The organism is Blastococcus sp. SYSU DS1021, assembly GCF_054050995.1.
On sequence record NZ_JBJHAL010000015.1, the window covers coordinates 1 to 56,133 of the forward strand.

The following is a 56,133-nucleotide window of genomic DNA, read 5'->3' on the forward strand; positions in this document are numbered from 1 at the left end:
CCGGGCCGATCAGCCGTTCGGTGCGCGGATCGGTGACCGCCGCGACGAAGCTGTCGACGCCGACGTGCATGGGCCGTCCTCCTGGGGCTCGGAGCGGGGCGGGGCCGGCCGGCCCCGCCCTCCAGTCAACACCGGGACCGCGCCGGCCGCGCCCGCTCCCCCAGCACGGCGTCGCACGTCAGCTCCGCCGCCGCCGGCCGGTCGACGACGATCGCGGTACCGGCCTCGGCGGGGGCGTCCGCCAGCCGGGCGAGGTAGCCGCGCCAGCGGTGCTCGTGACGCCGCATCCGCGCGTCGGGAAGCGTCCGGCCGCGGGTGCGCTGCCCCTCCTGGGCGAGCTCCGTGGGCACGTCCAGCAGCACCAGCCGCACCGACCGGCCGGCGCAGCGGGCCGCCCGCAGCACCGCCGCCCGCCACACCGGGCTGGTCCAGGGATCGGTGAGGACGACGACGGACGACCCGCCGGCGACGTGCCGCAGGACCCGCCACCGGTGCACCAGGTGCACCCACGGGCGGAGCACCCGGTAGGGCACGCCGATGCCCGTTCCGCGGACCCGGGCGGCGACGTCCTCGGAGTCCAGGGCGGTGAGCGGCCCGCCACCGCCGTGCGCGAGCAGGCGTCGCAGCAGCGTGGTCTTACCGCTCCCGGGCAGCCCCGCGAGGACGACCAGGCCGTACCCGGTCACCGGGTCCGTCCCGAACGCCCCCCTGATCGGTGCCCTCACCATGCCGTCTCCTCCGTATGCCGGGGCCGACGGTCCGCTCCGGACCTCCCGTCGGCGTGTGAGCCGGCTGGGAAGCGGTTGTGCGTCTCCCGGGAGCCGGGCCACCGGGAGGTGCGAACTCACAGCCGTCGCGCACCCGGTGATCAGCGGAGTTCCAGTTCGCGCACCCACGGTGGTGCTCCGAGGACGGCGCCGCGGTGCCCCGCGAGGGGGTGGCCGCGGCCCGTCGGACGAGGAGCACTCCCGTGCAGGAATGGGTCTTCGACCGGGACGGCGCGCTCACCCCGCGCTCCACCGGCACCGCACCGGCAGGCGAGTCGCCTGCGCCCGCACCCCCGGACCGCACCCGGCGTTCGAGGGGCCGGCGCCGCCGCTGGGCCGCAGCCGGCGCGGCCGCCGTGGCCGTGCTCGGCGCCGGGGTGGGGTTGGCCGTGGCGGCCGGCTCCCCGGCGCCGGAGACCACCGCGGCGGCGGCTCCGACCGACGCCGACGACCAGGGCGCGACGGAGGGCAGGCGGACCGGCCGGCTCCCGGCCGACCCGCAGCCGGACGAGGACGCGACCGCGCAGGAGGAGAGCCCGACCGGCTCGACGAGCACCCGGTGGTCGGCTCTTCACGAGGAGCAGGAGCTCCAGCAGCCCGACGGCAGCACGGTCACCATCGCCGTCCAGGGCGGCACCGTCACCGCGCTGGACACCGGTTCGGTGACCGTGCAGAGCTCCGACGGGTTCACCCGCACGTACGCGGTGACTTCGGGGACCCGTATCGCCGGCACCGCCCTCGCCGTGGGGGACCCCGTCCTGGTCGAAGCCGTCGTCGACGGCGGGACCGCCACCGCCACGACCATCCGCCCGACGGCCGGCGGCCGCGGCCTCCCGGGTGGCGCCACGTCGCCCGACACCGAGACCGGCACCGAGACCCAGGAACCCACGCAGGGCGCCTGAACCGAACCGCTCACCCACGATCCGAGGAGGACCCGTTGTCCGACACCCGCTCCCTGCCCACTCCCCCGGCGTCCGCCGCGCTGCTCGAGCACGCCCTGATGGAGGTGAAGAAGGTCGTCGTCGGCCAGGACCGGATGGTCGAGCGGATCGCCGTGGCGCTGCTGGCCCGCGGGCACTGCCTGCTCGAGGGCGTGCCCGGCGTCGCGAAGAGCCTGGCCGTCGAGACGCTCGCCCGGACGGTCGGCGGCAGCTCGGTGCGGCTCCAGTTCACCCCCGACCTGGTGCCGAGCGACATCGTCGGCACCCGCGTCTACCGGCCCTCCCAGGAGCGCTTCGACGTCGAGCTCGGCCCGGTGTTCGCCAACCTGGTGCTGGCCGACGAGATCAACCGCGCCCCGGCCAAGGTGCAGTCGGCGCTGCTGGAGGTCATGGCCGAGCGGCAGGTCTCCATCGGCGGTGTCACCCACCCGCTGCCCGACCCCTTCCTGGTGCTGGCCACCCAGAACCCGGTCGAGAGCGAGGGCGTCTACCCGCTGCCCGAGGCGCAGCGCGACCGCTTCCTCATGAAGGTGGTCGTGCCGCACCCGACGATGTCGGAGGAGATGGAGATCGTCCGCCGCATGTCGGTGCGCCCGCCGCGGGCCGAGCAGGCGCTGACGCTCGAGCAACTCGTCGCGCTGCAGGACGCCGCCGAGGCGGTGTTCGTGCACCACGCCATCGCCGAGTACGCCGTGGCCCTGGTCATGGCGACCCGCGAGCCGGCGGCGTGGCGGCTGCCGGAGCTGGCGCGCCTCATCGGCGTCGGCGCCTCGCCGCGCGGCAGCCTGGGCCTGGTCCGCGCGGCGCGCGCGCTGGCCCTGCTGCGCGGGCGCGACTACGTCGTCCCCGAGGACGTCGCCGACCTCGCCGTCGACGTCCTGGCCCACCGGCTGGTGCTCTCCTACGAGGCGCTGGCCGACGGGGTGACCGCGGAGGAGGTCGTCGGCCGGGTGCTGGCCACCATGCCGCAGCCGACGGTGGCCCCTTCGCAGCACACAGTCGTCCGCCCGGACCTGCAGCGGGTCGTGGCATGAGGCCGCTGCCCCCGCCGCCGGACGCACCGGAGGCGCAGGTCCGCCGGCTGACGCTGCAGGTGTCCCGCCGCCTCGACGGGCTGCTGCAGGGCGGCCACGTCCGGCTCACCCCCGGTCCGGGCAGCGAGCCGGCCGATCCGCGCCTGCACGCACCCGGGGACGACGCCCGCCGCATCGACTGGGCGGTGACCGCGCGCACCGGGGAGACCCACGTCCGCACCACGACCGCCGACCGGGAGCTGGAGACCACCCTGGTCGTCGACCTCACCCCGTCGATGGCGCTGGGCACGCGGCGCACGGAGAAGCGGGCGCTCGCCCTGGCCGTGGCCGGCGCCCTGGCGCAGCTGACCAGCGCGCACGGCGACCGGGTGGGCGCCGTCCTGCTGACCGCGGACGGCGTCCGGCGGGTGCCGCCCCGGGCGGGCCGCACCGCCGCGCTCGCGCTGCGGCACGTCCTGTCCAGCACGCCGCGGGCCGCCGACGGCCGGGGCGCCGACCTCGCCGACGTGCTCACCGAGCTCGCCCGCCCGCCCCGCAGGCGCGGGCTGGTGGTGGTGCTGAGCGACCTCGCCGAACCCGGCGGCGCCGGCGACGAGCCCCGCTGGGCCCGGGCGCTGCAGCTGCTCGCCCAGCGCTGCGACGTGGTCGTCTGCCACGTCCAGGACCCGCTGGAGACCGAGCTGCCGGCCGTCGGCACCCTGCACGTCGTCGACGTCGAGACCGGCCGCCAGCTGGAGGTGCGCACCACCCGGGCGGTGCGCGACCGGTACCGCGCGGCGACTGCGGCCCGCACCGGGGCGCACCGGGCCGCCGTGCTCGCCGCGGGCGCGGGCCACGTGCTGCTGCGCACCGACCGCGACTGGCTGCCCGAGCTCGCCCGCCACCTGTCCGCCCGGCGCACCTCGCTGCGCCGGCGCCGGGCCGCCTCGCCGGCCCGGCGCCCGTCGCCCCTCGTCCACCCGGGAGCATCCGCATGACCGACCTGTCGTTCGAGGCGCCGTGGCGCCTCCTGCTGCTGCTCGCCGTCGCGGCCGTCGCCGTCGGCTACCTGGTCGCGCAGCGGCGCCGCACCGCCTACGCCGTCCGGATCGCCGACGCCGACCTGCTGGCCTCCGTCGCGCCCCGGGCCCCGCGCTGGCGGCGGCACGTGCCGGCCGCCCTGCTGGTGACCGCGCTGGCGTTCATGGTCACCGCATTCGCCAAGCCGGCGGCCGCGGTGGAGGTGCCGCGCGAGGCGGCCACCGTCGTCGTCGCCATCGACACCTCGACCTCCATGCAGGCCACCGACGTCGCGCCGTCCCGGTTCGTGGCGGCGCAGGCGGCCGCGGTGGAGTTCGTCGAGCAGCTGCCCGAGGGCATCGACGTCGGGCTGGTGAGCTTCTCCGGCACGGCCGTGGTGGAGGTCGCCCCGACCGACGACCACGAGGCCGTCGTCTCGGCCATCGAGGAGCTGCGGATGTCCCAGGGGACGGCGATCGGCGAAGCGGTCGCCGCGGCGGTCGCCGCCGTCGGCCAGGCCCCGGTCGAGGACGGCGCGGAGCCGGTCCCGGCGTCGATCGTGCTGCTCTCCGACGGCACCAGCACCCAGGGCCGCTCGGTCGAGGACTCCGTCGAGGTGGCGACGACGGCCGGCATCCCGGTCTCGACCATCGCCTACGGCACGTCCGACGCCGACGTGAGCGTGCAGGGACAGCGGGTGTCGGTGCCGGTGGACACCGCTGCCCTGGCGGACCTGGCGGCCGCCACCGGCGGGCAGGCATACACCGCCGAGAGCGGCAGCGAGCTCGAGGACGTCTACGCCGACATCGGCGAGCAGGTGGGCACGACCACCGAGCGCGAGGACGTCTCCTCGGCCTTCGCCGGGGTGGCCCTGCTGGTCGCGCTCGGCGCGGCCGGCGGGTCGCTCGCCTGGTCGCCCCGGCTGCCCTGACCCGTTCGCCCGCACCCGACGCGGCGGCCACCTCCCCGGGAGGTGGCCGCCGCGGTGCGTTCCGCGGTCAGCCCGCCGGCGGGACGACCCGGTCCAGCCAGGCCAGCAGGTCGGCGACGACCTCGTCGCGGTTGGTCTCGTTGAACACCTCGTGCCGGGCGCCCGGGTAGGCCCGCAGCGTCACGTCCTCCACCCCGGCGCCGCGCAGCCGGTCGACGAGGACCTGGACGAGCGCCAGCTGCCCGTTGAGCGGGTCCGCGTCGCCGACCGCGACGTACACCGGCAGGTCGTTCCGGATGCCGCGCAGCCGGTCGGGGTCGGCCAGCTGCCGCCCCGAGAGGAACATCTGCCGGCTGTCCGCGGTGGCGAGGCCGAACCCGCACCGCGGGTCGGCGACGTAGGCGTCGACCTGGGCCTCGTCGCGGGAGAGCCAGTCGTAGTCGGTGCGGGCCGGCGCGAACGGCGCGTTGAACGCCGAGAGGTCCGTCGGTCCGTCGAGGTCGACGGCGGGCTCGAGCAGGTCCAGGACCGTCGTCCCGGTGAGCACCAGGGCGGCGAGGTCGGCGGAGTGGTCGAGGACGTGCTGCTGGGCGGCAAAGGAGCCCATGCTGTGACCGAGAAGCACCAGCGGGGCGTCGGGCAGGTCGGCGCGCACGTGCGCGGTGAGCCGGCCGATGTCGCGCACCAGCTCGTCCCAGCCACCGGGGCCGAGTTCGCCCCAGTGGCCGTCCTGCGCGGTGGCGCCGTGCCCGCGATGGTCCTGGCCGACCACCACCCAGCCGGCGCCGGTCAGCGCGGCGGCCAGCGGTTCGTAGCGGAGCAGGTGCTCGCCCATCCCGTGGGTGAGCTGGACGATCCCGCGCGCGGGACCGGCGGGGTCCCACCGGTAGGCGGTGACGCGGACGTCGGAGGCGGAGTCGAACGTGGTGGTCTGATCCGGCATGCGGGGAGGCTACGGGCGACCGGCGGCGGGTGGCAGGCCGGGCACGACGCAGCGGCGCCGCCCCCGGTCGCACGGGGCGGCGCCGCTGCTCGACGCGGGCCGGTCCGGTCAGCTGCCGGGCGGCGTCCCTCGGCCCGGCCGGCCACTCCCGCCGCCCATCCCGCCGGCGAACTCCCCGGCGGTCGCGGTGCCCGCCTGCTCGGCCCCGTCGGTGGTCCCGCTCGCCGCCAGCCCGCCCAGGTCGTTCCCGGCGGCGGTGCCACCGGTCAGGACCGTGTACGTGGCACCGCTCGCGACCTCGGCCGAGGAGTAGACGAGCGACCCGACGTCCTTCTGCGCGGTGTAGGTGGCCAGCACCTCGCCGTCGGCCGAGACGAGCTGCACCACGGTGCCCGCGGGCGCTGCGACGGTGGTCGCCACCCAGCTCTGGGCGGAGGAGGTCGTGGGGGGCTGCGCCATCCCCGCGCTGCCGGCCGCGAGCAGGACTCCCCCGCTGATCTCCAGACCGCTCTGCAGGTCGAGGGAGCCGTTGCCCGCACCGGTGGGGCCGTTGACGACCACCGTGCCGCCGGTCATGGTGCCCGTGCCGTTGGAGTCCAGCCCGTCCCCACCGGCGTCGACCACGGTGCTGCCGCCGGTGACGGACAGCCGGTAGTCCCCCACCGCGGCGAACGCGTCGGCCCCGCCGCCGCCCGGGCCCAGCTGCCCGGAGCCGTCGTTGCCGCCGCCGACGTTGATGCCGTCGTCGCTCGCCGTCAGGTCCAGGTCGCCGCCGCTGATCGTGACGACGGCGCTCTCCAAAGCCTCGTACGACTCCGTGACGGTCACCGTCCCGCCGGCGACGGTCAGGTCGCCGTCGGCGTGCACGCCGTCGTCGGCGGTCGCCAGCGTCAGGGTGCCGTCGGAGATGCTGACGACGCCGTCGGAGTGCACGGCGTCGTCGGCGGCGTCGACGTCGACGGTCCCGCCGCCGACCACGACGCTGACCGTGCCCTCGAGGCCCTTCGCCGAGGCGTCCTCGGCGACGGTCTGTCCGCTGCCGCCGCCCGACACCACCGCCACGTCCCCGCCGCCGATGATCACGTCGGTCTCCGCGGTGACCCCGTCACCGGCGGCGGTCACGTCGACGGACCCGCCGGCCACGTGCACGTAGCCGGCCGCGGAGTCCTCGGCGTTGTCCGCCTTGAGCCCGTCGCCGCCCGCGGTGACGGTGAGGTCGGCGTCCCGGACGACGAGGTAGTCCTTGCCGCGGACGCCGTCGTCGACCGCGTCGACGGCGATCGTCCCCGAGTCGAGGACGAGCCCGTCCTTGCCCGCGATCCCGTCGTTGGCGTTGCCGGTGACCTCGAGCGAGCCGCTGCCGGTGATCGTCAGGTCCGCGGCGCTGTACAGCGCCGCGTTCGGCTCGGCGCCGTCGGCCGCGTAGCCCGAGCCGTCGCTGAGCGCGTTCGACGACCCGTCGGCGAGCACGACGACCGCGGTGCCGGCGTCGAGGAACGCCAGGGCCGACGTGTCCGCCGACGAGACCTCGGCGTCGTCCAGGACGATCCGCACGACGTCCTCGTCCGGTGCGTCGACGACGACCTGGCCGTCGAGCGAACCGCTGAGCCGGTAGGTGCCGGCGGCGGTGATGGTCACCGTTCCGCCGTCCACGCTCACCGCGTCGGAGTCCGATGCGGCGGAGTCCCCGGTGAGCGACACGTCGACGACGTCGGCCGCTTCGTACGCCGGGTCCGCGTCGTGCGCCGCGGTGTTGGCGGCCAGGGCGTCGGCGACGCCGATCCCGCTGCCGGCGGCGATCTCCGCCGCTGAGACGGTCGCGGTCGCGCCGTCCGAGGAGCCGGCGGTCGACTCGGCCGTGCAGCCGGCGAGCACGGCAGCCACGAGGGCCGAGGCGAGGGTGGCGCGGATCTTCTTCGGACGGGTCACGGGAGGGTCCGATCGTCGGTGGCGGGGGCCGCCAGGGGGTGGAAGTGCCGGCGCAGGACCGGGCACCAGGTGTTGTCGGGGAGGTCGCCGCGCAGCGCGGCGAGGCCCGTGCCGTACTTGGAGATGCGGCTCGGCCGGTGCCCGGAGCGCCACAGCCGGCGGTCCGCGGCCGAGGCGGCGGCGCTGGACTTCGTCTCGACGACGGCGACCCCGGGGAGGGTCAGGGCGCGGCCACCCGGGAGCGCCCAGGTGAGGTCGGTGTCGATGGTGAGCCGGCTGTCGCCGATCGGGAGGTGCAGCGTGCTGCGCCGGTAGGTGGTGCGCAGGACGGGCCGCAGGTCCTCGCTGCGCACCCAGCCCAGGCCCGCCTCGCACAGCACGGCGTCGACGAAGGCTGCGCCGCCGTCCAGCCCGCGGGCCGGGCCGGGCAGCGGGATCCGGTTCTTGACCGTCGTCCCGCGACCGCCCCGGGTCTTGACCTCCAGGAAGTGGTCCCCGGAGTCCAGGTAGGTGCGGTGGCGCACCTTGAAGCGCCGCCGCCGCCGGCGGGCCGCGAGGTGGTAGCCGGCGAGGTCCGGGGTGTCGTAGTACAGGGACGCGTAGCCGAAGGAGCGGACGGCGTCGATCTCCAGCACCCGGGCGCCATCGGTCTCGGCGAGCCCTGCGACGACGTCGTCCACGGCCCCCAGGGGCAGCACGTACTTGCGGTCGACGCGCGTCTGCAGCGCCGCGCGGTCCACCATCTCCGCCAGCCCGATGGCGGGCAGCGCGCCCAGGGCCGGCAGCGCCGGGGCGGCCGGGCCGGTCACCGGACCACCGCGGCCGGGCGCGGCCGGCCGGGCTCGCCGGGCGCCGGCGCGAAACGCTCGCCAGCGCCCGTGCCGGCAGCCGGACGGCGCCGCGGGTCCAGCTCGTACCGGACGTCGACCCACGTCGTGTCGTTGACCAGGTCGACCCGCTGCACCGTCACCTGGTGCACCCGGGCGGAGAGCAGCGCCTCGAGGTGGCCGGTCAACGCCCGCTCGTCGGTGAAGGCGGTGTCGAGGACCATCACCTGCTGCCGGTACCGGCGCAGGAGGCGGGGGTGCCCCGCTGCGTACATGACGGCGACGACCAGCGCCATCAGCGACATGGACAGCACCGGGCCCGAGGTGCCCAGGCCGCCGAGCAGGCCCAGCGCCAGGGCCGAGAAGTAGTACGCCACCTCGTGCTGCTCCAGCTCGGTCGAGCGCAAGCGGATGATCGCGAGCACCCCGAACAGCCCCAGGCCCACGCCGGCGCCCACCTCGCTGGTGGCCAGGGCGGCGGAGACGGCGAGGACGCCGACGTTGATGCCGAGGTAGGCGATGACCAGGTCGCGGCGGCGGTGGCGGGGGAAGTAGACGCCGAAGGTGAGCAGGCCGATGGCCAGCAGGTCGGCGCCGAGCAGGTAGGTGTGCGACATCGGGCTTTCCGGGAGGTGGACGGCAGGTCGACATCAGGTTGCGGTCCGGAGATGCGCTGGAACTGGGCGTGAGCTGGGGAGTTGCTGCCAGCAACCGTCCCGTCCTCGCCGTGGAACCCCACGGACGACGTCCAGCCCCTGCCCAGCCCGGTGCCAGCCGGCCGGGCGACCGTGGCGGCATGGCCGACCACGTGACCGACCTGCTCTTCGACTCCGCCGCGGCACGCACCGTGGTCCTCGCGCGGCGACCCGCGGGCGGTTGCGCCGTCGAGTGCGTCGTCTCCGACGTCGTCTGGAGCGACGTCGTCCGGCTGCTCCGGTGGGCCACGGCGGACACCCGCCACGACCTCGCCCTGGAGACCGGGGCGTGGTGGCGGCTGGCCGCCGCGTGCGCGGACCTCCTCGGCCGACTGCCGGGCCTCTGCGACGAGCTCGCCGAGCCGTGGGGCATCGACGGCTCGGTGGCGGTTCCGCCGGAGCTCGACGCCCGGGCCCGCATCGCCTGGTCGGCCGACCGGGTCGTGCGGCTGCTGAGGGCGCCGCACCCCGTGCCGCTGCGCACCCTCGCCGCCGAGATCGACGTGCTGGGCGCGGCCGCGGTGCAGGCGCTGGCCGGCTCCGCCGCCCCTGTCGTCAGGCCGGCAGCGTGAGCTCCCGGTCCCCCGCTCTCTCCCTCGGCCTGGGGGCAGCCCTCCTGGCGGTCGCCGCCCTGACCCTGGCCCCGGAAGGCACCGGCTGGGCGTGGGGCTCACCGGCCGTGGAGCTGCGCTGGTACCTGGGCGGTCTGGACTCCGGCGCCACCGTGCTGCAGCTGCTGGGGAACCTGGTGCTGCTCGTCGTCCCGGCCGCCCTGGCGGTCCTCCGCTGGCCCGCGCTGGGCCGGCCGCGCCGGCTCGTCCTGGCCGCCACGGCGACGGCCACCGCCATCGAGCTCCTCCAGTGGGCGCTCCCGCTCGGGCGGGTCGTGTCGCCGCTGGACGCCGTGCTCAACGCCGCCGGCGCCGTCGCGGCCGGCCTCCTCGTGGCCGCCGCGACCGCGACCGGGAGGACCGGCGGCCGGCTCAGCCCGACTCGGCGATCCGCTTGATCGCCGCGAGGGTGGCGGGGATGCCCTCGTGCGCCTGCCGGGTGCGGAGGGCGATCTGCTCGTCGGCCCGCTCCCCGTAGCGCTCGGCGAAGAGGGCCAGCCCACCGGGCAGGAACTCCCACGACTCGGTGAGCTCCGTCCCGCCGGCGACGGGGGCGAGCGTGAAGCTCCAGTGCACCAGGTTGCCGCCGACGACCCAGGCGAACTCCCGGCCGCGGTCGGCCACCACCACCTTCGAGCGCGTCTCCCAGGTCCGCTCCGGGGTCACGTTGCGCCCGCTGAACCAGTCCCCGACCGCGCCCGACGCGCCCTCGTCCCACCAGCACTCCCGGCAGACGGGGCTCCACTCCCCGGTGCGGGTCACGTCGGAGACCAGGTCGTACAGCTCCTCGGGCGACGTCGCGACGGTGATCGACCGTGAGTGGCGCAACTCGCTCATCGGCGCAGTCTCGCAGGCGCCATGCGTGGTCGCGCGGACCCGCCGGGTATGCGCGCCGCGTGGAAGAGCTGCTGCAGGACGTCGTGGACGTGCTCGTCGTCGTCGTGGAGGCCTGCGGTGCCGCCGTGATCATCATCGGGGCCGTGTGGGCGTTCATCCGGTTCGCCTGGGCCGGCCTGCGGCACCGCGACGTGCACGGCTTCGTGCCGGTCCGGCTGACGCTGGGCCGGTTCCTCGCCCTGGGGCTGGAGTTCCAGCTCGCCAGCGACGTCCTGCGCACCGCCGTGGCCCCCAGCTGGGAGGAGATCGGGCAGCTCGCCGCCATCGCGGCCATCCGGACGGCGCTGAACTACTTCCTCGGCAAGGAGATCGCCGAGGAGCGCCGCGAGGTCGCGGAGGACCGCGAACGGTCCGGGCGGGGATCGAACGACGCCGCGTCGCCGCAGCGCACGGCCGGGACGGCGCCGGACCGTCGGGGGCGGCCGGGGTGAACGCCTGGCTCGCCACGGTCACCGGCCTGGCCGCGCAGGTGGTCGTCGTGCTCGCCCTGCTGTCCGGCGCGCTGGTGCTGGCAGTGACCCGTTCGCCGGCTCCGGCGCTCGCGATCACTCTCGACCACCTCGTCGCGGCCGGGCTGCTCCGGCTGGCCGGCGAGCCGAGCTGGCAGGCGATCATGACGGCCGCGGTGGTGATCGCGATCCGGCACCTGGCCGGCTACTCCCTGCGCCACGGGGCCGCGTCGTGGCGGAAGGGGCCGGGCCCCCGTGCCGGCCGGTCCCGCCTGCTCCCGCGGCGGCTGCAGGACGAGGTGCACCGCGCCCTGCACCCCGCCTGGCGGCGGTGACACCGTCGTCCTGGGGCACCTGCGGGCCACGACCCGGCTCCCCTGACCCGGCCCGCGGTCCCGGGGGTCAGGACCGCCCGGGCTCCGCCGACGCCGGCGTCTGCCCGCCCTCCAGGTCGCCCTCGGTGTCGAGGTAGGCCTGCTGGAGCTCGGCGAGCAGCGCCGGATCCGGCTCGGCCCACATCTTCCGGTCCACCGCCTCGAGCAGCCGCTCGGCGATCCCGTGCAGCGCCCAGGGGTTGCTCGTCTCCAGGAACTCCCGGTTCTCCGGGTCGAGCACGTAGGTCTGGGCCAGCTTCTCGTACATCCAGTCGGCGACCACACCGGTCGTGGCGTCGTAGCCGAACAGGTAGTCCACGGTCGCGGCGAGCTCGAAGGCGCCCTTGTAGCCGTGCCGGCGCATGGCGGCCAGCCACTTGGGGTTGACCACCCGGGCGCGGAACACCCGCGCGGTCTCCTCGGACAGCGACCGGGTGCGCACGTGCTCGGGCCGCGTCGAGTCACCGATGTAGGCCGCGGGCGCCCGGCCGGTGAGCGCGCGGACCGTGGCCACCATCCCGCCGTGGTACTGGAAGTAGTCGTCGGAGTCGGCGATGTCGTGCTCGCGGGTGTCGACGTTCTTGGCCGCGACGGCGATCCGCCGGTACGCGGCCTCCATGTCCGGCCGCGCCTGGACGCCGTCGAGGTCGCGGCCGTAGGCGTAGCCGCCCCAGACGGCGTAGACCTCGGCGAGGTCGGCATCCCCCCGCCAGTTGCGCGAGTCGATCAGCGGCAGCACCCCGGCCCCGTAGGCGCCGGGCTTCGAGCCGAACACCCGGGTGGTGGCCCGCCGCCGGTCGCCGTGGGCCGCCTCGTCCGCGTCCACGTGCGCCTTCACGTAGTTGGCGTCCGCCGGCTCGTCGAGCCCGGCGACCAGGGTGACCGCGTCGTCGAGCATGGTCACCACGTGCGGGAAGGCGTCCCGGAAGAAGCCGCTGATCCGCACGGTGACGTCGATCCGCGGCCGGCCGAGCTCGTCGAGCGGAACCGGCTCCAGCGCGGTGACCCGCCGCGAGGCGTCGTCCCACACCGGCCGGACGCCGAGCAGCGCGAGCACCTCGGCGACGTCGTCGCCGGAGGTGCGCATCGCCGAGGTGCCCCACACGGAGAGGCCGACCGAGCGGGGCCACTCGCCGGTGTCGGCGCGGTACCGGTCGAGCAGCGACTCGGCCATCGCCGAACCGGTCTCCCACGCCAGCCGGGAGGGCACCGCGCGCGGGTCGACGGAGTAGAAGTTGCGCCCGGTCGGCAGCACGTTCACCAGCCCGCGCAGCGGGGAGCCCGACGGCCCGGCGGGCACGTAGCCGCCCTCGAGCGCGTGCAGCGTCGCGTCCAGCTCGTCGGTGGTGCGCGCCAGCCGCGGCACCACCTCGTCGACGGCGAACCGCAGCACCGCGGCCACGGCGTCGTCGTCGTGGCCGAGCACCTCCCGGACGACGTCGGCCACGGCGTCGGGCGTCCACCCTCGGGCCTCCATGCCGGCGACGAGCGCCTCGGCCCGCGCCTCCACCTGGTCGGTGGCGGTGCGGCCGGCGGTGCCGTCCTCGGTCAGGCCGAGCGCCTCGCGCAGCCCGGGCAGGGCGACCGAGCCGCCCCAGATCTGGCGTGCCCGCAGCATCGCCAGGACGAGGTCCACGCGGTCCTGCCCCGACGGCGGGGTGCCGAGCACGTGCAGCCCGTCGCGGATCTGCGAGTCCTTGATCTCGCAGAGCCAGCCGTCGACGTGCAGGATCATCTCGTCGAAGTGGTCGTCCTCCGGCCGCTCGTTCAGCCCGAGGTCGGCGTCGAGCTTCGCCGCCTGCAGCAGCGTCCAGATCTGCGCGCGCACCGCCGGCAGCTTCGCCGGGTCCATGGCGGCGACGTTGGCGTGCTCGTCGAGCAGCTGCTCCAGCCGGGCGATGTCACCGTAGGAGTCCGCCCGGGCCATCGGCGGCACCATGTGGTCGACGAGCGTGGCGTGCGCCCGTCGCTTGGCCTGGCTGCCCTCGCCCGGGTCGTTGACCAGGAACGGGTACACCAGCGGCAGGTCGCCGATCGCGGCGTCGGGGCCGCAGGAGGGCGAGAGCCCGACGGTCTTGCCCGGCAGCCACTCCATGTTCCCGTGCTTGCCGACGTGCACCAGCGCGTGCGCGCCGAACACCGAGCGCAGCCACCAGTAGGCCGCGAGGTAGTGGTGGGACGGCGGTAGGTCGGGGTCGTGGTAGATCGCGATCGGGTTCTCCCCGAAGCCGCGCGGCGGCTGCACCATCACCACGACGTTGCCGGCGCGCAGCGCGGCGAAGACGATCGCCTGGTCGTCGCCGGAGCCGTCCACGAAGAGCGAGCCGGGGGCCTCACCCCAGTGCTCCACCATGGCCTCGCGCAGGTCGGCGGGGAGGGTGTCGAAGAAGCGCCGGTACTCGGAGGCATCGATGCGGACCGGGTTCCCGCTCAGCTGCTCCTCGGTGAGCCAGTTCTCGTCCTGGCCGCCGGCGGCGATCAGCGCGTGCACCAGGGCGTCGCCGTCGAGGTCGGCGACGCCGGGCAGCGCGTCGGGGCCGTCGAACGGGCCGATGTCGTACCCGGCGCCGTGCATGGCGGCGAGCAGCCGGACGACCGAGGCCGGCGTGTCCAGCCCGACCGCGTTGCCGATGCGGGCGTGCTTGGTCGGGTAGGCGCTGAGCATGACGACGATCCGGCGCTCGGCGGGTGGGGTTTGCCGCAGCCGGGCGTGGGCGACGGCGGTGCCGGCCACCCGTGCGGCCCGCTCGGGGTCGGGCACGTAGTGCGTCAGGCCGTCGGCGTCGGTCTCCTTGAAGGAGAAGGGCACGCTGATCAGGCGGCCGTCGAACTCGGGGATGGCGACCTGGTTGCCGACGTCGAGCGGCGACAGCCCGTCGTCGTCGGCGAGCCACTCCTCTCGGGAGCGGGTGAGGCACAGCCCCTGGATCACCGGCACGTCGAGCTCGGCGAGGGCACCGACGTCCCAGGCGCCGTCGTCGCCGCCGGCCTGCGCGGTCGCCGGGCGGGAGCCGCCGGCGGCCAGGACGGTGACCACCAGCGCGTCGGCGGTGCGCAGGGTCTCCAGCAGGTCGCCGGGCACGCTGCGCAGCGAGCTCACGAACACCGGCAGCGCGCGGCCACCGGCGTCCTCGATCGCGGTGCACAGCGACTCGACGAACGCCGTGTTCCCGGCCAGGTGGTGGGCGCGGTAGTAGAGCACCGCGACGGTCGGGCCGGTCCCCCGGGAGCTCCGCTCGAGCAGCCCCCAGTCGGGCGCGACCGACGGCGGCTCGAACCCCTCCCCGGTGAGCAGCACGGTGTCGGAGAGGAACCGGTGCAGCTGGGTGAGGTTGTCCGGCCCGCCCTGCGCCAGGTAGCCGTGCGCCTCGGTCGCCACGCCCATGGGCACGGTGGAGAGCTCCATGAGCTCGGCGTCGGGCAGCTGCTCACCGCCCAGCACGACGACGGGGACGCCGGAGCCCAGCAGCGGCGCGAGCACCTCCTCGTACTGGCGGCGGACGCCCAGGATGCGGACGACGACCAGCTCGCTGCCCTCCGTGAGGGCAGCCATGCCGGCGGCGTCGAGGCGGGCGGGGTTGCCCAGCCGCCAGTCGGCGCCGCTGGCGCGGGCGGAGAGCAGGTCGGTGTCGCTGGTGGAGAGCAGGGTGAACACGTGTGTGCGGCCTCCCTCGGGGTCCGCGCCCCGGGTCGTCGGGCACGGCAGCCGGAGTGTCTGGCTGGCCCCCGCTGCTCAGCGCAGCGCGGGCTCACAGTGGCGGGACCGCGCCGGGTTCGCACCGGCTTCCTCGCTGCACTGCCGTGTTGTGCCGCAGACGCTACCGGGCGGTCCCGCGACCGTCTCAGCCGTCGGTCCCGGCCCCGTCCCAGTCGACGACGCGGTCGGCCACCGCGTCCACCAGCGGGCGGTCGTGCGAGATCGCGAGGACGCCGATGCCGGCCGACCGGCAGTGCTCGAGCAGCAGCCGCCAGATCGCCGCCTGGGTGACCGGGTCGAGGCTGGCGGTGATCTCGTCGGCCACCAGGTGACGCGGCCGGGCGAGCAGTGCCCGGGCGAGGGCCACGCGCTGGAGCTGGCCGCCGCTGATCTCGTGCGGGCGGCGGTCCAGCCAGCCGGGGTCGACCAGCCGCGGGTCCAGCGCCGCCGGCTCGTCGGCCGGCGCGCCGGTCGCGGCGAGCACCTGCCGGACCGTCCAGCGCGGGTCCATCGCCCGCTCCGGGTGCTGGAAGACGAGCTGGACCGGGTGCGGTGCCCGACCGGACCGTGGCTCCCGGCCGTCGAGGGTGACCCGGCCGCGGTGCGGCCGCGCGAAACCGGCCAGCACCCGCCCCAGGGTGCTCTTGCCCCCGCCGCTCGGACCGCACAGCCCGACCACCTCGCCGGCCTCGATCGCGAGGTCCGCCCCGGCGAGCACCCACGGGCGGTCGCGGCCGTAGCAGAACCAGACGTCCTCGGCGCGCAGCATCACGCCTCCGCCGGCACGCGGAAGCCGTGCGCCGGCAGCGCCTGCCACATCGCCCGCGTGTAGGGGTGGGCCAGCCGCTCCCCGGTCCCGGTGAAGTCGGCGGGGCGGGCCTCGTCCACGGTGCGCCCCTCGCGGCAGATCACCACCCGGTCGGCGACCTCGACCGCGGCCTCGAGCTCGTGGGTGATGAGCACGACGGCGCAGCCGTCGTCGGCCAGCCCGCGGAGCTCGGCCAGCGTCGACCGGACGGTCGCGGTGGGCAGCCCGGTGGTCGGCTCGTCGGCGAGCAGCAGCCGGGGCCGGCTCATCGTCGCCATCGCGACCAGCACCCGGCGGGCCATGCCGCCGGAGAGCTCGTGCGGGTACCGGCGGAGCACCTCCGCGCCGAGGCCGCGCCGCTCCAGCGCCTCCGCCGCGGCGCGGCGCGGATCGGGGTGCCCGGCCAGCCGCGCCGACCGCCGGACCTGGCGGCCGACGGGGCTGGTGGGGTCGAGGAAGGCCGCCGACTGCGGCAGCAGCGTGGCCTCACGACCGGCCAGCCGGCGCCGGTCCTCCGGCGCACGCACGGTGCCGTCGAAGGCGATCGTCCCCCGCTCGACGGCGTTGGGCGGCAGCAGGCCCAGGACGGCGTGCGCGAGCAGGCTCTTGCCGGCCCCGCTGGCGCCGACGAGGGCGACCACCTCTCCGGCCGGGGCCATGAGGTCCATGCCGGCCAGCGCGGTCACCGTCCGGCGACGCAGCCCCCGCTCGTACTGGACGAAGTCCACCTCGAGGCCGCGGACCTCCAGCAGCGCGCTCACAGGTGGGCGCTCCGCGGGTCGAGCAGGGCGCGGCCGTTCTCCCCGATCGTGTCGACGAGCTTGACCACGGCCAGCAGGCACAGCCCCGGCAGGACCGCGAGCCACCACGTCCCCGCGCTCAGGTAGCGCATCGCCTCGGCCAGCAGCACCCCGATCGAGGGCTCACCGGGGTCGACGCCGAGCCCGAGGAACGACAGGGCCGCCTCGTGCAGGATCGCGTGCGGGAAGAGCAGGACCGTGCCGACGACGAAGTGGCCGGTCAGGTGGCCGGCCAGGTGGTGCCGGGCGATCCAGCCGCGACCGCGGCCGAGCTGCCGGGAGACGGCGACGTAGTCGGAGGAGACGACCTCGCGCGCCCGGCCGCGCAGCACCCGGGTCAGCGTCGGCCAGTGGGTCAGGGCCACGGCGACCACCGTGGCCCGCGTGCCGCCGCCGAGCGCGAACGCGAGCAGGATCAGCAGCACCAGGTGCGGCAGGGCGAGGAACAGGTCGACCAGCCAGCTCACGACCCGGTCGACGACGCCGCCGAACACCGCGGCGGCGCAGGCCAGCACCAGCGCGATCCCGGCGGAGATCAGCGCCGCACCCGTTCCGACGAGCAGGCTGAGCCGGAGCCCGGACAGGACACGGGCGAGCACGTCCCGGCCCAGCGGGTCGGTGCCGAACGGGTGCTCGGCCGACGGCGCCAGGTTGCGGTCGCCCAGCTGGGTCGTGACGGCGTCGTCGGCCGCCAGCCCCCCGGCGACGAGGACGGCGAGCACCACCACCAGGGACAGGCCGGTCCAGGCGAGGGTGCGGCGGCGGCGGTCACCGAGGAACCCCGGCCGGACGGCCGGCTCGGCGGCGGCGCTCATCGCACCCCCTGGCCGGCCGGGGACGGGGCGACCGGCGACGCCGCCCGATCGGGCAGCTCGTCGGGCGACGGGGAGCGGGGCGCGAGCACCGGGCCGCGCAGGCCGCGCCGCGCCCGGCGGGCGCCGGCGAGGTCCGCCGAGACCCGCGGGTCCAGCCGCGCGTGGACGAGGTCACCGAGCTGGTTGCCGACGAAGACGAACACGGTGGTGAACAGCACGATGCCCAGCAGTAGGGGCACGTCCTGCCCCAGCGCGGCGGCCGTCGTCGCCGCGCCGAGGCCGGGGTAGGCGAACACCTGCTCGGCCAGCACGGCGCCGCCGAAGAGCTCGCCCAGCGAGCTGAACTGCAGCAGCACGGCCGGCGCCGCGGCGTTGCGCAGCACCCGGTGGACGACGACGCCGCGCGTCGACTCCCCCTGAGCTCGGGCGAAGGCGACGTAGTCGCTGGCCAGCGCCTCCACGACCGCGTGCCGGGTGTGCAGGACGACCGGGGCGATGCCCACGACCGACAGCGTCAGCGCCGGCAGCGCGAGGTGGTGCAGCCGGTCCAGCAGGGTCACGTCCTCGGCGAGCGTCCCGACCGGGACGGCGCAGCACACCGGCGTCCACCCCAGCTGGACGGAGAAGACGTAGAGCAGGAGGAGCCCGACCCAGAAGGTCGGCGCGGAGGCCAGGGTGTAGGCCCACCAGCAGATCGCCCGGTCGGCGAAGCGTCCCCGCCGCGCCCCGGCGAGCACGCCGAGCGCGAACCCGACCAGCCCCGACAGCAGCCAGGCGGTGGCCATGAGCGCGAGGCTGGCGAGGAAGCGCTCACCGATGACGTCGGCCACGGGCTGGCCGAACGTCAGCGAGCGGCCGAGGTCGCCCTGCACGACCTGCCCGAGCCAGGCGGCGAACCGCTCGGGCGCCGGCTCGTCCAGCCCCCACCGCTCGGCGATCTGCGCCCGCTGCTCCGGGCCGATCGCGGCCACGTCCCCGCCGACGTAGGCGTTCACCGGGTCGACCGGTGAGTGGACCATCAGCGTGAACGAGGCGACCGCGACCGCCGCGAGGAGGAGCACGAGCCGCACCAGCCGGCCGCCCGTCCACCGCAGCGCCGGTCGAGCGCGGCTCAGCAGCTCCACTGCCACCCGGCGATGCCCGCGGTGATCGGCCAGCCGTGCCCGTGCGGTTCGACCTGCGTCGAGCCGAGGTCGAGGCACTCGTCGACGAAGTAGGTGTGGTCGAGGTTGACCAGCCACGCCCAGGCGGCGTCCCCCGACGGCCCGAAGCCGGTGCCCTCGCCGTCGTACTGGGCGGCCCGCCAGTGCGGGATGGCGCTCTCCTGGTCGGGCGCGGTCATCGCCGCCTCGAGCTGCTCGTCGACCGCCGGGTTGGCGTAGAAGCCCGGGTTCCAGTACTCGACCCCGGCCTGGCGCGAGGAGTAGAGGTTGTACATCTCGGTGGGGTCGTGGCTCCCCCAGCCGAACAGGACGGCGTCGGCGTGCAGCCGCTGGTCGATGACGTCCCAGCTGGCGCCGTCCGCGGTGACCTCGATGCCCACGGGCGCGAGCATGTCCGCGACCGACAGCGCGAGCGCCTGCCGCAGCGAGTCGCCCGCGGGGTAGAGCAGTGTGAACGCGGCCGGGACGCCGTCCCGCTCGCGCACGCCGTCGCCGTCGGAGTCCACCCAGCCGGCCTCGTCCAGCAGCTGCCCGGCCCGCTCCGGGTCGGCGTCCTCGATCGCCGCCGCCGGCTCCGCCCAGGGCAGGCCGTCGACCGGTCCCGTCGCCGGGGAGCCGAAGCCCTCCAGGACGCCGTCGACGAGCGCCGCCCGGTCCACTGCGTGGTTGACGGCTTGGCGGATCGCCCGGTCGGAGGTCACGTCGTTGCCGATCGGCTGCCCGTCGTCGGTGGTGCGGCCCTCGTCCGGCACGTACGGGAACATGATCCCGCGGTTGTCGACCGACGGGACGGCGACCAGCCGCATGCCCGGCACCTGGGTCGTCGCCAGCGCGGACGGGACCGCCGCCATGTCGACCTGGCCGGCCGTCGCGGCCGCCAGCGAGGTGTCCTCGCCGGTGAACTGGAAGACGATCCGCTCGAACTCCGGCTGCTCGCCGTAGTAGTCCTCGTTGCGGTTCACGATGAGCTGCTGGCCCTCGTCCCACTGCACGAAGCTGAACGGCCCCGAGCCCACCGGGTCGCGCGCGTAGTCCGGGCCGTGCGCGTGCTCGGGCACGATGCCCAGCGAGACGAGCCGGTTGACGAAGGTGCTCTGCGGTCGCTCCAGGCGGAGCTCCACCGTGTCCTCGTCGACGGCGACCGCCTCGGCCAGCGCGGTGACGTCGGTGAGGCCGCCGCTCCGGCTCGCGGTGGTGAACGTGTAGGCGACGTCGTCGGCGGTCACCGGCTCGCCGTCGGTGAAGCGCGCGTCGGTGCGGATGTCGACGGTCCAGACCAGACCGTCCTCGCTCACCGACCACTCGGTGGCGAGGTCCGGGACCAGGTCGAGGTCGGCGTTCCGGCTCAGCAGCGTGGACTGGAACAGCGGCGAACCGTACCGGCCCCAGCCGAGGGTCGGGTCGAAGCCGTCGTCCGGCTCACCGCCGATGGCCAGACGCAGCTCGGTCGGCGCGACGTCGGCGGCCGGTGCGGCCGCTCCCCCGCCGCCGCAGCCGCTCAGCGCGACCAGGGCCACCGCACCCATCGCGGCGACCCGCCCCGCCGGCCACTCCCCGCCCACGCCCGCTCCCGTCCTCGACCTGCTCCGACCCTCGGCCTCCGACTCTATTGCAAAGTCTTTGCAACAGACTCGTCGGTGTCGGTACCGGTGCCGCCCGGCGCATCCGGATGGGACCGCCCGGCGGAAGCAGGGGTGTCGAACGGACCACCGAGGGAGTCGTCATGGCACTGCGTCCCCACCTCCGCCGCACCGGTCCCGCCGCCGGGGCCCCACCGACGTCCGGCGCGGCCGCCCCGCCGGCAGCCGGCACCCCGACGCCGCCGGCGTCCCGAACCCGCCCGGCGCCCTCCGCGCCGCCCGCGGGTGGTGGCCGCAGCCCGGGCGGCGACCGGGTCCTCGCCGTGCACCGGATCGGCGCGCTGCTCGTCGCCGCGGTGATCGCGGTCTTCGGCATCCTCGGCTTCGCCGACGGGCTGGAGTTCTTCTCGACCGACGGCGAGCGGATCCTGGGGCTGTCGTCCAACGGCCTGCTGTCGACGATCTCGGTGGTCACCGCCGCCGTGCTCGTCGCGGCGGCCCTCCGCGGGCCGCACATCGCGTCGACGGTCATGATCGTCGTCGGCGTGCTGTTCCTGGTCTCGGCGCTGGCCAACCTGGCCGTGCTGCAGACCGGGTTCAACGTGCTCGCGTTCCGCTTCCCCAACGTCGTCTTCTCGGTCGTCGCCGGACTGGTCCTGCTGCTCCTGGGCGCCTACGGGCGGGTCAGCGGGAACCTGCCGCCCGACAGCCCCTACGCCCGCCCCGGCAGCGATGTCGACGACACCGACCCGGCCGCCGACCACCCCTCCACCCCGGCGGAGTTCGCCGCCGAGCGGGCGATGCGGGACGCCGAGGTGGCGGTGGTGCAGCACACCGCCACCCTCGACCAGCAGCGCCGCGTGGCCGCCATGTCAGCGGCGCACAGCCGGGCGGAGCGCCGCCGGATCTGGCTCTCCTTCGACGAGCCCACCGGCGGGGCGAGGCCTCAGGTGGCCGACCAGTAGCCGACCGCGGAGACCCGGTCCCTGGCCGCGCCGAGCTGCCGGCGCAGGTGCTTGGCGAGGGCCCGGGTCGCCGCCGCCTCGCAGGCGGCCCAGAACCAGTCCCGCGACGGGTCGGCCCCTGCGGACGCCGACGGGCCCGCCGCCCAGGCGGCGGTCACCGCGTCGCACAGCGCCTCCCCGGGCGCACCGTCGCGGTCCACCCACACGACCTCCTGCCCCGCGGCGGCGTTGACCGGGAGGTCGCGGTCGGACGGGTGGCCCGCCTCCAGCCACACGCGCGCGGGCAGCTCCGCGTGGTGGGCCAGCAGCGAGTTCACGGCGGGCAGCGACGCGGGGTCGCCGACGAGGTGGAGCAGCCGGGTGCCGGCGGGCGGCCGCTCGTCGCGGGTGCCCTGCACCGTCACCTCGATCGTGTCCCCGGGGCGGGCGGCCAGGGACCAGTTCGCCGCCGGGCCGTCGTGCAGCGCGAACTCCAGGTCGAAGGTGCCCGCCGCGGGATCGGGGGCGACGAGCGTGTACGCCCGCTGGTGCGGCCGGCCACCGTCGGAGAACCAGACCCGCACCCACATCGCCGGGTGCGGCGGGCAGGCGGCGAGCAGGCCACCGTCGGCCAGGTGCACCCGCTGGTACCGCTCCCCCACCCGCTCGCTGCCCCGCACGGTGAGGACGAAGTCCTTGCCGCGCAGCGCCTTCAGGACCACGCCTTCCCAGCCGTGCTGCACCGCTCGTCCCCTCTCGACGTCGTGTGCGGGACCCCCCGGAACCGGGCTCCGGAGCTGTGTATGGTCCCGATTGGTTAGGTGAGGCTAACCTATGAGAGGGGACTTCCGTGACACAGCTCCAGCCGACCGCGCACCTGTTCTCGGGTGCGACGGTCGACCACTACGCCGCGGTCGTCACCGCAGCGCTCGGCGCGCTCACCGACCGGGTCCGGGTCGTCCGCCGCCCCCGGTCGGGCGCGCCGCAGGCCGATCTCGAGGACCTCGTCGACGGCATCGACCTCGACACCCCGCTCGGCGACACCTTCTCCGCGCTGAAGGAGACCTCCCGGCTCTACCTGGAGCACGCGGTCTGGTTCCACGAGCCCGGCTACGTCGCCCACCTGAACTGCCCGGTCGCCATCCCGGCGCTGGCGGCCGACCTGTTCGCGTCGGCGGTGAACACGTCGGTCGACACCTACGACCAGTCGACGACGGCGACCCTGATGGAGCGTCGGCTCATCGGCTGGGCCGCCGGGCGCGCCGGCCTGGGCCCGGCCGCGGACGGGATCTTCACCAGCGGCGGCACCCAGTCCAACCTGCAGGCGCTGCTGCTGGCCCGGGACGAGGCGCTCGCCGCGCAGCCCGGCGGAAGCCTGCCCGGCGGCGCCCGGCTCCGCGTCCTCGCCACCGACCAGGCGCACTTCAGCGTCGCGAAGGCCGCCCGCCTGCTCGGCCTGGGCGACGACGCGGTGGTGCCGGTGGCCACCGACGGGCAGCACCGGATGGATCCGGCCGCGCTCCGGTCGGCCGCGGCCCGGGTCCGGGCCGCCGGCGACGTCGTCATGGCGGTGTCCACCACCGCCGGCACGACCGACCTCGGCCGCATCGACCCGCTCGCCGCGGTGGCCGACGTCTGCGCAGAGGTCGGCGCATGGCTGCACGTCGACGCCGCGTACGGGGGTGGGTTGCTGGTCTCGCGCCGGCGCCGGCACCTGCTCGACGGCATCGAGCACGCCGACTCGGTGACGGTGGACTTCCACAAGACCTTCTTCCAGCCGGTGGCGTCCTCGGCGGTGCTGGTGCGCGACGGCGCCACGCTGCGACACGTCACCCACCACGCCGACTACCTCAACCCGCGCGGCGAACGGGCCCCCAACCAGGTCGACCGCAGCCTGCAGACCACCCGGCGCTTCGACGCGCTGAAGCTCTGGGTGACGCTGCGCGCCATGGGGGCCGACGCGGTCGGCGCGGCCTTCGACGCCTGCCTGGACCTCGCCGTCGACGTGCACGAGGACCTGGCTCGTGACCCGGAGTTCGAGGTGCACAGCGCACCGACGCTGAGCACCGTCCTCTTCCGCTACCGGCCGAACGGTGCCCACGGGCCGCTCGACCCCGCCGCCGCCGACCGGCTCGTCGGCGCGATCCGCGAGCGGTTGTTCGACGAGGGCGAGGCGGTCGTCGCCCGCACCGTCGTCGACGGGCGGCCCTGGCTGAAGTTCACGCTGCTCGACCCGGGCACCACCCGCGGCGACGTCCGGGCCGTGGTCGACCTCGTCCGCGCGGCCGGGGACGACCTGCTCGCCGCCGCCGGCACGCCCGTCCGCGACCGCGAGCAGGTGCTCGCGTGAGCGCCGCCGGCACGCCGGTGCACGACTTCGTCGCCGTCGGGATCGGCCCGTTCAACCTCGGACTCGCGGCCCTCAGCGCCCCGGTGCCCGACCTCTGCGGCGTCTTCCTCGACGAGCGCGAGGAGTTCAGCTGGCACCCCGGGATGCTGATCGAGGGCACCACGCTGCAGGTCCCGTTCCTCGCCGACCTGGTGACGATGGCCGACCCCACGTCGCCGTACTCGTTCCTGGCCTGGCTCAAGGAGACCGGGCGGCTGTACCCGTTCTACATCCGCGAGGACTTCCACCCGCTGCGCGCCGAGTACGACACCTACTGCCGCTGGGCCGCCGGGCGCCTGCCGGGGCTGCGGTGGGGCCGGCGCGTGGAACGGGTCGAGCACGCCGACGGCGTCTACCGGGTCTCTGCCCGCGACGTCCGGACCGGCGAGGTCGAGGTGCACCTGGGGCGCCGGCTGGTGCTCGGCGTCGGCACCGCGCCGTGGCTGCCCGAGCCGGTGCGGGACCTGCCCGGGCCGGCCTGGCACTCCGCGGACTACCTGCCGCACAAGGAGGAGCTGCAGACGCTCGGGCACGTCACGGTCGTGGGCAGCGGGCAGAGCGCCGCGGAGATCTACCTCGACCTGCTGACCGACGCCGACCGCCTGGGCTACCGGGTCGACTGGGTCACCCGCTCACCGCGGTTCTTCCCCATGGAGGTCACCAAGCTGACCCTGGAGATGACCTCGCCCGAGTACGCCCGGTACCACCACGGCCTGCCCATGGCGCGGCGCGACGCCCTCGCCCGCGAGCAGCGCCACCTCTACAAGGGCATCAGCGGCGAGCTGGTCGACGCCATCCACGACACCCTCTACCGGAGGGGCCGGCGCGGCGAGGTGCCGACCGAACTGCTGCCCGGTGTCGAGGTGGCCGGCGCGCGCTGGGACGCCGGGCAGCGCAGCTACGCGCTGCGGCTGCGGCACGCGGACCAGGGGCGCACCGCCACCCGGACGACGCGGGGGCTGGTGCTCGCCACCGGCTACCGCGCGCAGGTGCCGGCCTTCCTCGACCCGGTGCGCGACCGCATCCGGTGGGACGCGCGCGGCCGGTACGACGTCGCGCTCGACCACTCGATCGACGTCGCCGGCCGGGAGGTGTTCGTGCAGAACGCCGAGGAGCACACCCACAGCCTGATCGCCCCGGACCTCGGCATGGGCGCCTACCGGAACTCGGTGATCATCAACGCGATGTGCGGGCGGGAGGTCTACCCGGTGGAGGAGCACATCGCCTACCAGACCTTCGGGGTCGGCGACGCCGAGGACGCCGAGGACGCCGGGGACACCGCCGGAGCCGGGACCGGCGCGCTGACCGCCGCAGGAGCTCCCCGGTGACCGCCGCACCGGCCTGGGCCGCCCGCTCGACGGTCGGGGTGCTCACCCTCGAGCCGCTGGACCTCGACCGCGACCTGTGCGTGCTGCACGCATGGGTGACGCACCCCCGCTCGGCCTACTGGCTGATGCAGGGGCAGGGGCCGGAGGAGGTGCGCGCCGCCTACGCCGCGATCGTCACCGACCCGCACCACGACGCCTGGCTCGGCCGGGTCGACGGCGTCCCGACGTTCCTCGCGGAGACCTACGACCCCCGCCACCGCGAACTCGCCGGCGTCTGGCCGGCCGCCCCCGGCGACGTCGGCATGCACCTGCTCGTGGCGCCGCCGGCCGACGGGGCCGCGCCGGTCCGCGGCCTGACGTCGGCGGTCATGGCGGCGGTCGTGCGGTTCTGCCTGGACCGCCCGGGGGCCCGCCGGGTCGTCGTCGAGCCGGATGCGCGCAACGCCGCCATCCGGGCCAAGAACCGGGCGGCGGGCTTCGTCGAGCACGGCGAGCTGGACCTGGGGCACAAGACGGCGGTGCTGAGCACCTGCACGGCCGAGTCGTTCGCGGCGAGCGAGCTGGCCGGGGTGCTGGCGTGAGCGCGGCGGGGCTCGAGCAGGAGCTCGCCGGCGCGGCCCACCTCGAGCCCGAGGCGATGGCCCGGGCGCACCGGCACGTCGTCACCAAGGCGCTGTCGGAGTTCAGCCACGAGCGCCTGGTCACCCCCGAACCGGCCGACGACGGGCCGGCCGACGCGCTGGGCCGGACCTGGTGGCGGCTGCCCACGGCTGCCGGGTCGGTCTACCGCTTCACCGCGCGGGTGCTGCCGCTGGAGCACTGGGACGTCGACCCCTCCTCGGTGAGCCGCACCGTCGACGGCGCCGCCGCGCCGCTGGACGCCCTGGCGCTGGTCGACGAGCTGCAGGCCGACCTCGGCATCCCCGACGCACTGCTCGGCACCTACCTGGAGGAGGTCAGCGCGACCCTCGCCGGCGTGGCGTGGAAGCTCCACCACCGCCGCGCCGACGCCCGCGAGCTGGCCCGCGCCGACCTGCAGACCGTCGAGCGGTCGATGACCGAGGGACACCCGGCCTTCGTCGCCAACAACGGGCGGATCGGCTTCGGGCTCTCCGACTCGGCCGCGTACGCCCCGGAGGCGGGCGAGCCGGTCCGGCTGGTCTGGGTGGCGGCCCGGCGGGAGCACACCCACCTGGCCTGCGGCGACGGCGTCGACGAGGAGCGGCTCTACACGAGCCAGCTCGGCGAGCAGTTGCTCGCGCGGTTCGCCGGCCGGCTCCGCTCACTCGGCCTGGACCCGGCCGACTACCTCTTCCTGCCCGTGCACCCCTGGCAGTGGGAGCACCGGCTGGCGGTCACCTTCGCCGCGGACGTGGGCCGGCACGACCTCGTGCCGCTGGGGGTCAGCGAGGACCGCTACCAGGCGCAGCAGTCGATCCGGACCTTCTTCGACCTGGACCGCCCCGACCGGCACTACGTCAAGACGGCGCTGGCGATCCAGAACATGGGCTTCCTGCGTGGGCTCTCCCCGGCCTACATGCGCAGCACCCCGGTGATCAACGACTGGGTGGCCGGCGTCGTGCGGGGCGACCCGGAGCTGACCGGCGCCGGCTTCGACGTGCTCCGCGAGCTGGCCTCGGTCGGCTACACCGGCGACGCGTACCACCGGATGGCCGGGCGCGGCATCCGCTCGCCGTACCAGCGGATGGTGGCGGCGCTGTGGCGCGAGAGCCCGGTGCCACGGCTGGCGGCGGGCGAGCGGGCGATGACGATGGCGGCGCTGCTGCACCGGGATGCCGAGGGCCGGTCGCTGGTGGGCGGCCTCGTCGCCGACTCGGGGCTGGACCCGCGCACCTGGCTGCGCCGCTACCTCGACGCCTACCTCCGCCCGGTCCTGCACTGCCTGCTGGCCCACGACCTCGCCTTCATGCCGCACGGGGAGAACGTGATCGTCGTGCTGGGGGGCTCGACGCCGGCGCGGGTGCTGATGAAGGACGTCGGCGAGGAGGTCGCCGTGTTCGGCGCCCGGTCGCTGCCCCGGGACATCGAGCGGATCCGCGTGCACGAGCCCGACGACGTGCGCCTGCTGTCGGTGTTCACCGACGTCTTCGACGGGTTCCTGCGCTACCTCGCCGGCATCTTCGACGCCGACGGCCTGCTGTCGGCCGACGCCGTCTGGGCGTGCGTCGCCGACTGCCTGCTGGCGCACCGGGAGGCGTTCCCGGACCTCCACCGGCGCTTCGACCTGTTCACCCCCGAGTTCGCGCACTCCTGCCTCAACCGGCTGCAGCTGCGCAACACCCTGCAGATGGTCGACCTCGCCGACCAGGCGTCCTCCCTGCAGTACGCCGGGACGCTGGCCAACCCGGTCGCGCCGTTCGGGCCGCCGCGGTGACCGGGCCGGCTCCCGGGGTGGCCCGCGACCGGTGGGGCGTGCCCACCATCCGGGCGGGGTCGCTCGACGACCTCGCCCGGGCGCAGGGGTACGCCACCGCCGTCGACCGGGCCTGGCAGCTGGAGGTCGAGCGGTGGCGCAGCGAGGCGACCCTCGCCGCGCACCTGGGCGCGGCCGGGTTGGACTGGGACACCTTCGCGGCCCGCGCCCGACTGGACGACACCGCCCGCCGCTGCCACGACGCCCTCGACCCGGGCACCCGGCGATGGGTCGGGGCCTACGTCGACGGGGTGCGCGCCGGCCTGGCCGAGGGCGCCGCGCGCTCGCCGGAGCTGCGGGCCCTGGGCTGGGCGGGTGGGGAACAGCACGGCGGGCGCGGCGGCTGGCGGCCGTGGACCCCGCTGGGCATCTTCCTGGTGCACCACGTCCTGTTCGGGTCGCTGGGCACGACGGTGTGGCGGGGGCACCTGCTGCGTTCCTTCGGGCCGGGGCTCGGTCGGGAGCTCGCCGTCGCGCTGGGCCTGGGCCCGCCGGACGGCAGCAACGCGGTGGCGGTGACCGGCGCGCGGACGGCGTCCGGGCTGCCGCTGGTCGCCGGCGATCCGCACCGCCTGCTGGAGCGGCCCGGGATCTACCAACAGGTGCACCTCCTCGTCGAGGGAGCGGCCGACGACGGCGTCGACGTGGTCGGGCTGGCCTTCCCCGGCGTCCCCGGGGTCGCGCACTTCGGGCACACCGGCACGGTGGCCTGGGCGGTGACCAACGCGATGGCCGACTCCCAGGACCTCTACCGCGAGCGGCTGCGCCGGGACGGCGACCGCGTGCTGGCCCTCGGGCCGGACGGCTGGGAGCCGGCCGACGCCGCGACGGTCCGCCTCGATGTCCGCGACGGCGAACCGGTGACGGTGGAGACCGTCGAGACTGCGCGGGGGCCGGTCGTCGTCCCGTCGTGGACGGCGGAGGAGCCGGGCGAGCCCGAGGCGCTGAGCCTGCGCGCCCCGAGCCGGGTCGACGCCGCGCTCGGCTTCGATGCCCTGCCGCTGCTGCTGCGCGCCCGCACCGCGGCCGACGTCGAGGCGGCGCTCACCTCGTGGGTGGAGCCGGTGAACAGCGTCCTGGTCGCCGACAGCTCCGGCGACGTCCGCCAGCTCGTCGCGGGCCGGGTCCCGGACCGGGCGGCCGCGAACCGCTGGTACCCGGTGCCGGCCTGGGAGCGGGCGCACGCCTGGCGCGGGACCTGCCCGGCCCCGGCCGGGCTCCGGGTCACCGACGGGCCCCCGTGGGACGGCGTGGCGGTGACGGCCAACGACCAGCGCCCCGACGTCGCCCCGTACGGCTCGGTGTTCGCACCGGGTCACCGGGCCGCCCGGCTGCGCGCGCTCCTCGGCGACCGCACCGGCCTGACCGCCGACGACCTGGCGGCGCTGCTGCTGGACACCGCCGCCCCCGCCTCCGGCCCGCTGCGGCTGCTCCGCCACCTCCGGCCCCCGGAGGCCCGCACCCCGGCCGCCCGGCTGCACGCGGAGATCGTCGGGTGGGACGGCCGGATGGACGCGAGCAGCCGCGGGGCGGCGGCGTTCGGCGCGTGGCGCGCGGCCCTGGTCCGGCGCGTCGCCGGCCTGCCGCTGCTCGCGCCCCTGCACCACCCGGCCGGCGTCCCCGAGGTGCTGGCGCCCTGGGTGTCCCCGGTCGAGCGGATCGGGACGGCGCTGGAGCGGCTGCTCCGCGTGCTCCCCCAGCACGGCGTCGACGTCGACGCGCTGGCCCGGGACGCGCTGGCCGACGCGGCGGGGAGCACCGCCGCGACATGGGGGGCGACGCACCGGCTGCGCACCGTGCACTCCCTCGACGGCACCCCCTGGGAGGACGTCGTCGCCCGGCCCGCCGACGGCGCGCCGCTGGCCGGCGACACCGACTGCGTCCTGGCCACGACGAGCCTCCCCGGGCTCACCGACGTCTGCCTGCGCGGCCCCGTCGCCCGCTACGTCTGGGACCTCGCCGACCGCGACGCCAGCCGCTGGGTCGTCCCGCTGGGCGCCGACGGGGTGCCCGGCCCGCACGCGGAGGACCAGACGGAGCTCTGGCTGCGCGGCGACCTCGTCCCCGTTCCCCGCACCGCCGCCCCCGCCGTCCTGGAGGAGATCTCGTGACCGACGCCCGCCTCGTCGAAGGAACCAGCCCGTTCGGAGACGGCCGCACCCTCGGGGTGCGCCGGCTCGACCCTGACCGCGACGCCCCCCTGGTGCACTCCTGGGTGCGCGAGGAGCGGGCCCGCTTCTGGGGGATGACCGACCACACCGAGGACCAGGTGCGGGACGTCTACGCATTCGTGGACTCGCTGCCCACCCACCACGCCTACCTGGTGTCGGTCGACGACGCCCCCGTCGCGCTGCTGCAGACCTACGAGCCGGCCGCGGACCCGGTCGCCGAGACCTACCCCGTGCAGGACGGCGACCTCGGCGTCCACCTGCTGCTGGCCCCGGCCCGCAGCAGGGAGGCGGGCTTCACCGCCCGGTTCGTGGCCGCCCTCGCGGCGGTGCTGCTGGCGAACCCGGCCGTGCGCCGCGTCGTCGTGGAGCCGGACGCCGGCAACGAGCTGGCCTTGGATCGCGTCCGCCGGACAGGGTTCGAGCTGGGGCCGGAGGTGGACCTGCCGGAGAAGCGCGCCCGGCTCGCGTTCCTGTCCCGGGAGACCCTCGAGGCGCTGACCGGCGCGGCACGGATATCGGGCTGACGCGCCCGGTCGGCCGCCCTAGCCTGCCGCGGTGGCCTACGACGCGCTGACGGAGAGCATCGCGCTCCTCGAGCGCGGTGTGCCGGACTCCCCGCCGCGGATCAGCCGACGCCGGCGGTTCGCCCCGCTGGCCGTCGACGTCGACGGGGACGTCGCCTGCACCCTCTTCGCCCGCCGCAGCGTCGGCTGCGCGGTGCAGGAGGCCTGGGTGCTCGTGCGGCGCGGGGCCCAGTGGTCGCTGCTCGGGGGCGGCGGGGGCGGCGGGTTCGAGGACGACGACCTGGCCGACCGCCCCGCCGCCGCGGCCCTGGGCGGTCACCTCCTCTGGCGCGGCGGTGGCTCGTCGCTCCGGAACGCCGGGCGGCTGCTGCCCTGGGGTGCCCGGTACGTCAGCTACGCCGTGCTCAGGGCGAGCGCGGAGGTCGACCGGGTCGTCGTCGGTCCGCGGGAGATCAGGGTGCCGCGGCACGGGCACCTCGTGGTCGTCTGGGACGGCGTGCCGCCCCTCGTGGAGGCACGGGCCGCGGACGGCCGGTTGCTCGCCGCGCGTCGGGTGGACCTGCGGCGCCGCCGCCTCCCCGAGGCGTACCGCGACCCCGCGTGATCGCCCGACCAGCGCGGATCCGCCGCCCGGACTGGTCAGGGCCGGATCGGCCCCCTACCGTGGCCGGGTGCGGCGGGGAGGGCAGGACGACCGGCGAGGAGCCGGTCCCTCCGGGGCAACCCCGGGGTCTCGCAGCAGAGCAGGGCGATGCGTCACCCGCCGGACGGCGCGCTCCGCGCACGTCCCGGCGCCTCCGTCACGGAGCGGCTGCCCTCCCCGCCGTCGCGCTCGGCGGCCCCGCCGGTGACGGCCACCCGGCGCGCCGAGGTCACCGCGAACGGCATCGCCACCGCGCTGCTCGCCGGGCGGTGGCGGCGCCCGCAGATGGTGCGCCGGGTCGCCGTCGCGCTCGGGTACCGGCGCGCCCCCCGCTGGGTGGGCACGCTGGTCGGTGAGGTGCTGGGGGCCTACTGGCACCCACCGGCCGACCGCCCGCGGGAACTGGCCGCCTTCCTCCGCACGACGGGGGGCTGGGCGCGCGGTCAGGCGGCCGAGGTGCCGCCGCGGGTGGTGCACTGGGAGCCGGTGCCGACCGCCGTCGTCCGGCCCCGGCTGCCCACGGTGGAGCTGCCCGACCTGAGCGCCCTGGCCCGGCTGCTCGACCTCGACCAGGGCGAGCTGGCCTGGTTCGCCGACGCCCGAACCCTCGAGCGCACGGCGCCCGAGCCCCTGCGCCACTACCGCTGGCGGGCGGTGGACCGGCCGACCGGCGTCCGGCTGCTCGCCGCACCGAAGCCCCGGCTGAAGGAGATCCAGCGGCGGCTCCTGCGGCACGTGCTCGACCCGGTCCCGGTGCACGGTGCCGCGCACGGCTGCGTGCCCGGCCGGTCGGTGCGGACGGCGGCCGCCCCGCACGCCGGCGCCGCCGTCGTCCTGCGGATGGACCTGGAGCACTTCTTCGCGAGCGTCCCCGCGCCCCGGGTCCACGGGCTGCTGCTGGGCCAGGCCGGCCTCCCCGAGCCGGTCGCGCACGCGGTGACCGGCCTGGTCACCACCGTGGTGCCCGCCGCGGTGTGGCGGCGCATCCCGCCGCCGGAGGACCCCGTGGCCCGGGAGCGGCACCGGCGGCTGGGGACGCGGCTCGCCGTGCCGCATCTTCCGCCGGGTGCGCCCACGTCCCCGGCCCTGGCGAACCTGGTCTGCTACCGGCTGGACCGCCGGCTGGCCGCGCTCGCGGCGACTTTCGGCGCGACCTACACCCGCTACGTCGACGACCTGACCTTCAGCGGCGGCACCCGGGTGGGGCGCGGCCGGCTGGCCGAGCTGGTGGGTGAGATCGCCCGGGAGGAGGGCTTCCGGGTGAACGCCGCCAAGACACGCGCGATGGGCTCGGCCCGCCGGCAGGCAGTGCTGGGCGTCGTGGTCAACGAGCGCCCGGCGCTGCCCCGCCGCGAGCGGGACGAGCTGCGCGCGCTGCTGCACAACTGCGCCACCCGCGGCTGGACCACCCAGCTCCGCGGCCGCGACCCCGCCACGTTCCGGGACCACGTCCTGGGCCGGGTGGCCTGGGCGGCGTCGGTGGACCCGGCGTCCGGGGCGCGGCTGCGCGCGCTGGCCGAGCGCATCGACTGGAGCTGACCGCCGACGGCTCGGGCCGACCCGGGACGTAGCCTCGCGGGCGCCATGTCATCAGCCGGGCTGCCCACGCCTCCCCTCCGGGACCGGGCCGACGCCTGCCCCGGCGCGCTGCAGACCCACTCCGCCGCCGACGGCGAGCTCGCGCGGGTGCGGGTCCCCGGTGGACTGCTGGTGGGCGACCAGCTGCGCGTCCTCGGCGCGGCCGCCGTCGAGCTCGGGGACGGCGCGCTGGAGCTCACCAGCCGCGGCAACGTGCAGCTGCGGGGCCTGCGCCCCGGATCGGCCGGCGAGCTCGGCGGCCGGCTGGCGGCGGCCGGGCTGCTGCCCAGCGACAGCCACGAGACGGCCCGCAACCTGTTGGGCAGCGTGTTGAGCGGGCGGACCGGGGGCCTGCTCGACGCCCGGCCCTGGGTGCGCGACTTCGACGCCGGGCTGTGCGCCGACCCGTCGCTCGCCGCGCTGCCGGGACGGTTCCTGGCCACGTTCGACGACGGCCGGGGCGACGTCGCCGCGCTCGGCGGGGACGTCGGCCTGTTCGCGCTCGCCCCCGACGCCGTCGCGCTGACCCTCGCCGGCGCCGACTCCGGCCTGCGCGCCGGTCCGGCGGACGCCGTCGACCTCGCGCTGGCGGCCACCCGGGCATTCCTCGACGAGCGCGCCGCCCAGGGCGGAACGGCCTGGCGGCTGGCCGAACTCGCCGACGGGCCGGCACGGGTGGCGGCGCGGCTGGACGCCCCGGCCGGGGAGCGGGTCGAGGTGCCGGCCCAGCCGCGGATCCGCCCGATCGGTGCGGTGCGGCAGGACGACGGCCGCACGGCCCTCGCCGCGGTGGTCCCCCTGGGCCGGCTGACCGCCGCCCAGGTGTCGCTGCTCGCCGACGTCGCGGCAGAGGTGCAGCTCACCCCGTGGCGCGGGGTCGTCGCGCCCGACCTGGCCGACGGGTCGGCGGCCAGGTCGCTGGCCGACGCCGGGCTGGTGCTCGACCCCACGAGCCCGTGGACGCGCGTGACCGCTTGCGCGGCGCTGCCCGGGTGCGCGAAGTCCCTGGCCGACGTGCGGTCGGACGCGACCGCTGCCGTGATCACCGGATCCCTCCCGGCGGACGGGGCGCGGCAGCACTGGGCCGGGTGCGAGCGGCGCTGCGGCCGGCCCGGCGGCGCAGTGGTGGACGTGGTCGCGACCGGCGCCGGCTACCGAGTCGAGGGCAGCGGCCACCCCGGCTGAGGCCGGCTCGCTCCGGCAGGGGTGACGGACAGCAGCCCACGATGCTGAACCCGGGGCTGGGGCGTGCGCCCTGTTACCGGTAGTCGCTCAGCAATGCGCGGAGCACGCGGACGACGTCGGCCAAGACGTCATCGAGGTCGGTGAGGTCCCGCCACTCGTGCCGGACCAGCCGGCGTCGCCACCAGCGGCCGCGGACCTGGTCGACCGCGATGTCCTCGTCGAGCCCGTCGAACCACACCTCGATCGGCTCGCCTGCCGTCCTGGGCTCGATCGTCGTGCCCCAGCCGTAGACGGCCTCCCGCCGGTTCCCGGACTGCCAGAAGCGTCGTGGTGCCGGTACGACACGGTGCCCTCGTGGTCACGCAGCACTGACTCGACGGTCGCGCGCAAGGCCACCTGCTGGGCGGGCGGCTCCGGAGCGGGGAAGTCGGGCACGGCGCGACGCTAGCCCGGAGCCGGGCCGGAGGACGCACGTGGCGGGTCGGGCCATGCGAGAGCGGGCACCCGCCGCAGTGAACTGCCGAGCACCACGACCCACCGCTGTCCACGCTGTGCCGAAATCTGTGGACAGGCTTCTGACCTGCAGTTTCGGGTTGCCGAGGCCGGCCCGCCCGGCTAGTATTCGTACATGCGTTCGACCGCTGCGGGTGATGCGCTGGACCGGTTGACGGCCGCGCTGGACGACCTGGCGGCCGAGGACCTGGCCGGCCGGTTCGGCCCGCAGCTGCTCGACCGGCTGCGGCCGCTGCTGGTGGCGCAGAACCGGCTCGCCGCGGAAGTCACCCGCACCGTGCGGGAGTGCGAGGTCACCTCCGCCGCCGAGCACGACGGGCAGCGGACGATGGCCTCCTGGCTGCGCGGACATGCCCGGCTGTCGTCGGCCGCGGCGTCCCGGGTGGTGCGCTCCGGGCGGGCGCTGCCCGAGCTACCGGCGGTGCGAGCCGCGTTCGCCGCGGGTGCGATCACGGCGGAGGCGGTCGCGGTGATCGCCCCGGTCGCCGCACCGGTGAACGTGGCCGCCGCGCAGGCGCACGACGTGGACCTCGCCGGGGTCGACGCAACCCTGGCCGAGGTCGCCGCGAGTCGCCCGCACGCCGAACTCCGCCAGGTCGTGGACCACTACCTGGCCCGGCTCGACCCCGACGGCCCCGAGCCCGATCCCACCGAGGGCCGGTCACTGGTGTTCGTCACCCACGCCGATGGCCGCGTCGGGTTCCGCGGCGAGCTCGACGCCGTCGGCGGGGAGAAGTTCCAGGCCGCGGTCGAGTCGATCGTGCAGGCCTCCCGCCCCGCCGGGGACAGCCGCACCCGCGCCCAGCAGTCCGCCGACGCCCTGGTCCAGCTGGCCGACAACCAGCTCGCCTCCGGCGCCCTGCCGGTCCTGCGCACCGTGAAGCCGCACGTCATCGTCCGGATCGACCTCACCGACCTGGTCGACCCCGCCACCGGACCGGGCGCGGCCACCACCGGGCTCGGCGCCACCATCTCCGCCGCCCGCGCCCGCTGGCTGGCCTGTGACGGCAACGTCTCCCGCATCGTCATCGGTCCCGACGGCGAGCTCCTGGACCTGGGCCGCCGGCACCGGGTCGTCCCGCCGGCCCTGCGCCGCGCGGTCGAGTACCGCGACCGGGGATGCGTGTTCGCCGGCTGCGACGCCCCCGCCCACTGGTGCGACGTCCACCACCTCGTGCACTGGGCCGACGGCGGAGAGACCTCGCTGGAGAACTCCGGGCTGTTGTGCGAACGCCACCACACCAAGGTCCACCACGGATTCCGCATCGAACGAGATACCGCCGGCCGATGGCACACCTACCGGCCCGACGGCACCGAGATCCTGATCTTCCCCCGCATCACCGGCCAACCCGAACACTCGCGCACCGGCTGAGCCACCGACGCACGACGAACCCTCCCCGGGTCCTGGGAGGGGTTCGTCGGCCTGCTCAAGCACGCAGCACAGCGGTGGGCTGGGACCGCCCGCCGTTCCCCGGAGCAGGTGGCCCGAGCGCGGGACGTAGCCTCCTGCCCGATGTACGACTACGAGAAGGACGGCGCCGAGATCTACCGGCGCTCGTTCGCCACCATCCGCGCCGAGGCGAACCTCGCGAACCTGCCCGCCGACGTCGCCCAGGTGGCGGTGCGGATGATCCACGCCTGCGGGCAGGTGGACCTCGTCGACGACATCGCCCACTCCCCCGACGTCGTGCAGCGCGCCCGCGAGGCGCTGAACGCCGGCGCACCGGTGCTCTGCGACGCGCAGATGGTGGCCAGCGGCATCACCCGGCGGCGGCTGCCGAAGGACAACGACGTCATCTGCACCCTGAACGACCCGCGGACCCCCGGGCTCGCCGCCGAGCTGGGCACCACCCGCACCGCCGCGGCGCTGGAGCTGTGGCGCGACCGGCTCGACGGCGCGGTCGTCGCGATCGGCAACGCCCCCACCGCGCTGTTCCATCTGCTCGAGATGGTGGCCGCCGGTGCCCCGCGCCCCGCCGCCGTGCTCGGCATCCCTGTCGGGTTCATCGGCGCCGCCGAGTCCAAGGACGCCCTGGCGGAGTCCGACCTGGAGTTCCTGGTGGTCCGGGGCCGGCGCGGCGGCAGCGCGATCACCGCGGCCGCCATCAACGCGATCGCGAGCACCGCCGAATGAGCGGACAGACGACCGGCCGGCTCTACGGGGTGGGGCTGGGCCCCGGCGACCCCGAGCTCGTCACGGTCAAGGCCGCCCGGCTGATCGGCGCCGCCGACGTCGTCGCCTTCCACGCCGCGCGGCACGGCCGGTCGGTGGCCCGCGGCCTGGCCGAGCCCTACCTGCGCGAAGGGCAGATCGAGGAGCTGCTGGTCTACCCGGTCACCACCGAGACCACCGACCACCCGGGCGGCTACCAGGGCGCGATCGACGAGTTCTACGAGGCCGCCGCTGCGCGGCTGGCCGCCCACCTGGACGCCGGCCGCGACGTCGTCGTCCTCGCCGAGGGCGACCCGCTCTTCTACGGCTCCTACATGCACATGCACAAGCGGCTGGCGCACCGCTACCCGACCGAGGTCGTCCCCGGGGTGACCAGCGTGAGCGGCGCGGCCGCCGCGGTCGGCCGGCCCCTGGTGGAGCGCGACGAGGTGCTCACGGTGCTCCCCGGCACGCTGCCGGCCGACGAGCTCGCCGCCCGGCTGGCCGGCACCGACTCGGCGGCGGTGATGAAGCTCGGCCGCACCTTCCCGCAGGTGCGGGAGGCGTTCGAGCGGGCCGGCGTGCTCGACCGGGCGCTCTACGTCGAGCGGGCCACCACCGACCGTCAGCGGTGCCTGCCGCTCGCCGAGGTCAACCCGGCGAGCGTCCCGTACTTCTCCCTCGCCCTGCTGCCCAGCCCGCTCACGCCGCAGGTCACGGAGCCGGCCCAGCCCTCCGGCGAGGCGGCCACGCACGGAGAGGTCGTCGTCGTCGGCCTCGGTCCGGGCGCGCGGAGCTGGACGACCCCGGAGGCCGCCGAGGCGCTCGCCGCCGCCGACGACCTCGTCGGCTACGGCCCCTACCTCGACCGGGTCGCGGCCAACCCGCGCCAGACCCGGCACCCCAGCGACAACCGCGTCGAGGCCGACCGTGCCGCGCACGCGCTGACGCTGGCCCGGGAGGGGCGGCGGGTCGCGGTCGTCTCCAGTGGAGACCCGGGCGTCTTCGCCATGGCCGCCGCCGTGCTCGAGGTGGCCGAGCGCCCCGAGTTCGCCGGTGTCCCGGTGCGGGTCGTCCCCGGCCTCACCGCCGCCCAGGCGGTCGCCGCCCGGGTGGGGGCCCCGCTGGGGCACGACTTCTGCGTGCTGTCGCTCTCCGACGTCCTCAAGCCCTGGGAGGTGATCACCGATCGGCTGCGCCACGCCGCCGCCGCCGACCTGGTCATCGCCCTCTACAACCCGCGCTCGAAGCACCGCCCGCACCAGCTCGGCGAAGCGCTGCGGGTGCTACTGGAGGTGCGCCCGCCGGAGACCGTGGTGGTCGTGGGGCGGGACGTCGGCGGGCCGGAGGAGAGCCTCCGGGTCACCACCCTGGGCGCGCTGGACCCCGCGACCGTGGACATGCGCTGCCTGGTGCTGATCGGCTCCTCGCAGACCCGCGTCACCGCCTCCGGCGCGGTCTACACCTCCCGCCGCTACCCGGGCTGACACGCCGGGGCGGGGAATGCCCGCGCGATCGTTGCCCTTTCCCACCGTCGTGGCACCCCCGACGCTCAGCAGAGCCCCCGCGTTCTGGACCACCGCCGGCCTGCTGCTGCTCGTCCTCGCGGCCTCGGGGGTGCCCACGCCGCTGTACCGCGTCTACCAGGAGCAGTTCGGCTTCGGGCCCGGCATGCTCACGACGGTCTTCGGCATCTACGCCCTCGCCCTGCTGGCCGCCCTCCTCGTGGTGGGTGGCCTCTCCGACCACGTGGGCCGCCGGCCGGTGGTGGCCGGCGGGCTGCTGCTGCAGGCGGTCTCCATGGCCGTCTTCCTGACCGCCGACAGCGTCGGCTGGCTGCTCACCGCCCGGGTGCTGCAGGGCCTGTCCATGGGCGCGCTCACCGGAACCCTCGGCGCCCTGCTGCTCGACACCCAGCGCCCGGCCCGCCCGCTGGGCCCGCTGGTCAACAGCGCCGGGCCCGGCATCGGGCTGTCGCTGGGGGCCGTGGGCGCCGGCCTGGTCGTGGAGTACGTCGCCTCGCCCACGCGCTGGGTCTTCGCCGTCCTGACCGGGGTGCTGATCCTCGCCGCCGCGCTGGTGCCGCTGCTGCCCGAGACCTCCCCCCGCGCACCGGGAGCGCTGCGCTCGCTGCGGCCGACGGTGCGCGTGCCCGCACCCCAGCGCCCGGCGTTCCTCACCGCGCTCCCGGCCATCGTCGCCGCGTGGGCGCTCGGCGGCCTGTACCTCTCCCTCGGCCCCTCGCTGGTCGCCTCGGTCTTCGGCATCGAGGACCACCTGGTCGGCAGCCTGCTGGTGCTGGCCATGCAGGGCACCGCGGCGCTCGGCGCCGTCCTGGGCCGCGACCTCGCACCGGAGCGCGCCATGGTCGCGGGCGCCTCCGTGTTCGCCGTCGGGGTGACCGGCACGATCGCCGCCCTGCTGACCGGGCAGGTCGTCGTGCTCTTCGGCTCCGCCGTCGTCTCCGGCCTCGGCTTCGGCCTGGCCTTCCTCGGCGCGGTCGCCACGGCCAGCGCCGGCGTGGCACCGGCCGAGCGCGCCGGGCTCCTGTCGAGCGTCTTCGTCGTCGGCTACCTGAGCTTCAGCGTCCCGGCCGTGGCCGCCGGGGCCGCCGCCGGGGCGTTCGGCCTGGCACCGGTCACCGAGGTCTACGCCGCCGTCCTGGTCGTCCTGGCGCTGGCCGCGGTCGCCGGTGTGCGGCTGCGCCGCCGGGCGACCCCACCCGACCGGACGCCGGACGCCGCGGAGTCGCTGCCCGCCTGAGCCGGGTCGGCGGTACGTCGGATCAGGTCGTGCGCGACCGAACCCATTCCCGGGCCGCCTCCACGGTGTCGGCCACCGCGACCCCCGGCGGCAGCGGCGGGCGGCGCACCAGCACGACCGGCACCCCCAGCTCGCGAGCGGCGGTCAGCTTGGCGGCGGTCATCCCGCCCCCGCTGTCCTTGGTGACGACGACCTCCACGGCGTGCGCCCGCATCAGCGCGATCTCGTCCGCGACGGTGAACGGCCCGCGGGCGAGCACCACCGTGCTGCGCCGGGGCAGCGGCGGCGACGGGGGGTCCACCGACCGCACCAGGCAGTGCCCCGGGACGTCGGCGAACGCGGCGAGCCCCTGCCGCCCGGTCGTGAGAAACACCGAGTCGTACCCGGTCACCACTGCCGCCGCTCGTTGCAGTGACCCGACCCAGTGCCACTCGTCCCCCGGCCCGGCGGTCCAGCCCGGTCGTTGCAGTCGCAGCAACGGAACCCCGGTGACCGATGTCGCCTCCGCCGCCGCCGCCGTCATCCCGGCGGCGAACGGGTGCGTGGCGTCCACGACGGCCGCCGTCGGGGCCTCCCGCAGCCAGGCCGCCAGCCCCGCCGCACCGCCGAACCCACCGATCCGCACCGCACCCACCGGCAGCAGGGGCTCGGCGACGCGCCCGGCCAGGGAGCTGACGACGTCGACCCCGTCATCCACCAGCGCTCCGGCCAGCCGTCGCGCCTCCCCGGTCCCGCCCAGGACCAGCACCCGGCCGGTCACGCCGCGCCGCCGTGCATGCTGATCACGTGACGACGGCGGACCGGACGGACGGCACGGGCCTGCGCTCGGGCTGGACCACGGGCGCCTGCGCGACCGCGGCGGCCACCGCCGCCTACACCGCGCTGCTCACCGGCGAGTTCCCCGACCCGGTCACGATCGACCTGCCGCACGACCGGCACCCGTCGTTCGCGCTGGCCATCGAGCGCCTCGAGGACGGCGCCGCCACCGCCGGCGTGGTCAAGGACGCCGGAGACGACCCCGACGTCACCCACGGCGCGCTCGTCTCCGTGCGGGTGACCCACGGGGCACCCGGCAGCGGGGTCACCTTCCGCGCGGGCGAGGGCGTGGGCACGGTGACCAAACCCGGGCTGCCGCTGGCGGTCGGCGAGCCCGCGATCAACCCGATGCCCCGGCAGTTCATCCGGGAGCACGTCGCCGCGGTCGCCGCCCGCCACGGCGGCTCCGGGGACGTCGTCGTCGAGGTGTCGGTCGAGCACGGCGCGGAGCTCGCCCGCCGGACCTGGAACCCCCGGCTGGGCATCCTGGGCGGGCTGTCCATCCTGGGCACCACGGGCGTCGTCGTCCCGTACTCCTGCTCGGCGTGGATCGACTCGATCCGCCGGGGCATCGACGTGGCCCGCGCCGCCGGGTACGCGCACGTGGCGGCCTGCACCGGCAGCACCAGCGAGCGGGTGGCCGTCGAGACGTACGGGCTGCCCGAGGACGCGCTGCTGGACATGGGCGACTTCGCCGGGGCCGTGCTCAAGTACCTGCGCCGCCACCCGATCGGCCGGCTCACGATCGCCGGCGGCATCGGCAAGCTCGCCAAGCTCGCCGACGGGCACCTCGACCTGCACTCCGGCCGCTCGCAGGTGTCCTTCGAGTCGCTGGCCGGCCGGGTGCGCGCTGCGGGCGGCCCCCCGGAGCTGGTCGACGGGGTGCGGGGCGCCAACACCGCGCTGGACGCGCTGCAGCAGTGCCGGGCGGCCGGCCTCCCGCTGGGCGATCTGGTGGCCGCCGCGGCGCGGGAGACCGCGCTCGGCGTGCTGCGCGGCGCCCCCGTGGCGGTCGACGTGATCGTCATCGACCGCGCGGGCACCGTGGTCGGCCGGAGCTAAGCCTCGTCCGGTTGGACGGCCCTGCTGCAGGGGCCCGCCGCGAGCTCGCGAGCGGTGGGGGGCAGCAGGGTCCTTCATCGGCATCGGCTCGTCGAGTAGAGGTGGCTGTCGGGGAACTCCCCGGCGGTCAGCACCGAGCCGACGATCACCACCGCCGTCCGCTTCACCCCGGCGTCGGCGACCTGCGCCGCGATGTCGGCCAGGGTTCCGCGCAGGACCAGCTCGTCGTCCCGGCTGGCGCGGGCGACGACGGCGACCGGGCAGTCCGGGCCGTAGGAGGGCAGGAGCTCGGGCACCAGCTCGGCGATCCGCTGCACCGCGAGGTGCAGCACCAGCGTGGCGCGCGAGGCGCCGAGGGTGGCCAGGTCCTCCCCCGCCGGCATCGGCGTGGACCGGGCAGACGTGCGGGTGAGGATCACCGTCTGCCCGACGCCGGGGACGGTCAGCTCCCGCTTGAGCGAGGCGGCCGCCGCGGCGAAGGCGGGCACGCCCGGGACGACGTCGTAGGGCACGCCGGCCGCGTCGAGGCGCCGCATCTGCTCCGCCATCGCGCTGTAGACCGACGGGTCGCCGCTGTGCAGCCGGGCGACGTCGAGCCCGGCCTCGTGGGCCGCGACCAGCTCGGCGGTGATCTGGTCGAGGTCGAGGTTCGCGGTGTCCACCAGCCGGGCGCCCGGCGGCGCGGTGTCCAGCAACTCGCGGGGCACCAGCGCCCCGGCGTACAGGCACACCGGCGCCGTGGCTATGAGCCGGGCGGCCCGGACCGTGACCAGGTCGGCGGCGCCGGGCCCCGCGCCGATGAAGTGCACCGTCATGGCTTGACTCCCGACCAGATCGTCACGGGCATGGCCGCCTTCCAGCCGGTGAAGCCGCCCACGGGTGCGGCGGTGGCGACGGCGAGGCGCACCAGCTCGCCACCGTGCCGCGCGTACCGGTCGGCCAGCACCGCCTCGCTCTCCAGCGTGACGGCGTTGACCACCAGCCTCCCACCCGGCGGCAGCGCGGCCCAGCAGGCGTCGAGCACGCCGGGGACCGTCGCGCCGCCCCCGACGAAGACGGCGTCGGGGGCTGGCAGGCCCGCCAGCGCCTCGGGGGCGCGGCCCTCCACCACCCGCAGGTCGGGGACGCCGAGCCGCCCGGCGTTGCGCGCGATCCGCTCGGCCCGCTCCGCGCGCGACTCGACCGCGACCGCGCGGCAGGACGGGTGCGTCCGCATCCACTCGATGCCGATCGAGCCGGCACCGGCCCCGACGTCCCAGAGCAGCTGGCCCGGCAGCGGGGCCAGCCTGGCCAGGGTCACCGCCCGCGCGTCGCGCTTGGTCAGCTGGCCGTCGTGCTCGTAGGCGTCGTCGGGCAGGCCCGGAACGGTGGGCAGCGGCACGGTGCCCGGGTCGGCGACGACCTCCACGGCGGTCACCACCAGCGGGTCGGTCTCGGCGTGCGGCCACCCCGCGGCGGTGCCGGTGAACCGCCGCTCGCCCGGCCCGCCCAGCTGGGCCAGCGCGATGACCCGGCTGGCGCCGTACCCCCAGGCCACGAGACGGTCCGCGACCGCCGCCGGGGACGACGTGTCGGATCCGAGCACCAGCAGCCGCCGGCCCGGCGTCACGTGCGGGGCCAGCAGCTCCACCGGCCGGCCGACGACCGTCACCACCGTCGTCTCCTCCACCGCCCAGCCCAGCCGCGCGCACGCCAGCGTCACCGACGACGGGTGCGGGACGACGTCGACCGCGTCGGCCCCGAGGACCCGCGCCAGCGAGGTGCCGATCCCGGAGAACATCGGGTCGCCGCTGGCCAGCACGACTACCCGCCGGCCGGGGTGCGCCGTGGGCAGGGCGCGGATCGCCGGCCCCATCGGCGAGGGCCAGGGCACCCGCTCCGCGGCCACCGACGGTGGTACCAGAGCCAGCTGGCGCGCGCTGCCGCGCAGCACCTCGGCCGTCTCGATGGCCCGCCGGGCCGTCGGCGACAACCCGTCCCAACCGTCCGCGCCGATGCCCACGACCACGATCGGGCGCTCGGCGGGGACCTCGGGGGCTGGCACGGGCGCCGATCCTAGGCAGCCCTCCCGACCGCGGCCGGCGCACGGGCGCCGGGCTGCGCCGGCCGGGCCGCGGTCGGGGTCGCGTGCCGCAGCGGATCAGGCGGGCGCGAGGCCGCCGGCGTGCAGCCGGCGCTTGGCGACCGCGATGGGCACCTGTCCGACGACGGCAGGCAGCACCCAGAACACCGGATTGGCCGTCTCGGCGACCAGGAGGGCGGTCACGAGGGCGATGTAGGAGCCGCCGAGCAGGTGCGGCTGGAGCGTGGCCCAGTGGTGCCACGCCCGCCGGCGGGCGAGCGCACCCGCCACGGCGAGCACCTCCGTGAGCACGGCGACCGGCAGCAGCCAGAGCAGACCCGGCGACGTCGCCGCGAGCACCCCGCCGGTGACGGCCGCGACCACGACGGCGACCTGGTAGCCGGCCGCCGCGGCAACGCCCCGAGCACCCGCGCGACGGGCCGCGAGCCACACGGGCCCGAGGAGCAGCCCGGCGGTCCCCGCGAGGACGTGGACGCCGAGCAGGGGGTCATCCATGGCCGGTCTTCCTTCCCGGTGAACCGAACAGCATCCCGGCCGCACGCCGGGCGAGCTCGAGCAGCGCCTCACCACCGCCGTCGGGGGCGAGACCGGCTCCGGCGAGGTTCCCGGTCGCCGCCAGCCCGGCGAACCCGTGGACCAGGGACCACGCGGCCACGACCGCGGCCCGCGCGTCGTCGACCCGGCCGTCGACGGTCAGCGCGTCGATCCCGCGCTGGAGCACCGCGAAGGTCCGGGCCCGGGCAGCGGAGAGCTCGCCGTCGTCCGGGTCGAGGACGTCGGGGGCGAACATCACCGCGAAGTGACCGGGGTGGTCGCGGGCGAAGCGCACGTAGGCCACGCCGACCTCGCGGAAGTCGGAGGCGGCCGCGTCCTCGAGGGCACTGGCGAGCATCCGGTGGCCGTCGGCGGCCAGCGCCGTCAGCAGGCCGGTCCGTGAGGCGAAGTGGTGCCGGTGCGCGGCGTGGGACACGCCCGCCGAGCGGGCGAGCGCCCGGATCGAGACCTCGGCGACGCCGGAGCGGGCCGCCACCTCGGCCGCGGAGCGCAGCAGCACCGCGCGGAGGTCGCCGTCTAGCCGGGTCACACCAGCAGCTTGCCACTGACAACTTGCCAGTGGCAAGCGCCGGTGGGCGACGCCGCTCGGCGATGCGGCCGGCCCCTGTCACCCCGTCGACCGGCAGGGGCGGGATCAGAAGGGCACCTGCTGGCCCAGCAGGCCGGCTGCGCTGCCCCGGCCCGAGAGGACCCGGCAGAACTCGACGGCGTCGAGCTCCAGCTGCTCGCCGTCCGTCCCCGCCGACCACTGGCCGCCGGCCGGGCCGGTGAGGGTGAGCCGGTACGGCCGGCCGTGCCGCCCGGCCCACTCGGCGACGACGTCGGCGACCAGCACCCCGTCGTGCTCGGGCGTGAGCTCGGGCTCACGGCCGGTCGCGCGGCTGACGTCGACCCGGTGCATCCAGACGTCGCGGGTCAGGACGACGTCGAGCAGGAAGCCGGTCCGCCAGAACTCGCGGACCGTGCCGTTGACCTGCTCCTCGGGCAGCTTGACCTGCCCCGCCACCCGGGACAGCCGGCGCCGCCCCCGCAGCGCGCGCGGCGCCGTGACCTCGAGCGCGGCGACGACTGCCGGGCCGTCGAGGTCGGCGTGCGCCCGCACCTGCACGGCGGTCAGCGCGTCGATGCCGCCCCCGGCCTTGCCGGCGAGCCGCTGCTGACGGGCCATCTCCCGCACCGAGGCGGCCATCTCCGCCATCCCGAGCACGTGCGCGGCCATGGCCCGCACGTCCCAGCCCGGGCAGTCGGTGGGCCGGCTCCAGTCGTCGGCGTCCAGCTGCCGGAGGAGGGCGACGATGCGCTCGTACTCCGTGGCGGCGAGGCGGTAGGCGGTGTCCCGGTCCAGGGCGGCGGACCGCGGGCGTGGACGGGCAGGGGCAGGAGAGGGAGCGGTCACGACGGACCTCCTCGGATCAGCGGGTGGACGGGTTCCTCTGGTGGTGGCCGAGCCACATGTCCATGACGTCGGGCAGGACGGTGGTGAAGGCTCCGGTCTCGAACGGCTCGCCGGGCGCGTTGGACAGCTGCTGGGAGATGACCCCGCCGACCAGCGCCGTCCAGGCGCGGTAGGCGCGGTCGAGGTCGACGTCCGCGGCGAGGTGCCCGGCGTCCCGCAGCCGGGCCAGCAGCGCGCGGGACTCCGCGTCCAGCGCGACGGCCGGCTCGTACGCCCGCGGCGAGGGCGTGAAGCCGGGCACCGGGCGCCAGAACATGAGCGCGGAGTGGGCGGGGTGCTCGACGGCCCAGCGCACCAGGGCGGTGGTGCCCGAGCGCAGGGCGTCGAGCGGGTCGGCGTCCTCCCGCGTCGCGCCGGCGTGCCGCAGCACGTCGGCGAGCGCACGCCAGCCGCGTTCGAAGAGGGCGTCGTAGAGCGCGTGCTTGCCGTCGAAGTACCCGTAGAGGGACGGCGGGCGGATGCCCATCCGGCGGGCCACCTCACCGAGGGTCAGCCCGGCGACGCCGTGCTCGGTCATCACCTCCACGGCGACGGCGACGACCTCCTCGATCGTCTCCTGCCGCCGCCGTTGACGGCGGTCCGGCGGTGCCGCCCCGGTCACAGGCGCATTGTTTTCCTAACGGCGTTAGGAAGTCAACGAGGTCTTAGGTCGCTATCGGGCGGCGGGGGGTCTGTCGCCGGCCGGGCCGCTCGTGGTCTGATGACGCAGCCACACGCGACGGCAGCGGAGGAAGCCCGGTGAGAATCCGGCGCGGTCCCGCCACTGTGACCGGGGAGCCCGTCCCCACGCTCGGCCACTGCTCCCCCGGGAGCGGGAAGGTCGGGGACGGGCGTCGAGCCGGGAGCCAGGAGACTCCAGCCGTCGTCCCTGCCACCTCCGGGCGTGGACACCCGGGGAGAGGACGCGTGCCATGCGCGGGTACCCCGCATGAGCTTTCCCTTCACCGCCGTCGTCGGCATGGACGACCTGCGGCTGGCCCTGCTGCTCAACGCCGTCTCCCCCGCCGTCGGCGGGGTGCTGGTGCGCGGCGAGAAGGGCACGGCGAAGTCGACGACGGTCCGCGCGCTGGCCGCCGTCCTGCCGCCGGTCGACGTCGTCGCGGGCTGCCGCTTCGGCTGCGACCCGGCAGCGCCCGACCCCGCCTGCCCCGACGGCCCGCACGAGCCGGGTGCGGCGGCCCGCACCCGCCCGGCCCGGCTGGTCGAGCTGCCCGTCGGCGCCTCCGAGGACCGGCTCGTCGGCTCCCTGGACCTGGAACGGGCGCTCACCGAGGGGGTCAAGGCCTACGAGCCGGGCCTGCTCGCCGCCGCCCACCGCGGGGTGCTCTACGTCGACGAGGTCAACCTGCTGCACGACCACCTGGTCGACCTGCTGCTCGACGCCGCCGCGCTGGGCACCGCGTACGTCGAGCGCGAGGGCGTCTCGGTGCGGCACGCCGCCCGCTTCCTGCTGGTCGGCACCATGAACCCGGAGGAGGGCGAGCTCCGCCCGCAGCTGCTGGACCGGTTCGGGCTGACCGTGGAGGTCGCCGCCCCGCGCGACCCCGCCGTCCGCGCCGAGGTCGTGCGCCGGCGGTTCGCCTCCGACGCCGACCCGGCCGGTTTCGCCGGGCAGTGGGCCGCCGACGAGTCCGCGCTCGCCGCCCGCATCGCCGACGCCCGCGCCCGCCTGCCGCACGTCACCCTCTCCGACACCGCGCTGCGCCAGGTCACCGCCGTCTGCGCCGCGTTCGACGTCGACGGTCTGCGTGCGGACATCGTCACCGCCCGCGCCGCCATCGCGCACGCCGCCTGGTGCGGCCGCGACGAGGTGACCGAGGACGACGTGCGGGTGGCCGCACGGCTGGCGCTCCCGCACCGGCGCCGGCGCAACCCGTTCGACGCACCCGGGCTCGACGAGGAGACCCTGGACCGGGCGCTGGAGGACAGCCGCCCCGAGGACGACCCGGAGCCCCCGGACGACCCGCAGGACGGCGGCCCGGACGACGGCGGCCCGGACGACGGCGGCCCGGACGACGGCGGCCCGGACGACAGCGGCCCGGACGGCGGCGGCCCCGGCGCGGACCCAGGCATAGGAAGCAATACACCCATGTCCGACGCCGAGACGCAGGTAGAGCCTCCTATGCCTGGGGACGACGGGGGGGAGGTCCCGCCGACGACCGCCCCGCGCGGTGAGGGCGGCGGGCACACCGACGCGGCCCCGGCTCCGGAGAAGGCCGCGGTCGCTCCGTCCGACCCGTTCCGCACCCGGCGGCTGGAGGTGCCCGGGATCGGCGCCGGGGCCGCGGGCCGCCGGTCGCGCGCGCGGTCGGAGCGCGGCCGGGTGGTCGGGTCGACCCGCCCCGAGGGCACCGTCACCAAGCTGCACCTCGCCGGCACCGTGCTCGCCGCGGCGCCCCACCAGCGCGCCCGCGGCCGCAGCGGGCCGGGGCTGCGGATCGAGCGCGACGACCTGCGCCAGGCCGTGCTCGAGGGCCGCGAGGGCAACCTCGTGCTGTTCGTCGTCGACGCCAGCGGCTCGATGGGCGCCCGCTCCCGGATGGCCGCGGTGAAGGGCGCCGTGCTCTCCCTGCTGCTCGACGCCTACCAGCGCCGCGACAAGGTCGGGCTGATCACCTTCCGCGGCGGCGCGGCCGAGCTCGCCCTGCCACCCACCTGGTCGGTCGAGGCGGCCGCCGCCCGCCTCGGCAGCCTGCCCACCGGCGGGCGCACCCCGCTGGCCGCCGGGCTGCTCGAGGCTTACCGCACGCTCACGCTGGAGCGGGTGCGCGACCCGCGGCGCCGGCCGCTGCTGGTCGTCGTCACCGACGGCCGGGCCACCGGCGCGCGCGGCGGCGACCACCTGGGCGAGGCCCGCCGGGCGGCCGGGCTGCTCGCGGCGGCGGACGTCGCGAGCGTCGTCGTCGACTGCGAGTCGGGGCCGGTACGGCTCGGGCTGGCGGCGTCCCTGGGGGTCCAGCTCGGTGCGCAGACGCTGCGCCTGGAGGAACTGGGCGCCGAGTCCCTGGCCAGCACGGTCCGCGACGTGCGGAAGGCCGCCTGATGCCGCAGGGACAGGTCGCCGTCGTCCCGCAGGACGGGCTCACCACCCGGCAGCGGCGCAACCGCCCGCTGCTCGCGGTGCACACCGGCGAGATGAAGGGCAAGTCCACCGCCGCGTTCGGCATGGCGATGCGGGCGTGGAACCAGGGCTGGTCGGTCGCGGTCTACCAGTTCGTCAAGAGCGCCAAGTGGAAGGTCGGCGAGGAGAACGCGCTGACCGCGCTGGGCCGGCTGCACGAGCAGACCGGTGAGGGCGGGCCGGTCGTCTGGCACAAGATGGGCGCGGGCTGGAGCTGGTCGCGCAAGCACGGCGAGGAGACCGACCACGCCGCCGACGCGGCCGAGGGCTGGGCGCAGATCAAGCGCGACCTCGCCGCCGAGGCGCACCGGTTCTACGTGCTCGACGAGTTCACCTATCCCCTGAAGTGGGGCTGGGTGGACGTCGACGAAGTCGTCGCGACGCTCACCGCCCGGCCCGGCAGCCAGCACGTCGTCATCACCGGACGGGACGCTCCCCCGGCGCTGGTCGAGGCCGCCGACCTGGTCGTGGAGATGACGAAGGTCAAGCACCCGATGGACGCCGGCCAGAAGGGCCAGCGGGGGATCGAGTGGTGACCACGGGCGGGCGGGAGCTGCCCCGGATCGTGGTGGCCGCACCGTCGAGCAACGCCGGCAAGACGTCGGTCACCACCGGGCTGATCGCCGCCCTCACGGCCCGGGGGCTGACGGTCTCCCCGCACAAGGTGGGCCCCGACTACATCGACCCCGGCTACCACGGGCTGGCCGCCGGGCGGCCGGGCCGCAACCTCGACCCCTGGCTCGTCGGCGAGGAGCGGATCGCGCCGCTGCTGCTGCACGGGGCCCGCGGCGCCGACGTCGCCGTGGCCGAGGGCGTCATGGGGCTGTTCGACGGCGCCACCCACCCGAGCGTCGAGCCCGGGTTCGCCTCCACCGCGCACGTGGCCGGGCTGCTGCGCGCGCCGGTGGTCCTCGTGGTCGACGCCTCCTCGCAGGCCCGCAGCGTCGCCGCCCTCGTGCACGGGTTCGCCACGTTCGACCCGTCGGTGCGGCTCGGCGGCGTCGTGCTCAACCGGGTCGGCAGCGACCGGCACGAGGCGATCCTGCGCGAGGCGCTCGGCGCCGCCGGCGTTCCGGTCCTCGGGGCGATCCGGCGGCTGGAGACCCTGCACACGCCCTCCCGCCACCTGGGCCTGGTGCCGGCCGCGGAGCGCTCGGCCGAGGCGGTGGCCACGGTGCGCCGGCTCGGGGAGGTCGTCGCCGCCGGGGTCGACCTGGACGCCGTGCTGCGGCTGGCCCGCTCGGCGCCCGACCTCGCCGAGCAGCCCTGGGACCCGGCCGCGGAGGTGGCGCCGACCGGCAGCCGGCCGCGCATCGCGGTCGCCGGCGGCCCGGCTTTCACCTTCGGCTACGCGGAGAACGCCGAGCTGCTCGCGGCCGCCGGTGCCGAGGTGGTGACCGTCGACCCGCTGCGCGACGAGGCACTGCCCGCCGGCACCGCGGGGCTGGTCGTCGGCGGTGGCTTCCCCGAGGTCTACGCCGCCGAGCTGTCGGCCAACGAGTCCCTGCGCGCCGACGTCGCCGCGCTCGCCGCCCGCGGGGCACCGATCGCCGCCGAGTGCGCCGGCCTGCTGTACCTGGCCCGCGAGCTGGACGGCGTCCCCATGTGCGGGGTCCTGGACGTCGGGACGGCGATGGCCCCCCGGCTCACCCTCGGCTACCGCGCCGCGGTGGCGACCACCGACTCCGTGCTCGCCGCGGCCGGCACCCGGGTGCGCGGCCACGAGTTCCACCGCACCCACGCCGATCCCCCGGCCGGCCCCACCCCCGCCTGGCAGTGGGCCGCCACCGGTCCCGAGGGGTTCGTCTCCGGCGGGGTCCACGCCTCCTACCTCCACCTCAACTGGGCCGGCAGCCCCGCGCTGGCCCAGCGCTTCGTCACCGCCTGCGCCCCCGCCGTCCGAACGGAGCACGCCCGTGCACATCGCTGAAGGCTTCCTGCCCGCCGGCCACGCGATCGGCTGGACGATCGCCGCCGCGCCCTTCGTCGTGCACGGCGCCCGGGCCGTGGTCAAGGAGGTGCGGGAGAACCCGGAGTCGACGCTGCTCCTGGGCGCGGCCGGGGCGTTCACCTTCGTGCTGAGCGCGATCAAGCTGCCGAGCGTCACCGGCAGCTCGAGCCACCCGACCGGCACGGGGCCGGGCGCGATCCTCTTCCGGCCCCCGGTGATGGCGCTGCTCGGCACGGTCGTGCTGCTGTTCCAGGCGCTGCTGCTGGCGCACGGCGGGCTGACCACGCTCGGGGCCAACGCCTTCGCCTTCGCCGTCGTCGGGCCGTGGGCCGGGTACGCCGTCTACCGGCTGACCCGCGCCGCGGGGGCCGGGCTGCTACCCGCCGTCTTCGCCGGGGTCGCGGTGGCCGACCTGGCCACCTACGTCACCACGTCGGTCCAGCTCGCGCTGGCCTTCCCCGACCCGGCCAGCGGCCTCGCCGGGGCGCTGGCCAAGTTCCTCGGCGTCTTCGCCGTCACCCAGATCCCGCTGGCCATCGGCGAGGGCCTGCTCGGCGTGCTGCTCTTCCGGGTGCTCACGGTCAACGCCCGCCCCGAGCTCGAGCGGCTCGGCATCCTGAAGCCCGCCCCCGTTCCCGCGGCCGTGCCCGCCGGAGGTGCCGCGTGAACCGCCGCGCGCTCGTCAACGCCCTCCTCGTCGTGGCGGTGGTCGCGCTGTTCGCCGTTCCGCTGCTCCTCGACGGGGGCAGGTCGGAGTTCGGCGGCACCGACGCCGCGGTGACCGAGGAGCTCGAGGGCGACGGCTACACCCCGTGGTTCGACTCGCTGTTCAGCCCGTCCGGTGAGGTGGAGTCCGGCCTGTTCGCCCTGCAGGCGGCCCTCGGCGGTGGCGTGCTCGGCTACGTGCTGGGCCGGCTGCGCGGCCGGCGGACGGCAGCTCCCGCGCCCGCCACGAGCACGCCGGCGGAGACCGACCCGCGGTGAGCGGCCTCGCGGTCGACGACGCGGCGTGGCGCAGTGCGTGGCGCGGGCGTTCGCCCGGGGACAAGCTGCTGCTCTGCGCCGGCCTCGTCGGCTGCGCGCTGGTGCTGCCCGCCTGGCCGGGCAGCGTGCTCGTCGGGCTCACCGCAGTCGGGCTGGCCCTCGGCCCGGCCCGGGTGCCCGCCCGCACCTTCGGCCGGGCGATCCGCTGGCCGCTGGCGTTCATCGCGATCGGTGCGCTCACCGCGGTGGTGTCCGTCGGCGACGGCGGCATCGGCTGGGCCCCGGACGCCGCCGCGCAGGCCGGCTCGCTGGTCGGGCACGCGGTCGCCGGCAGCGCCGCGGTCCTCCTGCTGGCCACCACCACGCCGATGTCGGACCTGCTGCCCGCGCTGCGCCGGCTCCGGGTACCGGCCGCGGTCGTCGAGGTGGCGGGCGTGATGTACCGGCTGCTGTTCGTGCTGCTCGACAGCCTGCACACGATCCGCGAGGCGCAGACGGCGCGGATGGGCTGGTCCTCACCGCGCCGCTCCTACCGCTCCGCCGGGCTGCTCGCGGCCGGGGTGCTCACCCGCTCCTGGGACCGCGCCCGCCGGCTGCAGGAGGGCCTGGCCGGCCGGGGCATGGAGACCGACCTGCGCGTGCTGCCCGAGGTGCTGCCGTCGTCCCGGCTCTTCCTGGCCACCGCGCTCACCGGCCTGGCGGGGATCGTCGCGGTCAGCGTGGTGGTGGCATGAGCCACCGGACCCTCGGCGCCACCGGGCTGGTCGTCGGCTACGAGCGCGGCCGCCCGGTCCTCGACGGCGCCGACCTCACCGTCCCCGCCGGCCGGCGGCTGGCCGTGCTCGGGGCCAACGGCTCGGGCAAGACCACGCTGCTGCGCTGCCTGTCCGGCGCGCTGCCGCCCGTCTCCGGCGCGGTGACCGTGGACGGGGTGCCACTGGAGCACACCCGCCGCGGCCTGCGGCAGCACCGGCAGACCGTCCAGCTGGTGCTGCAGGACCCCGACGACCAGCTGTTCTCCGCTTCCGTGGCGCAGGACGTCTCGTTCGGCCCGCTCAACCTGGGGCTGGACGAGGACGCGGTGCGCGCGCGGGTGGCCGAGGCCCTGGACCTGCTCGCCGTCGACCACCTCGCCGCCCGGCCCACCCACCAGCTCTCCTACGGAGAGCGGAAGCGGGTGGCGATCGCCGGTGCGGTGGCGATGCGGCCGTGCGTGCTGCTGCTCGACGAACCCACCGCCGGGCTCGACCCCTCTGCGGTCACCGAGGCGCTGGCCGCGCTGTCCCGGTTGCAGGAGCACGACTCCACCGTGGTGATGAGCACCCACGACGTCGACCTGGCGCTGCGCTGGGCCGACGAGGTGGCCGTCGTCGTCGACCGCGCGGTGGTGCAGGGCGCCCCTGACGACGTCCTCGGCGACGGCGAGCTGCTGGCCCGCGCGCGGCTGTCTCGCCCCTGGGCGCTGGAGGTCGGCGCCCGGCTGCGCGAGCTCGGTCTGCTCCCCGAGGGCCCCCTCCCCCGGGACGCCGCCGGGCTGCTGGGCGCCCTGCCCGACCGTCCCGGCGTGCCCACGTGAGGACCGTCGGCATCGGGCTGTCCTCCGGGGTGAGCGCCGCCGAGGTGCTCGCCGCCGTCGACGCCGTCCTCCCCCGGCCGCCCGGGCCGGTCCGGCTGGCCACCCTGGACACGCGCGTGCGCGAGCCGGGGCTGGTGGACGCCGCCGCCCGGCGCGGCTGGCCGCTCGCCGGTCACCCGGCCGAGGCGCTGGCCGGGGTGCGCGTGCCCGCACCGTCCGGCGCGGTCGCCGACCGGGTGGGCACCCCGTCGGTCGCCGAGGCGGCGGCGCTCCTCGGGGGCGGGGTGCTCGAGGTCGGGAAGACGGTGCGCGGCCGGGTGACCGTCGCCGTCGCGCGGCCGCCGGACCCGACCGCCGACCCGCACCGGACCACCCCCACCGATGCAGCAGGAGGACCCGTGACCACCCAGCCCACCGGCGACGGCGTGCACCCGGTCGGGCTGCGGCTGGCCGGCCGGCGCGTGATCGTCGTGGGCGGGGGTACGGCCGCGCACCGCGGGGTGACCGGCCTGCTCGCCGCCGGCGCGGAGGTGACGGTGGTCAGCCCGGGCCTGACGCCGGCGCTGGAGTCGGCCGCCACCGCCGGGCACCTGGAGTGGTGGCCGCGGCGCTACGCCGCCGGGGATCTCGCCGGGGCGTGGTTCGCGCTGGCCGCGACCGGCGATCCCGACGTCGACACCGCGGTGGCCCGGGACGCCGACCGGCACCGGATCTTCTGCGCCCGCACCGACGGTGCGCGGGCCGGCGCCGAGCTGCCCGTCACCGGCCGCGCCGGCGACCTCGTGCTGGCGGTCCACGACGCGGCCGACCCCCGGGCGGCGGCCGGGCTCCGCGACGCGGTCCTCGCCGGGGTCGCCGACGGCACCCTGCCGGTCCGCCGTTCCGACACCGGGCCGGGGCGGGTCGTCCTCGTCGGTGGCGGCCCGGGTGATCCGGGGCTGATCACCGTCCGCGGCCGGCAGGCGCTGGCCACCGCCGACGTCGTCGTCGCCGACCACCTCGGCCCCCAGCCACTGCTCGCCTCGCTCCCCCCCGAGGTCGAGGTCGTCGACGCCTCCAAGCTGCCGCGCGGCCGCTCGATGGCCCAGGAGACCATCAACGACCTGCTGATCACCCACGCCCGCGCCGGCCGCCGCGTCGTGCGCCTCAAGGGCGGCGACCCCTTCGTCTTCGGCCGCGGCTTCGAAGAGGTCCAGGCCTGCACCGACGCCGGCATCCCCGTCGAGGTCGTGCCCGGCATCACCAGCGCCGTCGCCGTCCCCGCCCTCGCCGGCATCCCGGTCACCCACCGCGGCCTCACCCACGAGTTCGTCGTCGTCTCCGGCCACCTGCCCCCCGGCCACCCCCAGTCACTGGTCGACTGGACCGCCCTCGGCGCACTGCGCGGCACCCTCGTCGTCCTCATGGGCGTCGACACCGCCCCCGCCATCGCCGCCGCCCTCGTCGAGCACGGCCGCGCACCCGACACCCCGGTCGCGGTCGTCACCGACGGCTCCACCCCCACCCAGCGGTCGCTGCGCACCACCCTGGCCGACCTCCCGGCCACCCTCACCGAGCACGCAGTCCGCCCCCCGGCGGTCTGGGTCGTCGGTGAGGTGGTCCACCTCACGTCAGCCGACCGCGGGCGTGTCTCGGCGCGTCGGTGACTGGGCGTGAACGCCCGCCGGACTGTCGGCCACGGTGCTGGACGAAGTCGTCCCCAGGCATGGTGATCCGCCGGATCGGCACCTAGCGTGGGCCCGTCCGGACGGACCCTCTCGTCACTCGACCCGTGACAGCCGCCCGGACGCCGCCGAACCACCCGCCGGATCCGTCCGGCACCCGGACCGGGGACCCAACGCACCACCTGGGGTGAAGCGACGAGCGGCCCGCACGGGCCGTCCGCCGCCGGGCGACTTCCCGCCCGAACCCGTCAGCTAACCCGGTAGGCGGCCGTGGAAGAAAGGAAGACCCGCCGAACATGGCGAGTTCGCTCAGCCCTGCCCACCGCCGCATCACCGGACGGCGGGCCCTGCTGGCCCTCGTGGCCGCCGGCGGCGTCGTCCTGGCGCCGCTCCCCGCCGTCGCCGACCCCGAGCCGGCCACCTCCCAGGAGGCCGCGGACCTCGTCGCCGCCCGCGCGCACGACCTGGAGGTGCTCACCGAGCGCTTCAACGAGACCCGCGAGCACCTCAAGGCGGCGCAGGCGTCCGCCGACGCGGCCGCCGAGGAGCTCACCGCCGCGCAGGCCGCCCTGGCCCAGGCGCAGGACCGCGTCCGCACGGTGGCCCGCAGCGCGTACACCGGTGACCGGCTGGACACCGTGACGGCGATGCTGACCAGCGGCTCGCCCACGGAGCTGATCGACCGGGTCGGCCTGCTCGACACGATCGCCGCCCACAACAACGGCGTGCTCGGGGAGGCCCGGACCGCCGGCGAGGACGCCGAGCGCGCCCGTGCGGACGCCGAGCGGGCCGCGGCGGACGCCCAGGCGCAGGTCGACCGCGTGAACGCCGAGCGGGCGCGCCTCGACGAGGAGATCGCCGTCTACCAGGCGCACTTCGACCGGCTGAGCGCCGAGGAGCAGCGAGCCTCCCGCGCCGCCGCCGAGCGGCACGCCGCCGAGGAGGCCGCCGCGGCCCAGGCAGCCCAGGCCGCCGAGGAGGCGCCGGCCGCCGCCCCGGTTCCCGCCGCCCCGGCTCCCGCAGCCGCGGCTCCCGCTCCGGCTCCCGCCCCGGCCCCCGCCCCGGCCCCCGCCCCCGCGCCGCCCGCGCCGGTGTCCGGCGGCAGCGGCGCGGCGCAGACCGCGGTGAACACCGCCATGGCCCAGATCGGCGACCCCTACGTGTGGGCGGCCGCCGGCCCGAACGCCTTCGACTGCTCGGGCCTGGTGCAGTACGCCTATGCGGCCGCGGGCATCAGCCTGCCGCACTCCAGCCGCATGCAGTCGACCATGGGGACGCCGGTCTCCCGCTCCGCCCTGCAGCCGGGTGACCTGGTCTTCTTCTACAGCCCGGTCAGCCACGTCGGCATCTACATCGGCAACGGCCAGATGGTGCACGCCGCCACGTCCGGTGTCCCGGTGAAGGTCGCGTCGATCGACTCGATGGGCGGCTACAACAGCGCCCGGCGGATCGCCGGCTGACGACCGCCGGCTGAGACACCCGGGCGCGCGGGGCGGTCCGCCCCCCCCCCCCCCCCCCCCCCCCCCCCCCCCCCCCCCCCCCCCCCCCCCCCCCCCCCCCCCCCCCCCCCCCCCCCCCCCCCCCCCGGGTGTCTCGTGCGTGTCGGGCCACCGCACGTGCGACGATCGCCTCTCGTGCGGGTGGGGACACGGGGCGAGCTGCCCCGCGAGGTCAGGGTCCTGGCGGTCATCGCCTTCGTCGTGGCGCTCGGCTTCGGCATCGTCGCCCCGGCGATCCCCCTGTTCGCCCGCAACTTCGGGGTCGGGACCACCGCCGTCGGGCTGGCGGTCAGCGCCTTCGCGTTCTTCCGCTTCGTCTCCGCCTTCAGCGGCGGCACCCTGGTCGAGCGGTTCGGCGAGCGGCTCGTGCTCGCCTCCGGGCTGGTGGTCGTCGCCGTCACCACCGGTCTCGCCGGGCTGGCCGGGTCCTTCCCGCTCTTCCTCGGGCTGCGGGCCGCCGGCGGGATCGGCAGCGCCATGTT

General features: G+C 76.4%; 54 protein-coding genes and 3 riboswitches (1 of these 57 only partly in view). Of the genes, 33 read left to right on the plus strand and 21 right to left on the minus strand.

Annotation, left to right across the window (positions count from 1 at the left end; translation table 11 throughout):
• Positions 1–125: 125 nt before the first annotated feature.
• Positions 126–728 (minus strand): AAA family ATPase, encoded by a 603-nt coding sequence (locus tag ACI8AP_RS12460; RefSeq protein WP_456589660.1) that lies wholly within the window; start codon positions 726–728, stop codon positions 126–128.
• Positions 729–970: 242 nt separating this feature from the next.
• Here ACI8AP_RS12460 and ACI8AP_RS12465 point away from each other — a divergent pair, with 242 nt between their 5' ends.
• The 4 genes from ACI8AP_RS12465 to ACI8AP_RS12480 are packed head-to-tail and all read left to right on the plus strand — an operon-like array spanning position 971 to position 4,672.
• On the plus strand, positions 971–1,669 hold the full coding sequence (locus ACI8AP_RS12465) for a hypothetical protein (protein ID WP_456589661.1): 699 nt from the start codon (positions 971–973) through the stop codon (positions 1,667–1,669).
• 35 nt (positions 1,670–1,704) lie between these two features.
• A complete protein-coding gene (locus ACI8AP_RS12470) occupies positions 1,705–2,742 on the plus strand; it encodes an AAA family ATPase (RefSeq protein WP_456589662.1) in 1,038 nt (345 codons plus the stop codon).
• Positions 2,739–3,719, plus strand: coding sequence for a DUF58 domain-containing protein (locus ACI8AP_RS12475; RefSeq protein ID WP_456589663.1), 981 nt, complete (start codon positions 2,739–2,741; stop codon positions 3,717–3,719). Before ACI8AP_RS12470 ends, ACI8AP_RS12475 begins: the two co-directional genes overlap by 4 nt.
• Positions 3,716–4,672 (plus strand): VWA domain-containing protein, encoded by a 957-nt coding sequence (locus ACI8AP_RS12480; protein ID WP_456589664.1) that lies wholly within the window; start codon positions 3,716–3,718, stop codon positions 4,670–4,672. The genes ACI8AP_RS12475 and ACI8AP_RS12480 overlap by 4 nt, the downstream gene beginning before the upstream one ends.
• 67 nt (positions 4,673–4,739) lie before the next feature.
• On the opposite strand, the gene ACI8AP_RS12485 is transcribed toward ACI8AP_RS12480, so the two are convergent.
• The 4 genes from ACI8AP_RS12485 to ACI8AP_RS12500 form a co-directional block, all read right to left on the minus strand.
• Positions 4,740–5,615: an alpha/beta fold hydrolase gene (locus tag ACI8AP_RS12485; RefSeq protein WP_456589665.1), complete on the minus strand. Its 876-nt coding sequence runs from the start codon at positions 5,613–5,615 to the stop codon at positions 4,740–4,742.
• A 108-nt stretch (positions 5,616–5,723) separates the two neighbouring features.
• A complete protein-coding gene (locus tag ACI8AP_RS12490) occupies positions 5,724–7,544 on the minus strand; it encodes a carbohydrate-binding domain-containing protein (protein ID WP_456589666.1) in 1,821 nt (606 codons plus the stop codon).
• Positions 7,541–8,353 carry a polyphosphate polymerase domain-containing protein gene (locus ACI8AP_RS12495; RefSeq protein WP_456589667.1) on the minus strand — a complete coding sequence of 271 codons (813 nt, stop codon included), beginning with the start codon at positions 8,351–8,353 and terminating at the stop codon, positions 7,541–7,543. The genes ACI8AP_RS12490 and ACI8AP_RS12495 overlap by 4 nt, the downstream gene beginning before the upstream one ends.
• Complete coding sequence (locus tag ACI8AP_RS12500; RefSeq protein WP_456589668.1) at positions 8,350–8,988, minus strand: DUF4956 domain-containing protein; 639 nt, start codon at positions 8,986–8,988, stop codon at positions 8,350–8,352. Before ACI8AP_RS12500 ends, ACI8AP_RS12495 begins: the two co-directional genes overlap by 4 nt.
• Positions 8,989–9,167: 179 nt before the next feature.
• On the opposite strand from ACI8AP_RS12500, the gene ACI8AP_RS12505 reads away from it, so the two are divergent.
• Positions 9,168–9,638: a hypothetical protein gene (locus ACI8AP_RS12505; protein ID WP_456589669.1), complete on the plus strand. Its 471-nt coding sequence runs from the start codon at positions 9,168–9,170 to the stop codon at positions 9,636–9,638.
• A complete protein-coding gene (locus tag ACI8AP_RS12510) occupies positions 9,635–10,075 on the plus strand; it encodes a VanZ family protein (protein WP_456589670.1) in 441 nt (146 codons plus the stop codon). Before ACI8AP_RS12505 ends, ACI8AP_RS12510 begins: the two co-directional genes overlap by 4 nt.
• Here ACI8AP_RS12510 and ACI8AP_RS12515 read toward each other — a convergent pair.
• Positions 10,050–10,514 carry an SRPBCC family protein gene (locus ACI8AP_RS12515; RefSeq protein WP_456589671.1) on the minus strand — a complete coding sequence of 155 codons (465 nt, stop codon included), beginning with the start codon at positions 10,512–10,514 and terminating at the stop codon, positions 10,050–10,052. The genes ACI8AP_RS12510 and ACI8AP_RS12515 overlap by 26 nt on opposite strands.
• Positions 10,515–10,573: 59 nt before the next feature.
• On the opposite strand from ACI8AP_RS12515, the gene ACI8AP_RS12520 reads away from it, so the two are divergent.
• Together ACI8AP_RS12520 and ACI8AP_RS12525 are read left to right on the plus strand one after the other, a co-directional pair.
• Positions 10,574–11,005, plus strand: coding sequence for a DUF1622 domain-containing protein (locus ACI8AP_RS12520; RefSeq protein ID WP_456589672.1), 432 nt, complete (start codon positions 10,574–10,576; stop codon positions 11,003–11,005).
• Positions 11,002–11,358: a hypothetical protein gene (locus ACI8AP_RS12525; protein WP_456589673.1), complete on the plus strand. Its 357-nt coding sequence runs from the start codon at positions 11,002–11,004 to the stop codon at positions 11,356–11,358. The genes ACI8AP_RS12520 and ACI8AP_RS12525 overlap by 4 nt, the downstream gene beginning before the upstream one ends.
• A gap of 67 nt (positions 11,359–11,425) precedes the next feature.
• Here ACI8AP_RS12525 and cobN read toward each other — a convergent pair whose 3' ends face one another.
• The 6 genes from cobN to ACI8AP_RS12555 all read right to left on the minus strand — a co-directional run bounded on the left by cobN (position 11,426) and on the right by ACI8AP_RS12555 (position 20,242).
• Entirely contained in the window at positions 11,426–15,052 is a 3,627-nt protein-coding gene (gene cobN / locus ACI8AP_RS12530; RefSeq protein ID WP_456589674.1) for a cobaltochelatase subunit CobN, read from the minus strand.
• Between the two features lie 54 nt (positions 15,053–15,106).
• A riboswitch (cobalamin riboswitch) is annotated at positions 15,107–15,187 on the minus strand.
• A gap of 52 nt (positions 15,188–15,239) precedes the next feature.
• Complete coding sequence (locus tag ACI8AP_RS12535) at positions 15,240–15,863, minus strand: ABC transporter ATP-binding protein (RefSeq protein WP_456589675.1); 624 nt, start codon at positions 15,861–15,863, stop codon at positions 15,240–15,242.
• On the minus strand, positions 15,863–16,663 hold the full coding sequence (locus tag ACI8AP_RS12540) for an ATP-binding cassette domain-containing protein (RefSeq protein ID WP_456589676.1): 801 nt from the start codon (positions 16,661–16,663) through the stop codon (positions 15,863–15,865). The genes ACI8AP_RS12535 and ACI8AP_RS12540 overlap by 1 nt, the downstream gene beginning before the upstream one ends.
• Positions 16,660–17,517, minus strand: a complete 858-nt coding sequence (locus ACI8AP_RS12545) for an ABC transporter permease (protein ID WP_456589677.1) — start codon at positions 17,515–17,517, stop codon at positions 16,660–16,662. Before ACI8AP_RS12545 ends, ACI8AP_RS12540 begins: the two co-directional genes overlap by 4 nt.
• Positions 17,514–18,647, minus strand: a complete 1,134-nt coding sequence (locus tag ACI8AP_RS12550) for an ABC transporter permease (protein ID WP_456589678.1) — start codon at positions 18,645–18,647, stop codon at positions 17,514–17,516. Before ACI8AP_RS12550 ends, ACI8AP_RS12545 begins: the two co-directional genes overlap by 4 nt.
• Positions 18,629–20,242 (minus strand): ABC transporter substrate-binding protein, encoded by a 1,614-nt coding sequence (locus ACI8AP_RS12555; protein ID WP_456589679.1) that lies wholly within the window; start codon positions 20,240–20,242, stop codon positions 18,629–18,631. The genes ACI8AP_RS12550 and ACI8AP_RS12555 overlap by 19 nt, the downstream gene beginning before the upstream one ends.
• A gap of 161 nt (positions 20,243–20,403) precedes the next feature.
• Between ACI8AP_RS12555 and ACI8AP_RS12560 the strand changes: the two genes are divergently transcribed.
• Positions 20,404–21,225, plus strand: coding sequence for a DUF4383 domain-containing protein (locus ACI8AP_RS12560; protein WP_456589680.1), 822 nt, complete (start codon positions 20,404–20,406; stop codon positions 21,223–21,225).
• Here ACI8AP_RS12560 and ACI8AP_RS12565 read toward each other — a convergent pair.
• Complete coding sequence (locus ACI8AP_RS12565; protein ID WP_456589681.1) at positions 21,207–21,947, minus strand: siderophore-interacting protein; 741 nt, start codon at positions 21,945–21,947, stop codon at positions 21,207–21,209. The genes ACI8AP_RS12560 and ACI8AP_RS12565 overlap by 19 nt on opposite strands.
• Before the next feature lie 107 nt (positions 21,948–22,054).
• Between ACI8AP_RS12565 and ACI8AP_RS12570 the strand changes: the two genes are divergently transcribed.
• The 9 genes from ACI8AP_RS12570 (at position 22,055) to ACI8AP_RS12610 (ending at position 33,456) form a co-directional block, all read left to right on the plus strand.
• Positions 22,055–23,554: a pyridoxal phosphate-dependent decarboxylase family protein gene (locus ACI8AP_RS12570; RefSeq protein ID WP_456589682.1), complete on the plus strand. Its 1,500-nt coding sequence runs from the start codon at positions 22,055–22,057 to the stop codon at positions 23,552–23,554.
• A complete protein-coding gene (locus ACI8AP_RS12575; protein WP_456589683.1) occupies positions 23,551–24,921 on the plus strand; it encodes a lysine N(6)-hydroxylase/L-ornithine N(5)-oxygenase family protein in 1,371 nt (456 codons plus the stop codon). The genes ACI8AP_RS12570 and ACI8AP_RS12575 overlap by 4 nt, the downstream gene beginning before the upstream one ends.
• Entirely contained in the window at positions 24,918–25,502 is a 585-nt protein-coding gene (locus ACI8AP_RS12580) for a GNAT family N-acetyltransferase (RefSeq protein WP_456589684.1), read from the plus strand. Before ACI8AP_RS12575 ends, ACI8AP_RS12580 begins: the two co-directional genes overlap by 4 nt.
• Positions 25,499–27,316: an IucA/IucC family protein gene (locus tag ACI8AP_RS12585; protein ID WP_456589685.1), complete on the plus strand. Its 1,818-nt coding sequence runs from the start codon at positions 25,499–25,501 to the stop codon at positions 27,314–27,316. Before ACI8AP_RS12580 ends, ACI8AP_RS12585 begins: the two co-directional genes overlap by 4 nt.
• Before the next feature lie 17 nt (positions 27,317–27,333).
• A complete protein-coding gene (locus ACI8AP_RS12590; RefSeq protein WP_456589686.1) occupies positions 27,334–29,466 on the plus strand; it encodes a penicillin acylase family protein in 2,133 nt (710 codons plus the stop codon).
• Positions 29,463–30,050, plus strand: a complete 588-nt coding sequence (locus tag ACI8AP_RS12595; protein ID WP_456589687.1) for a GNAT family N-acetyltransferase — start codon at positions 29,463–29,465, stop codon at positions 30,048–30,050. Before ACI8AP_RS12590 ends, ACI8AP_RS12595 begins: the two co-directional genes overlap by 4 nt.
• Before the next feature lie 31 nt (positions 30,051–30,081).
• A complete protein-coding gene (locus ACI8AP_RS12600) occupies positions 30,082–30,654 on the plus strand; it encodes a hypothetical protein (RefSeq protein ID WP_456589688.1) in 573 nt (190 codons plus the stop codon).
• Between the two features lie 147 nt (positions 30,655–30,801).
• On the plus strand, positions 30,802–32,232 hold the full coding sequence (locus ACI8AP_RS12605; RefSeq protein WP_456589689.1) for a reverse transcriptase family protein: 1,431 nt from the start codon (positions 30,802–30,804) through the stop codon (positions 32,230–32,232).
• A gap of 45 nt (positions 32,233–32,277) precedes the next feature.
• Positions 32,278–33,456: a precorrin-3B synthase gene (locus ACI8AP_RS12610; RefSeq protein ID WP_456589690.1), complete on the plus strand. Its 1,179-nt coding sequence runs from the start codon at positions 32,278–32,280 to the stop codon at positions 33,454–33,456.
• A gap of 73 nt (positions 33,457–33,529) precedes the next feature.
• On the opposite strand, the gene ACI8AP_RS12615 is transcribed toward ACI8AP_RS12610, so the two are convergent.
• Positions 33,530–33,694 (minus strand): hypothetical protein, encoded by a 165-nt coding sequence (locus ACI8AP_RS12615; RefSeq protein ID WP_456589691.1) that lies wholly within the window; start codon positions 33,692–33,694, stop codon positions 33,530–33,532.
• 417 nt (positions 33,695–34,111) lie between these two features.
• Here ACI8AP_RS12615 and ACI8AP_RS12620 point away from each other — a divergent pair, with 417 nt between their 5' ends.
• The 4 genes from ACI8AP_RS12620 (at position 34,112) to ACI8AP_RS12635 (ending at position 38,884) form a co-directional block, all read left to right on the plus strand.
• Complete coding sequence (locus ACI8AP_RS12620) at positions 34,112–35,341, plus strand: DUF222 domain-containing protein (RefSeq protein WP_456589771.1); 1,230 nt, start codon at positions 34,112–34,114, stop codon at positions 35,339–35,341.
• Positions 35,342–35,482: 141 nt separating this feature from the next.
• The gene (locus tag ACI8AP_RS12625) at positions 35,483–36,103 is read left to right on the plus strand and encodes a precorrin-8X methylmutase (protein ID WP_456589692.1); all 621 of its coding nucleotides are present in this window, start codon (positions 35,483–35,485) and stop codon (positions 36,101–36,103) included.
• Positions 36,100–37,608: a precorrin-2 C(20)-methyltransferase gene (locus ACI8AP_RS12630; RefSeq protein ID WP_456589693.1), complete on the plus strand. Its 1,509-nt coding sequence runs from the start codon at positions 36,100–36,102 to the stop codon at positions 37,606–37,608. Before ACI8AP_RS12625 ends, ACI8AP_RS12630 begins: the two co-directional genes overlap by 4 nt.
• Positions 37,609–37,657: 49 nt before the next feature.
• Positions 37,658–38,884 (plus strand): MFS transporter, encoded by a 1,227-nt coding sequence (locus ACI8AP_RS12635; protein WP_456589694.1) that lies wholly within the window; start codon positions 37,658–37,660, stop codon positions 38,882–38,884.
• A 22-nt stretch (positions 38,885–38,906) separates the two neighbouring features.
• Here the strand turns inward: ACI8AP_RS12635 and ACI8AP_RS12640 are convergent, their stop codons facing one another.
• Complete coding sequence (locus tag ACI8AP_RS12640; protein ID WP_456589695.1) at positions 38,907–39,644, minus strand: cobalt-precorrin-6A reductase; 738 nt, start codon at positions 39,642–39,644, stop codon at positions 38,907–38,909.
• A 26-nt stretch (positions 39,645–39,670) separates the two neighbouring features.
• Here ACI8AP_RS12640 and ACI8AP_RS12645 point away from each other — a divergent pair, with 26 nt between their 5' ends.
• Complete coding sequence (locus ACI8AP_RS12645) at positions 39,671–40,762, plus strand: cobalt-precorrin-5B (C(1))-methyltransferase (RefSeq protein ID WP_456589696.1); 1,092 nt, start codon at positions 39,671–39,673, stop codon at positions 40,760–40,762.
• 74 nt (positions 40,763–40,836) lie between these two features.
• Here ACI8AP_RS12645 and cobM read toward each other — a convergent pair whose 3' ends face one another.
• The 6 genes from cobM to ACI8AP_RS12675 form a co-directional block, all read right to left on the minus strand.
• Positions 40,837–41,577: a precorrin-4 C(11)-methyltransferase gene (gene cobM, locus ACI8AP_RS12650; RefSeq protein ID WP_456589697.1), complete on the minus strand. Its 741-nt coding sequence runs from the start codon at positions 41,575–41,577 to the stop codon at positions 40,837–40,839.
• Positions 41,574–42,806: a precorrin-6y C5,15-methyltransferase (decarboxylating) subunit CbiE gene (gene cbiE / locus ACI8AP_RS12655; protein ID WP_456589698.1), complete on the minus strand. Its 1,233-nt coding sequence runs from the start codon at positions 42,804–42,806 to the stop codon at positions 41,574–41,576. Before cbiE ends, cobM begins: the two co-directional genes overlap by 4 nt.
• A 96-nt stretch (positions 42,807–42,902) precedes the next feature.
• On the minus strand, positions 42,903–43,340 hold the full coding sequence (locus tag ACI8AP_RS12660) for a hypothetical protein (RefSeq protein ID WP_456589699.1): 438 nt from the start codon (positions 43,338–43,340) through the stop codon (positions 42,903–42,905).
• Complete coding sequence (locus ACI8AP_RS12665) at positions 43,333–43,929, minus strand: TetR/AcrR family transcriptional regulator (RefSeq protein WP_456589700.1); 597 nt, start codon at positions 43,927–43,929, stop codon at positions 43,333–43,335. Before ACI8AP_RS12665 ends, ACI8AP_RS12660 begins: the two co-directional genes overlap by 8 nt.
• A 105-nt stretch (positions 43,930–44,034) precedes the next feature.
• Positions 44,035–44,796 carry a maleylpyruvate isomerase family mycothiol-dependent enzyme gene (locus ACI8AP_RS12670; protein ID WP_456589701.1) on the minus strand — a complete coding sequence of 254 codons (762 nt, stop codon included), beginning with the start codon at positions 44,794–44,796 and terminating at the stop codon, positions 44,035–44,037.
• 16 nt (positions 44,797–44,812) lie between these two features.
• Entirely contained in the window at positions 44,813–45,457 is a 645-nt protein-coding gene (locus ACI8AP_RS12675; protein ID WP_456589702.1) for a TetR/AcrR family transcriptional regulator, read from the minus strand.
• Positions 45,458–45,584: 127 nt separating this feature from the next.
• Positions 45,585–45,711: riboswitch (cobalamin riboswitch) on the plus strand.
• A gap of 73 nt (positions 45,712–45,784) precedes the next feature.
• Here ACI8AP_RS12675 and ACI8AP_RS12680 point away from each other — a divergent pair.
• The 10 genes from ACI8AP_RS12680 to ACI8AP_RS12725 all read left to right on the plus strand — a co-directional run.
• Positions 45,785–47,899, plus strand: coding sequence for a putative cobaltochelatase (locus tag ACI8AP_RS12680; RefSeq protein WP_456589703.1), 2,115 nt, complete (start codon positions 45,785–45,787; stop codon positions 47,897–47,899).
• Positions 47,899–48,513, plus strand: a complete 615-nt coding sequence (gene cobO, locus ACI8AP_RS12685; protein WP_456589704.1) for a cob(I)yrinic acid a,c-diamide adenosyltransferase — start codon at positions 47,899–47,901, stop codon at positions 48,511–48,513. Before ACI8AP_RS12680 ends, cobO begins: the two co-directional genes overlap by 1 nt.
• Positions 48,510–49,907, plus strand: a complete 1,398-nt coding sequence (locus ACI8AP_RS12690; RefSeq protein ID WP_456589705.1) for a cobyrinate a,c-diamide synthase — start codon at positions 48,510–48,512, stop codon at positions 49,905–49,907. The genes cobO and ACI8AP_RS12690 overlap by 4 nt, the downstream gene beginning before the upstream one ends.
• Positions 49,894–50,595: an energy-coupling factor ABC transporter permease gene (locus tag ACI8AP_RS12695; protein ID WP_456589706.1), complete on the plus strand. Its 702-nt coding sequence runs from the start codon at positions 49,894–49,896 to the stop codon at positions 50,593–50,595. Before ACI8AP_RS12690 ends, ACI8AP_RS12695 begins: the two co-directional genes overlap by 14 nt.
• Positions 50,592–50,912, plus strand: coding sequence for an energy-coupling factor ABC transporter substrate-binding protein (locus tag ACI8AP_RS12700; protein ID WP_456589707.1), 321 nt, complete (start codon positions 50,592–50,594; stop codon positions 50,910–50,912). The genes ACI8AP_RS12695 and ACI8AP_RS12700 overlap by 4 nt, the downstream gene beginning before the upstream one ends.
• The gene (gene cbiQ, locus ACI8AP_RS12705; RefSeq protein WP_456589708.1) at positions 50,909–51,646 is read left to right on the plus strand and encodes a cobalt ECF transporter T component CbiQ; all 738 of its coding nucleotides are present in this window, start codon (positions 50,909–50,911) and stop codon (positions 51,644–51,646) included. The genes ACI8AP_RS12700 and cbiQ overlap by 4 nt, the downstream gene beginning before the upstream one ends.
• Positions 51,643–52,488, plus strand: a complete 846-nt coding sequence (locus ACI8AP_RS12710) for an energy-coupling factor ABC transporter ATP-binding protein (RefSeq protein ID WP_456589709.1) — start codon at positions 51,643–51,645, stop codon at positions 52,486–52,488. The genes cbiQ and ACI8AP_RS12710 overlap by 4 nt, the downstream gene beginning before the upstream one ends.
• The gene (gene cobA / locus ACI8AP_RS12715; protein ID WP_456589710.1) at positions 52,485–54,134 is read left to right on the plus strand and encodes a uroporphyrinogen-III C-methyltransferase; all 1,650 of its coding nucleotides are present in this window, start codon (positions 52,485–52,487) and stop codon (positions 54,132–54,134) included. The genes ACI8AP_RS12710 and cobA overlap by 4 nt, the downstream gene beginning before the upstream one ends.
• A gap of 146 nt (positions 54,135–54,280) precedes the next feature.
• A riboswitch (cyclic di-AMP (ydaO/yuaA leader) is annotated at positions 54,281–54,434 on the plus strand.
• 14 nt (positions 54,435–54,448) lie between these two features.
• Complete coding sequence (locus ACI8AP_RS12720) at positions 54,449–55,612, plus strand: C40 family peptidase (RefSeq protein ID WP_456589711.1); 1,164 nt, start codon at positions 54,449–54,451, stop codon at positions 55,610–55,612.
• 174 nt (positions 55,613–55,786) lie between these two features.
• Positions 55,787–56,133: the start of an MFS transporter gene (locus tag ACI8AP_RS12725; protein ID WP_456589712.1), read on the plus strand. The gene runs 883 nt beyond the window's last position; the window shows 347 of its 1,230 coding nt (coding positions 1–347); it begins with the start codon at positions 55,787–55,789; its stop codon lies off the right edge, out of view.

What these genes read in the sequence shown, in the direction of transcription:
- ACI8AP_RS12460 (WP_456589660.1), bottom strand. Translation starts at nt 728, where the DNA reads ATGGTGAGGGCACCGATCAGGGGGGCGTTCGGGACGGACCCGGTGACC.
- ACI8AP_RS12475 (WP_456589663.1), top strand. Translation starts at nt 2,739, where the DNA reads ATGAGGCCGCTGCCCCCGCCGCCGGACGCACCGGAGGCGCAGGTCCGC.
- ACI8AP_RS12480 (WP_456589664.1), top strand. Translation starts at nt 3,716, where the DNA reads ATGACCGACCTGTCGTTCGAGGCGCCGTGGCGCCTCCTGCTGCTGCTC.
- ACI8AP_RS12485 (WP_456589665.1), bottom strand. Translation starts at nt 5,615, where the DNA reads ATGCCGGATCAGACCACCACGTTCGACTCCGCCTCCGACGTCCGCGTC.
- ACI8AP_RS12500 (WP_456589668.1), bottom strand. Translation starts at nt 8,988, where the DNA reads ATGTCGCACACCTACCTGCTCGGCGCCGACCTGCTGGCCATCGGCCTG.
- ACI8AP_RS12505 (WP_456589669.1), top strand. Translation starts at nt 9,168, where the DNA reads ATGGCCGACCACGTGACCGACCTGCTCTTCGACTCCGCCGCGGCACGC.
- ACI8AP_RS12515 (WP_456589671.1), bottom strand. Translation starts at nt 10,514, where the DNA reads ATGAGCGAGTTGCGCCACTCACGGTCGATCACCGTCGCGACGTCGCCC.
- ACI8AP_RS12535 (WP_456589675.1), bottom strand. Translation starts at nt 15,863, where the DNA reads ATGCTGCGCGCCGAGGACGTCTGGTTCTGCTACGGCCGCGACCGCCCG.
- ACI8AP_RS12545 (WP_456589677.1), bottom strand. Translation starts at nt 17,517, where the DNA reads ATGAGCGCCGCCGCCGAGCCGGCCGTCCGGCCGGGGTTCCTCGGTGAC.
- ACI8AP_RS12560 (WP_456589680.1), top strand. Translation starts at nt 20,404, where the DNA reads ATGGCACTGCGTCCCCACCTCCGCCGCACCGGTCCCGCCGCCGGGGCC.
- ACI8AP_RS12605 (WP_456589689.1), top strand. Translation starts at nt 30,802, where the DNA reads ATGCGTCACCCGCCGGACGGCGCGCTCCGCGCACGTCCCGGCGCCTCC.
- ACI8AP_RS12610 (WP_456589690.1), top strand. Translation starts at nt 32,278, where the DNA reads ATGTCATCAGCCGGGCTGCCCACGCCTCCCCTCCGGGACCGGGCCGAC.
- ACI8AP_RS12625 (WP_456589692.1), top strand. Translation starts at nt 35,483, where the DNA reads ATGTACGACTACGAGAAGGACGGCGCCGAGATCTACCGGCGCTCGTTC.
- ACI8AP_RS12630 (WP_456589693.1), top strand. Translation starts at nt 36,100, where the DNA reads ATGAGCGGACAGACGACCGGCCGGCTCTACGGGGTGGGGCTGGGCCCC.
- cobM (WP_456589697.1), bottom strand. Translation starts at nt 41,577, where the DNA reads ATGACGGTGCACTTCATCGGCGCGGGGCCCGGCGCCGCCGACCTGGTC.
- ACI8AP_RS12660 (WP_456589699.1), bottom strand. Translation starts at nt 43,340, where the DNA reads ATGGATGACCCCCTGCTCGGCGTCCACGTCCTCGCGGGGACCGCCGGG.
- ACI8AP_RS12680 (WP_456589703.1), top strand. Translation starts at nt 45,785, where the DNA reads ATGAGCTTTCCCTTCACCGCCGTCGTCGGCATGGACGACCTGCGGCTG.
- cobO (WP_456589704.1), top strand. Translation starts at nt 47,899, where the DNA reads ATGCCGCAGGGACAGGTCGCCGTCGTCCCGCAGGACGGGCTCACCACC.
- ACI8AP_RS12710 (WP_456589709.1), top strand. Translation starts at nt 51,643, where the DNA reads ATGAGCCACCGGACCCTCGGCGCCACCGGGCTGGTCGTCGGCTACGAG.
- ACI8AP_RS12720 (WP_456589711.1), top strand. Translation starts at nt 54,449, where the DNA reads ATGGCGAGTTCGCTCAGCCCTGCCCACCGCCGCATCACCGGACGGCGG.